This window comes from Sphingobium sp. 22B (genome assembly GCF_001580035.1).
Lineage (GTDB): Bacteria > Pseudomonadota > Alphaproteobacteria > Sphingomonadales > Sphingomonadaceae > Sphingobium > Sphingobium fuliginis.
The window spans coordinates 1-50,541 of sequence record NZ_LTAB01000041.1 but is presented as its reverse complement, the minus strand read 5'-3'; the positions used below and the strand labels follow the sequence as shown (position 1 = coordinate 50,541).

Below are 50,541 nucleotides of genomic sequence, written 5' to 3'. Positions count from 1 at the left end.
TGCGGCAGGTTCGGCTTAGACACCCAGTTCCTAATTCAGATCAGAGGCTTACGCCACTCCCGCCAACCCTTCAGGACACTTTTGGTGAATAAGGCGGGTTAGATAAGCGGGCATCTCTGACAACGAAATCTCCTGCGATGAGTTGCCGCTGCGGACATAGAATTTATCCTGCAGCGTGCCATTTTTATCCTTCACCTTCAGGATGAAAGGTTTGCTCGAAGGTTGCACGTCGATTTTGCAAATCTCGGTCTCCATAACTTCTGGGAAACCGATCTTGACCTTATTGGTCACAAAAGCGGCTCCCAAACTGGAGTTCAACAGATTTCGGAGGTGCAGCTCGAACTTATCGCGATCGGCACCTCCGAGCGAAAGATAATCGGGTGCTAGGCCCAATATCTCGCCATCGTCCTTTACACCAATGAGAAGCGTCCCGCCTTGGCTGTTGGCGAAAGCGGTGACGGTTTTCACCACCACATCCTCCAGTTTCTTATTCAGAATTTGCTCGACCATATCCCAACGGAGAGACGACTTAAACTCCAATTCATCGTCCTCACCCTCTGCAATGAGCTCTTCGAGCGTGATAGCCGCTTCCGGCGGCCTTGTATCCGTAATGCCGGTCAGAAAGTCGTTCAGCTTTGACGCCAGCACGGCGCGCCGCTCCTGAAGGAAAGCCTCATAGTTTTCGATTTCCCACACCGAGGTGTCTTCGGGCACACATTGCAGGGCGAGGGCGTCCGGGAAGCGGGCCTGAACGTCGGCCAAATACGCTTTGGCATCCATTGCACCTTTGGCACGATTGGCAATCTGAGTAAGGATCGCGCGGTTCGTTAACTCCTGCGCCAGAGAATACTTCAGGCGATTTTCTTGGCCATAGCCCTTCGCCTTCAGTTTCGAGTACGGGAAAATATGATCGTTTTCGAGCGCATATTTTCTGCCCATCGCTTGCCGAAGTGCAACGCCGGTTGTGAAGCAGACGGCATTCTGGCTTTTGAGATACCAGCGCAGCAGGCCGAAAAGCGGGTGAGAAATTGAACGCCCAACAAACTCATCAGGGGTAATTTCCAGCCGACGCTCCTCGTCAATGACCGCAAGCAACTCGTCAAATGGGATATCAGAATCCTTGATGATACGCAGATCGCGATCAAGCTTCTGGGGCAGCTGACTAACGTAGCGCGTCCTGACCTGAGAGTAATAGAACCATTTGACAAGCTTACGAATTTCTGTGTCGGTTAAATGCTTTCCGCCCTTATTGAAACAATAAACAATGATCGGAACCAGAGCATAGACAGAGTTTATTTCATCCGTGTGATCAACAAAGGCACGCGAACGCATAACGCTAGCGACGTAATCCAAAATCTGATCATCAAGAAGCTTCCAAGTCGCACGCATTTTCTCGTTATTATCGGCATCGTGCAGTTTTTTCATCTCTGAACCAAGATGATAGAGACAACCGAGAAGAACATAGACGACGAAGTCCAGCTTTAAGACGAAACCTTTCTCTGCCAGATTTTTCAGCTTCTTCTTGAACACGTCCCTAGCTTCCGGCCAATAGCCAGAAATCTGCGCGAGCGCGAGTTCAGCATCGGTCAGCGACACTCCACTTGCATTGACCTTATAGAAGATGTCGATTGCTTCGCGAACGCTCGCCCGGACAGGGATGGTCTGCTCGGGAAATTCACGGTCTAGGATGTTCTCAATCGCCCTCGTATTGTCATCCATGATGTCATCACGCTCACGAGTGACCGTTTCACCCTTGGCTTCTAGTTCGCGCACAATGTCCTTGGCACGGATCTTCCGCTGAAAGATATCAGTGATATTCTGCCAACGGGGATCTTTCTCCATTTTAGTTTTAGAAAAGTAGGCCAGCTCTAAGGTCTCGACATTGACGTATAGACCTCGCGTATCATGAAGAATTTCAGCAGACGTATAATAGGGCGGTATTTCACCACGGACCAGCATATAAAGCGTGGTAATGCGCTGTTGACCGTCCAGCAAAATGCGTACAGCACCCTGCTCTGCGCTATATTTGCGAGGTCCCTTCAACTCCGGTGGGTTCGCAGTTTCCCACGTGAGCATTGTTCCGGTCGGGTATTCTTTGATTAGCGAGTCGATGAGTTGTTTGGCATCATCTCGTTTCCAAACATACTCTCGCTGGAAGGCGGGAACAAACAGCTGAAACTCATCAATTTTTTCCAACGCCGCCGAAATTTTCACAGAACGTTCCCCGAAATGCGTTCATCGATAAAAACACCGAGCCGACTACGGCCAAATGCTTAACCAAACAATATGTTAGCTGTTATCCGATTTCCGTCTTCGCTCTCCCTGAGGCGGTGATAGCGCAAATTAGCAACGACTTGCACAAGGCACTCCGAATTCGACCTAACCGAATGGCGGCAGAGGCCCGTCGTTCAAGCGATCTCGGATCGTACGCCAGCCTGGCATATGACGGTCAAGCAAGGTAACGAATCCTTCGCCGTGGTTAGGCACAACAAAATGGGCGATTTCGTGGAGAGCTATGTAATCGAGGCACTCCGGCGGAAATTTTGCCAATTCGAGATTCAGTCGCACGGTCTTCCGCATGGCATTGCTACTGCCCCACTTCGTTTTCATGCGCTGGATGAAAAAGCTGCTTAGTTCGACATGAAGCTGCTTCGCCCATTTCGCCAGTAGGGGGGCGGCGCGCTTGCGTAGTTCCACCCGATACCATTCAGATAAGGCCCCTTCCCTCGCGGCAGGTGACGCCCCCTGCGGCACCGTCAATTCCAGCGTGCGGACGCCAAGCGACACAGCGACTTTTGCGCCGCCTTCCTGGATCGTCAGCAGGTATCGACGCCCCCAAACATAATGGCTTTCGCGCTCCAGATATTCGCGCGGGGTTTCCCTCGGCTGTTCCTGGATCTTGACCTGATGCTTCCTGATCCAGCCGATTTTGGAAATAGCGAACAGGCGTACATTCTCAACGCTCATCCTATGCGGCGCAGAAATGTGCACGCGTCCTGTAGGCGGGTAAACGCTCAAATGGACGTTTTTGATATCCTTGAAGATAACATCAACTAATATTCCACCGATGTCCAGTTCGGTGTGCATCAATACTCCGCCTGCGATTTGATGATAGTGAAAAGCCGCTCAACTTCGTCCACATCGTTAAGAATTGCATACATTGCAGCCTTGATCGTGCGCTCTTTGGGTTCAACGCCGCGCCAGCCGTCCGGGCGATTGGCTTTTACCGCATTATCTATCTGGAGAGCGAGGTCTTCATTCTCGCCAAGGTTATTGAACAGGGCGCGCTTACCGGGCGTGTTCAACGTGGGCGGAGTGGAATCACCCTTACCCTGCGCAAGATTACCGATCAGATCGCCAATTTGTTGCAAATACTGTTCGTAATCGATTGCCTTCGCCTTCCGGACCTTGATGATCTCATCCAAAAGGGCAGAAATCTTGTCGTAATAGGCCGGATCGTTCAGATGCTCCTTCACGATCTTGCTACGGACGTTGTTTTCGATCGCCTCGGCTGCCGATTCCCGGTCCTTCATGCTGCCCAATTGCTGAGTAATCGCATCAGCGATGCCTGATTTCACGATCAGGTCGAGCAAGCCCACATTATCGAACGGTGAAATCGTTCGCGGTTCATCCGCCTCAATATAGGTATCAATCAGATGCCGCATATCCGCTTCATACGCCTTCAGGTCGATCACCTCACCAGCAGCTTGTCGCATCATATCACGGACATCGACCGCTTCCTGCACGGCCTTTTTGATCCGCGCAATGTCGGCGGTGGAATAGCCCGCTTCATCCATTTCATCCGCAATGCCAGCATAGGCGCGGACCAGCGAGGCCACAGCCTTGTAAAAGGCCGCGCGTTGCGGCTCACGGTCGGTCAGGTCGGTGGCGATCTCTGTATTGCCGCAAAAATGATGAATGTATTGCAGTTCGCCCTTCGGTTCTTCCACAGGTACGCAGATGAGGGCGACAACCTCCATCGCCTCGTCCAGCCGTTCCTTCCCTTTCACAAGGCGATCCTGCATTAGGATCGTGGGGTCGGTTCCGCCCGCGCTGGTGTCGATTTCGGACGTATAAACGGCAATCGCCTTTTCGACCTTTTTGAGAAGACTCATATAATCGACGATGTAGCCGAATTCCTTGTCGTCCCCATCTAGCCGGTTGGTCCGGCAAATAGCCTGAAACAGGCCATGATCCTGCATTGACTTGTCGATGTAGAGATAAGTGCAGGATGGGGCATCAAACCCGGTCAGCAGCTTATCGACAACGATCAGCAGTTTCATATTCGCAGGTTGCTTGATGAACTTGTCCTTCGCGTCCTCTTCATAGGACTCGGTCTTCGTCATACCGGGCTTGGCTTCGACGCCTTTCAGCATTTCGGTATAGCTATTGTAGATATACTGCTTGTCGGTATCGGAATTCGCGCCGGTTTCCTCTTTGGTCACGTCCTGCGCATTGGGATTGTAGGATGTAACAAGAGCGCATCGGCCTTTCAGTTCGGTCTTCTGAAACGCCTCATAATATTTGCACGCCTCATAAATGCTGGAAGCCACCAAAATGGCATTGCCACGCTGGCTGGACAGGCGCGGCTTCACGCTGAAATCGAAAATAACGTCGCTCACCACGCGCTCGATGCGTGACCGCGAACTCAGCACGCTTTGCATCGTGCCCCATTTCTTTTTCAGTTCATCCTTCTGCCAGTGGTTAAGCCCCTTGGTCTTGGCCTCAAACCAAGCCTCGATCTTGTCTTCGGACCCAAGGCGCTGGTCAATGTCTCGAGCCTCGTAAATCAGGTCCAGGACAACCTCGTCCTCTACGGCTTCGCCAAATTTGTATGTGTGGATGTAGGTCCCAAACACTTCTAGGCTGGATTGCTTGTCCTTCTTGAGAAGAGGCGTTCCAGTGAAGCCGATAAAAACGGCATTGGGTAGCATCGCTTTCATTATACGATGCAGCTTTCCGCTCTGGGTCCGATGGCATTCATCAACCAGGACGAATATATCGCCCACGGATTTTGTCGGCTGGGCCTCGATCTCCTGGATGAAGGCGTCAAAGTCATCAACATCCTTGTGTCGAAACTTATGCACGAGCGAGCATAAGAGACGCGGCTTGGCCTCGCCCAATTTTGCCATCAAATCGCGCCCGCTGCTGGTGCGGTGGATCTCTTCTCCCGCGTCGGTGAACACGCGTTTGATCTGCTTATCCAGTTCGTCACGGTCGGTGATGATGGCGACGCGGGCATTGGGATTATTTTCCAAAATCCACTTGGCCAAAAGCACCATGACGATGCTCTTGCCGGAGCCTTGCGTGTGCCAGATGATACCGCCCTCACGCTTGCGGACTTTCTCTTGCGCGGCCCTGATCCCGAAATATTGATGCACGCGGGGCAGTTTTTTCACGCCCCCGTCGAACAGCACGAAATCGTGCATCAATTCGATCAGCCGTTCCTTCTGGCACAGCTTGGCAAGGTATTTGTCGATCTTGAATCCGGTATTGTCCTGCTCATCCTCTTTCCATTTCAGGAACATTTTTTCCGGGGTTCCGATGGTCCCGTATTGCAAACCTTCGGAATCATTCCCGGCAAAAACGATCTGCACGGTTGAGAAAAACGGCGCGTTAAATGCGGGCAACTGGTTGGACAGAAGCTGGCGGATGCCATCGCCGATGGTGACGCGACTGTTTTTCAGCTCGATCACGCCGATGGCGATACCGTTGACGTATAGAACGAGGTCGGGGCGGCGTTCCATCCCGCCCTTGAGGGTCACTTCCTCAACGATCACGAAATCGTTTTTCTTGGGTTCGCGCCAGTTTATCAGCTTGACGGTATCGGTCGGCTTCCCGGCCTGAACCTGCACGTCCACGCCATAGCGCAGCAAGCTATAAACCGCCCGGTTGTTGTCGTAGAGGGAGCGATGTGTATTGAACGCCTCGGAGCGCAGCTTGAATAGAGCCGCGCTGACATGAGCATCGGAATATCCTGCGCCTTTGAGGTAGGCGGACAGCAAGCCTTCGTCGATGTTGGAATTGTTCGGTCGGTCGATCCAATCGCCCAAAAAGCGATAGCCCAGCTTGCCCTCGAACAAGCCAATGATCCGCTTCTGGGTCACCTTTTCCGGCTTGCCAACATAGTCGCTCATTTTCGCAGCCCCCCTCTGCGTAAAACATCAGATCAACCGGACATTACCGTTTAGCAATTCCTGCATTAGGCCCTGCTTGATCTGTCGGGTTTTGAGAAGTTTTCGTTCTAAGATCAGAATCTCATGATCCATATCACTGAGTCTGTCAGCAATACGCTTTTGCTCTTCCAATGGCGGCAATAGCACCTGATACTCCCCAGCGGCGGACTGAGAAAGCCCAAAAAATGTTGTGCCAGATTTGCTAATTTCAATAAAATCTTTAAATCTCTTAGATCCAAATTGATAATATAGATACTTTGGATAGTAACTTTCCTTAATTGGTCGAAGCAAAAGCAAATGGCTGTTTAATGAGGCCTGGTAAGGATAGGGAATTTCATCGACATAAAGAACTTTCCCGATAGTTCCATCTTTTGTCATAAGCAAATCTTCGGATTTCAGATGTATATCGGGCGCGATCTCATACCGACCTATCGGGATGTGATAAACCTCATCCCAACGAATCTCTCCATCCTTAAAATTCATTCCCGTAATTAAAAATGGGTCATCCGCATTGTTCGTAAATTCCGATTGTTTGAGGCCCTGCCATCCAATACGCCCTTTCATATACGAGATTTCTTTGAGTGGCCGAATCTCATCTTCGGGTTTCTCGCGCAATAATTCCTGCATCGCGCCTTGCTTGATCGCACGTTTCTTGGCGACAAGCCGCTCGATAGATTCAATCAGCACATCGGTATCCCAGAGGACCTCGGCAATTGCTGTTTGCTCCGTCGCACTGGGTCTTGGCACGAGGACAGTCCGAAGATCGGATTGCCCGATGTTGGCGCGAACAGCACCTTGCCCCTTAGACACAATTTGACTGCGAACGAACGCACTGCGGAATGCATAGCCCGCGTAAAGGGGATCGAAAGCATCATTACGCGGACGCCCGCGTAGAACAAATCCGCCAAAAACAGCTTCGCTGTCATCTAGATAAACTGCTGCCAGTCCCACCTCGCCTTGAGTTTCCGACGTGCGGTTAAACAAGACATCGCCTCGACGCAGGCCGAAGCCTCTGATTGCGTCTCGATGGAGCCTGATGCGTCCGGGGATGTGCTTCACGACCAAATGGCTGCATGTGATAATTTCCAGCACGTTCGCAAACGGGACACCGCTGCCATACAAAGCCGCATCCGCATTAACTCCGTTTTGGAAGTCGTAAAAATTCCCAAGAGGGGCAATCTCCCAATCATTTGGGAACTGGCATTTCCCAACGTCCGAACTGTCTGTTGCGGGATTCTTTTCGTTCAATGCTAAAACGCTCACCACGCAAACCCCATCGCTTTGAGGTGATCTTCCATTTTGGATTCAAGTTTTGCTACTCGTTCGGCCAGCTCCGGCATTGCACTTTCATAACGCTCCGCCAGAACTCCCACACGCTGGGCGAGGGCTTGGCTGATCCGGTCCATTTCGCCGTGAATGTCGGCGTCTATTTTCGCCATCCACTTATCATCAACCACAAGGGTTTTGATCTCGGCTTCGGTCAGCTTGGGATATTTGGCGTATGCGGCAACATCGAGGGCCGCTTCGGCCTTCTTCATCTGCTTCTTCAATTCCGCCTCGGCGTCGGAGAGTTTCAACCACTGCTTGAGGACTTTGGCTTCGTCCGCCGCGTCCTTGTCGCCCTTGATTTCCTTCAATCGCGCATTGACGGCGACCTTGTTGATCTTGTCGAGTTCGGCGAAGGCGCCATCGTCGCCGCCGTGTTCTTCCTCCAATTCCGCAAGGGATGCGCTGGCGGCTTCCAGTTCCGCCGTGAGGCGATCAATCTCCGCCTGTTCGTCGGCGAAGAAGCGGGCGACAATGAAGGACTTCGGGATCAGGTCACAGGTCCAACCCTTGTCCTTCTCTTTGCCCTTTTTATCCTTCTCGATGATGCGGTAGGTTTCTGCTTTCCACCCATCGAGGGCGATGGTGTAGCAGTCGTCCTGCATCACCTCGGCCCAATAGTCCATGAGGTGCTGATAGACGTCGTATTTGTCGATGAGCGGTTGGCCGGTGTAGTGGGCCAGCAATCCTTCGGACAAATCGGCGATCACATCCTTGGGATGGATGCCAGTTTTCAGGGATTTCAATGCGGCGGCATTTTTCACCCGCCATGCGTCAAAATGCGAGTCCATCTTATCCATGAATCCAGAGAATTCCGGGTGTTCAAAGATGGCCGATTTGATCGCGCCCTTATCCACCGTGAGATTGGCGTATCCGGGGCGGCATTCGGCCAGCAGCGCGGTTTTGAGGTTGGGGCAAACGTCCCAATAGGATTTCAGGGCGTCGATATCCGATTGCGGGATGCCGCCGCGAAGATGGCCTTCGATGTCCTGCCGGTCTTCTGCCTTCTGGCTGTCGATGTAGCGCGGGAGGTTGAGATTAAAGTCGTTCTTCTCGATCTCGGAAAACGGTACCGTGCGCGAAAAGCCCGGTATGTTGAGCGCCTTGGTGAAGGCGTCGACGATCTTGTGGATGTCCTGAGAGCGCAGTCGGTTCTTCGGCCCATCCTTCATAAAGCCCTGCGCGGCATCAATCATGAAGATGCCTTTGCGGGCTTGGGCGTCCTTCTTGTCCACCACCACGATACAGGCGGGGATGCCTGTGCCGTAGAACAGGTTGGCCGGAAGGCCGATAATGCCCTTGATGTAGCCCTTGCGGACAAGGGCCTTGCGAATATCGGCTTCCGCGTTGCCCCGGAAAAGAACGCCGTGCGGCAGAATGCACGCGCCAGAACCCGTGCTTTTCAGGCAGCGGACGATGTGCAGCAGATAGGCATAGTCGCCTTGCTTCGCGGACGGGATGCCGAAACCCGCAAAGCGGGTGTGCGGGTCGTGCAGCGGGTCTAGCCCCGTGCTCCATCGCTTATCGCTGAATGGCGGATTGGCCACCACGAAGTCGAATTGCTTGACCGTTTCACCGTCCTTGAATTTCGGATCGGTGATGGTGTTGCCCTGAGCGATCTGCGCCGTTGGGTTGTCGTGCAGGATCATGTTCATACGGGCCAGACCGCTTGTGGCTGAATCCTTTTCCTGCCCATAGAGCGAAACCTTGGTAATCGCCTCGTCCCCGACCTTGAGAAGCAGGGAACCGGAGCCGCAGGTCGGGTCGTAGACCGTCGTGTCCGGGCTGGTCTGCGCCTGTCGGATGCCAATGATCTGCGCCATCACGCGGCTGACCTCCGCCGGGGTATAGAACTGCCCCTTGCTCTTGCCGCTTTCGGTAGCGAAGTGACGCATAAGATATTCGTAGGCGTCGCCAAGAATGTCATCGCCTTCAGCCCGATTCTTGGAGAAGTCGAGAGCCTGACTTTCAAAAATGGCGATCAGATTGGAAAGCCTTTCGGCCTTCTCCTTGCCCTCGCCCAGCTTCGCTGCGTCGTTGAAGTCAGGGAAATCGGCTTGACTTAATTGGTCGTTGGCAGCGGCAAGCGGTGCAATGATTTTCTTGTTCATCTGGTCGCCGATGTCGGTCGCACCTTTTAGCGCAACCATAGCTTTGAAATCTGCGCCGGGCGGAATCGTTATCGGAGCGTAAGGAACGCCGCAGTATTTATCGCTAATGTATTTTATGAAAAGAAGAGATAGAACATAGTCTTTATACTGACTTGCATCCATTCCGCCACGAAGTTCATCGCAACTTGACCAGAGTGATCCATAAAGTTCAGATTTCTTAATCGCCATAAAACTTTCTAACTGTTACTATCTCTCCGCGTCGCCGTTGAGCGCCCGGTTTGATTTCGTTTTGGTACGAACTCCTTCAAAGCTCAAGCCCGTGTTGACGATCTTAATGGATCTGGATTATCGTCCACGCGTAGCAACGGCCAAATTGCGCCTCTGCGTTAGTACGCTCGCGCAAAGACGGGCCAAACATAATGGCCGTTATCAACCATCCGGTAGAATCCTGCCACGGCATCCGTGATCTGTGTCGATTCATTTCTCGTTGACGAACAACACGTAGGCCAGTCACCTACTCAGATCGGTTCGGGGGTGAACCGATTCTATTTCGAGGGGGTAATGGATGTTTATCAAGGCAATTGCGCTGTCGGCGATGGGACTGACGGCGATCGGTTCCGCACATGCAGCGGAAGCTGAATCGCAACCGATAGTGGCTGCGGCGGCCGTTGCGCCTGCGCCCGCTTCCAATATCTGGACCCTGCCAGCCAATACCGAACTGACGGTCACGCCCAACAGCGATGTATCGTCCAAGACCATGCGCGAAGGCGACGTTTTCACAGTCAGCACGGTCTACGACGTGATGATGAACAATTACATCGTCATCCCGAAGGGCACACGTGGGCAGGGCAAAATCACGTGGCGCACCGGCAAGGGTGCGTTTGGCAAGTCAGCCAAGATGGACTTGGTCATGGAGTGGATTGAACTTGGCGGTCGCCGCGTCACAATCGAAGGCAAGCATCGCCAGGAAGGCCAAGGCAACACGGCCGCTACTGTTGGTACAGTTCTCGCAGTGGGCGTGTTCGGCGGTTTCGTCACCGGAAAGTCCGCAGTGGTGCCCAATGGCATGCAATTGAAGGCTCATACCGCCGAACCCATTCAGTTCCGTTCCGATGCGTTGCAGCCTGCACCGCTTCAGGCTGCGGTTGTTTCTGGTGGCCCTGTCGTGTCACAGGGCACCTCGCCTGCTGTCACCCCGGTATCATCGAGCGACCACGCTCAATAAAAGAGAATGGAGGGCGCATCAAATTAGGTGCGCCTTCCTTTCGCCTGAAAGATAATCATGTTCTCTGGCCTCCTGCTTGCTGCCACTCTCACCGTGATTGACGGTGACACATTGCGCATCGATGGGAAGCGCTTGAGGTTAGTCGGGATAGATGCACCCGAAATCCACGCTTGCCCTAGCTACCGCAGGTGCGTTCCCGGCGATGGCCAAGCCAGCAAACGCAGCTTGCAGCGATTGCTAAGCGGTTCAATCAGCATCCGCCGCGTCGGGCATGATCGATTTGGACGCACCTTGGCGCACGTCTATTCTGGCGGCCGGAATGTTGCCTGTGAGATGATCCGGCTCAACCGCGCGGTGTATGTGCAGCGTTGGGACACAGGTAGTCAGTTGGCGCGAGAATGCCGATGAGCAGCGTACGACCAAGCTTATTAACGCGGTTGCCAACTGCGGTTGCCTTTGCGGCCTCGTTCATGTGGCTGACCCCGATGGCCAAAGCCCACCCCGGCGGGCTCAACGCTGAAGGCTGTCACAATAACCGGAAGACCGGCGATTATCACTGTCACCGCGCATCATCGGCACCTGTTCGGCGCCAATCCTTCTTGGCAGGCGGAGGAACATTCCCTAATTGCTCTGCCGCTCGCGCTGCTGGCGCGGCTCCGGTCAGGGTGGGTGATCCCGGCTACGGCCGCCACCTGGATCGCGACGGCGACGGAATAGGATGTGAGTAGTGCATCGCCCAACGCGACATGAGTTAGAAGGTGTTCTCCTACAAAACGCTCCCTTCCCCATCTTGCGTGTGCCAGATGGCGGCGAGTGGCGGCTCGAAATCTTGCAACGTCACCGGCATCTTTTTGGAAGACGCGTGAGAGTTTCGGGCACCCGAGATGGCTTTGACCTTCTGGCCGTGGACAGTATCGAACTGGCATGACCCGCGACCAAGAGCTATGGGGCATGGCCTCAATGCTTTTGCACAGACATGGCGAGCGCGCTCCGGTCAAAGTCGCTGAGCGGATAGGTGAGCTGGCTGTTGGAGGCGAAGCCCAGGGCGTGGCGCTATGGCGCGAAGTCGCTCACCGGTTAGACGCATTGATAAGCGGGAAGCACCGAACTTAAGCCGCCCAACGATCCAGATCAGGGAAAAGTGGCAGGGCCTGCGGAAGTGGCGGCTCAGCCATGTTAGCATCATAGATCGACACAGTTGCCCATTCCACGTGCCAATTCAGCCTTACGCCGTCGCTGGTGAATTGCACGATGCCCGCGCCTCCGCGAGCGACCTCCCACCTGCAGTTTAGCCGATCATCGTAAAAGCCGATCAGCAGCGTTCCCTCGCTAAATCCAAGCAAAAAGCGGTCATCATCCTCATAGGGCACTGAAAGCACCGTTTCGACATCCCCTGTGACGCGGAGCCGGACGCTATCGGGGATCGGCTGGACCAACACGCTCATCAACGAATCTCCTTTCCTACATGAGAACAAATGTGGAACATGCCTGACAGGAAAGGAGTCGGCAATGGTCATTATCGATGGTTCGTTCTTGCTCGGGGTAGCGGCTATTCTGACGAGCATCGCAACCCTGTGGCGCACAGCGCGGCGGCGCTAATCATGAACACCCCCATCCCGACCTCGAGGTAGCCGGGCCGGGATGGGGCAACTCACTTAACTCAAAAGACTGTAACGGCCGGCCCCATCAAGCCGCCAGCGATGACGCTCAAGATCAGAGCCAGTCGCTTTATTCAATGTGATCGCCACATGCGCTGAATTGAACCCCAGCTTTTTCATCGCGCCCACGATCCGAGGCCGAGTGTCCAAGCCTTCTTCAATGCACGCGGCGATCACAATGATGGCTTGGTCGTGCTTGCCGACCTCTGATTGGCATGAACGCATGAGACCGCGAAGGCGCTTGAATAAATCAGCATCGCTGGCGGAATTTTGGTCGGGCAGAACTTCGGCGTCAGTCATTAGATATCTCCGGAAAAAATATAAGGAAATGGCCCCCATCCACGCACCGGCCGCTTGGGCCAGAACATGGATGGGGTAAGGCCGGTCAGGCCCGATTGAGTTGCATCTTCTTCGCTCCGGCCTCTACGGCGGCCAGCAACGTGTCATTGGCGAGATGGGAATAGCGCATGGTCGACTTGTGATCGGCATGGCCCAGCACCCGCCCAACGGCGAACAGATCGATGCCCGCGTTCACCATCGCGGAGGCTGCGCTGTGGCGTAGGTCGTGCAATCTCAGTCCCGGCAGCTTCGCTTCATCCCGCGCCGTCTGCCATGCGTGCTTGATCGACACGAAGGGCAGTTTAGTTTCCGGGTTCGGCAGCACATAAGGGCATTTGTCAAAGCGGGGCACGGCTTCCAGCATTGCGACCGCCGGCTGAGAGAGCGGCACATATCGCGCCTTCCCCGTCTTGGATGTCGGGATCAGCCATTGCCGCTTTTCCAGATCGACATGCTTCCATTCGGCCTTCAGCAGCTCCGACAGCCGAGCCCCGGTCAGAAGCAACAGCCCCACTATATGTTTGAGCTGCGGATTAAGGGAAGCCTCAGTCGCTGCCATCAGCCGTTTCGTCTCGGCGGCATTCAAGAAGCGTTCCCGCGCATTATTGATGGGCTTGCGGGGAATACCCTTGACCGGATTCTTGGTGACGCCCGGAGTGTTCCACCGCAGGGCCAGCTCGAAGGATCGGCTGAAGATCACCCTAACCTTCTCGACGGTCGCGGGAGCCAGCCCCTCCCCCGTTTTCACGGCCAGCCATTTCGCCACATCCTGCTGCGATATGTCCGACAGCCGGACCTTGCCCCAACGCGGGAGAATGTGCCGGTTCACATACATCTTTGTGGTCTTGAACGAACGCTGGTATGTCTCGGCATGATCGAGATGCTGTTGGGCGAGGTCCGCATAGGTTGGAACAGCCCGCTTTTCATCTCGCTTGGCGGCTGGATCGCCCCCTAACGTCACTTCGGATCGCAGCCGCTGCGCCTCCTTCTTGATCTTGTCGAAGGATGCGTCCCCATAGCCAGCGATCTTGTGCTGACGCTGATCCCCGTGCTGATCGGGATAGCGGAGATAATAGGTCTTGCCGCCGGACGCCCGGCATTCAAGCACGAAGCCGGTAATGGTGGTGTCGTAATAGTCCGTCCTTTTGCTACCGGGCTTGCACTCGGCAAGGCGGCAGAAGGTGGCGTCAAGTGTTTGCTTAGGCATAGTATTTTCCTTGTATAATGTGTCGGCGTTAGGATCGCCGGGAGGCGGGAGAGGCGCGCAAGGGGGCAGCACCAGACGCGACCGGATCGACGGCTGGCGTGCCTCAGAGGCGGCGAGGTGGAGAGGTTTGGCGTGGGAGGAGCGCCCCGGCCGGGGCCACCCGCTACGATTTCAGTTTCACGGCCCCGCACTCCCCCTGAGGGCAGCGCGAGGGTGAAAACCTAAATCCTGGCTTCAGGCTGCGACTGGCAGCTCCTCGGCCTCGGGCGGCGGCAGCAGGGCAAATTGCTTCGCGCCGCGATGTTTGATGGCGTAGTTCCAATGATGAACGGTCGGATCATCGCCGGTGTAGTTTTCAATGGTGCGGATGGCAGATCGCCCACTGATCTTGGCCCGACGAGCCACTTCCTTCGCCAACACCATCTTCGCGGCGATACCTTCTGAGATGCAGGCTTTGATGACGGCAATCACCTCCGCATCGGACCGCTCCTCCTCGATCCGTTGGAACTCGCCCAGCTGATCAGGATCGATCAGACGGACGGATGCGAGACGTTCGTCATAGCTGATGTCGCCTTCATCAGCGTAGGCATAAGCCACCTGGACAGCATTGTTGCCGCGCCGTTTGATGTTCTTGAACAGCACAACCTTTTCGCCCGGCTCGGCCTCCCCTTCCACTGGCGTCATGATGTAGGCAGCGTCGCAATCATCAACCGTGTCGGAAGTACCGGCGTAACGAAAATTTCCGTTGTTGTCGGGGTTCTTGGTCGTGTGCCCCAGCCCGAATACCGTACCGCCCGCCATAGCGACCTGGCGACAGGCATCGGTGAAGGTGCTGGCCCTGCTCTTGTGCATCAGGTCGGCGAATTTCTTCACCGTATCGATGATGATCAAGCAGCCCCTAGCCTTGTCCTGTTCAACCACCTCCTGAAAGATCTCCACCAGATTTTGGGACTTGAAGCCCTTATGCCCCGGCGCGAGCGTGTGGACGCCGAGATCGTCCATGAGCCGCATTTTGGTGGCGAAGCCCGAGCTGCTATCGTCCGCATTGATATAAAAGACATTGTTCGGGTTGATGCGTCCAGCATCGATGGCGTCGGTCAGCAGGTTCAGGGTAATGAGCGTCTTCCCCGCATTGGGTGGAGCAAACAGGAACGTGACCTGACCCGTCCGGCAGATGTCACCCAGCAGCGCCCTTTCCTTCACCGCCCGACGCTCAAATTCAGTGGCCTTTCCCCGCAAGCTATAGCTGAACAGGGGGCTGTTTGCGACTTCCGGTTCGGGCTTTGGGCCAACAGCCTGACGAACCACCGCCGTGGGCAGTAGTGGCAATGCATCCAGCGAGCTAATCAGATAATTGCCAGGATCGGTTGGCAGCGGCAGCACATCGCCAGCTTGGAGACAGTGGACTGTTTCCGGCAGGCCCGTGGTATCGAGACGTGGACAGTCAACACCGATGCGAGCCAGCCGGAATTTGCGCGGCCCGATGGAGAAGGCCAGCATCTCCATGATCGGAAATCCGTCCAGCACGGGACCTAGTTGTCCGGCATTCTCCTGCAGCACGGTGAAGGCAACCACACCATCAGGCAAGGTAGCGGTCAGGTCATGCCCGGCGGGGCAGAATGCACTGTTCTCGGTGCCCAGCGCGGGCGTGAAGCCGAAGTCGCGCCAGAACATCAGGTCCGGCCGCTCAACGTCGGCAGGCACAGGGATAGCGTCAGATGGCGGAGTAAGGTCCACGATCAGTTCCTTTCGTTCGATTTTTGGTGTGACAGGTCCGCAGTTTCGCGGGGGGATCATGCGTCCCGGCCAGCCGCGAACCTAAGTGGACGCCCGCTCTGACCGAGCGCCCTCTGCTAAATTACTGGACGGCCTTCTTCAGCGCGGCCTCACCATGCAGGGCGAAGTGGCTGGTAAAGGGGATCGACACCTCCTCGAACCATAGATGGCGCATTGGGTCATGACCGCTGTTTTCGTGCAAAATGGTATTAAGCATCCGTATGCTGGTGCCGCTGATCCGCGCTGCGGTCTCGATCAACTGGTCCCGATCAGTCACGCCGTTGGCGATGCAGGTCATAATGGCAGCGCCCTCGACGACGCCGCGCGTTTTGTGAAACCGGGCTGTGTCGCTCGGGCTGTGGCTGCGCAGATATTCCTGCAGATACGTCCGCCCGTTGGTGGAAAGGCGATGACGGTATGTGGTGAGTGCGAGATTCATAGAGGGTGATCCTGAATAAGTTATTTGATGTTGACCGGAGAATCTGAGGTCACTTGCGGCCCAAGGGCACGATTTCCCACCGCTTCCAATCTCGGTCGAACTTCCAGCTGAAGAGCCAACCCTCGTAGAGGAACGGCACGTAGTTAGGTGCCCTACGGCGCTTCTTTGGGAGGGCAGGCCTTGGGAGGAAAGCTAGCGCCCGGACCTTCTCCTCAAGCTCCAGTCGTTCCGCCTCTGTCCAGAAGGGCGATGATGCCAACTTCACGTCGCTATCCCGGCGATCATAGTCGCGGCAGATCTTTACATCCCAGGCCTGTGTCGCCGGATGATACGACCAGTAGCGGGTCTCATCGGTCACATGGTACCAGCCGAATATCTCTTCATCATGGGGGTCTTCCGTCTTCGGCAGTCCAAATGCCTCGACCATCTCCACATGCCGGGTCGCGGCATCGATATTAACGAACATTCTCTTACTCTCGTTCAACTAAGCCAGCGCGCCTGTTGGCATTTAACCTGATCTCTCCGGGCGCGGCGGGGAGAACGTTGCAGGGCACCGCCCTCTCAACGCGATCATTGTCTTGTTTTTATTGTTGTTTTTCAATATGTTGTCGTATTATGCAAAACCCGCATTGACGGCTCATTTCCGTCGCGGCAGATGATGCAAAACTCGCATGCAAATTTTTCTTCAGAACCAAAGCCAAGGAGAAGCCAAATTCCTGCGAATCAAACCCGAGAGATTGAAGCGTTGCGAACGTTTCGATTGCTGTGGCTGGAGACGTTCGTGGCAGTGGCCTTCAACGGAAGCATTACGGCCGCAGGGAAAGCGCTCGGCCTCAACCAATCCAATGCAACCCGTCAGATTCAGGCCTTGGAAAAATGGCTCGGCCAGAAGCTCCTTGTCCGAACGAAACCAGTAGAGCTAACGCCGGTGGGCGAGGATTTCGTAGCGATCGCTCACAATTTACTGGACAGCTTGGCAGATGCCCGTGCGCGCCGAAAGGCTCTCCCAACGGATCCTGACTACATCCCCGTATGCCAACGGCAATTCGAATATGATGACAGTGAGATCGACCCTTCTCTGCCCAAAGAAATTCGTCAGCGCATCGCTGCAAGAATGTGGTCGTTTTAGGCCACCAAGCATGCACGCTGCTATCCGACTTTCGGACACCAAGGGTTATCATCGCCAAGGGAATTCGGATACGCGAACCGAGCGATACTCCCCGCCGGACGACGTATGGGCGATAAAACCGCGACAGGCAGCAATAATGGCCGGGATCACCGATGAACGTTAGTTTTGCGTCACTGCGCAGCCAAGCCTACGCCGTTGGCCTGCAAATCTGCGGGGCTAGAGCAGGCCATATCATGCCGCTCCTCGACCAACGGTGAGACGCTCACATGGTGGGGGTTATGTAGCTGGCACACATGGCGCGCAGCGTCGGCTCGATCTCGTCTCTGTCCGGAACCAGCACGATAAAGGCGAACCCGTCATTGCCGATGGTACGGATAAATTCCCACCCCCAGCCGTCTAGGCAATCAGCCCAATCCCACGGCGGAATATGGTCTGGATCGCCATAGCGGGTTTCTGAAAGTGGATTGCGAAAGGGCGAGAAGGCGGCCTCCCGTATGAAATCACCCTCCTCGTCGCCGGACTCGACCACGAGTATATGCGTGAGCTTTTCCAGCCCGCATGCGATGGTATCCCGGACGCGATCGGACAGCAGGCGGTGAAGGATCGGATCGAGCGGCAGCGACAGGGCCGCGTTCATGGTGTTGATGTCGTAAAGCGAAAGCATGGTGGGATTCCTCAGGCATAAAAAATGCGTCCCGGAGGACGCTTTGTTGGTTTCGCTGGGTTTGCGCTTCGAGAGTGCGGCCGGAAGACCTTGGCTTAAATGCCTTCTGCCCGGCCGGATGAATCGCCATCTTTTTGATCGGCGTAAGCGCGGCACAGTTCGAGCAAGGCAGGGTCGATGCCTTCCGCGTCAGGCACGATCAACACATGCCCTGCCCCTGAATCGGACAGCACAAACGGCATCTCAAAAATGGTGCCATGCCGCTGCGCCCACTCGAATGTCGGCGTGCCCTCCATCAGGATCGGCCAGCCGGTTGCATCTTCGATAGCAGACATGGCGTCGCCGGGCTCGATGATGACGAACATGCCCAGTTCCGAGAGATCGCCATATTCCATCAGCTGGTCACGGCGGGTTTGCAGGAGGGTTCTGAGGTCAGTGGCAATGGGGCTGTCCAGATATGTGGCCAGCTCCATCCACGTGTGGATAATGTGCATGGGATCAGCTCCAAAAAAGAAAACCCCCGACCGTGAGGCCGAGGGCAGGTTAATTCGACAGTGATGATGCGGATTATCGGTTCGGGTCAGGCTTGAGCATAACGATGCAGATGCCTACCAACAGGACGATTCCGACTGGTATGCCCGCCGCGACGGGATAGCGACCGACCAGATTGATGAGGAAGATCGCCCCCAGGACCGAGATCGTCTCCTTCGGCCATCGCAGCAGGCTAACGATCACGGCGACGAAGAGCGCCACCTTAACCGCGAGATACGCGAGGCCGAGAAGAAAGAAGAAGGCGACAACCCGGACCAAAGCCGTTCAACTCGCGGCTAGGCAGGCGCACTTGTTCTTTTCAGCATTCACTGAACAGAAGTGCATCTTGGTGATCTTGTTACCGAGTTCCCCATCGGCTCTCACCTTCATTTGGAAGTAGGTCGCGCCGTTAGAGGGTATGAGCTCGCCGACATATCTCCGCAGGCTAGACATATACTCGTCCGACGAAATCGCACCGTCGGTGATAGGCTCAAAGCCGCTGTAATCCGCCGTTTCAGGGTTCAGCAGGGTTCGATCCATTTCCGCCCGGCAAAGGCGCTCTTCAGCACTCGCGCAGGCTGACAGGCACAATGCCGCCGCTATGATCGCGATGATCCGCATGGCTCAGGCCTCCTTCCACACGGCTTCGACAAAGGCCCGGCAAGCCGTCCGGCCATTGAAGGCGTTGCGTCCCGTCGAGACACGGATAGTCTGTTCATTGATCGGCTGGATGTCCCGCCCGCGCCGCTTGGCTTCCTCATAAGCACGGGAGGTTGCGATCGACCGGCAGGCCACCAACAAGGCGTCGGCTTCGGGGATGAACTGATAGCGGGAATAGCGGACATCGACCGTGAAACCATTGGCCGTGTCCTGGACGTTGAACGTGGCGTTCTTGTCGCTGCCTGCCGTCAGAGGCTTCGATACATCGGCGGGCGTAGTACAGGCGGACAGGATCGCCAGACACAATACGGGCGTGATTTTCTTCATGAGGTTTTCCATTGTATGGGGTGATGAAACCGGACCCGGCCGGGTACGGCTGAACAGGCAGCATCGCTATGGCTGTCGATATTTCACTGCTCGCTCCCTCACGCCTGGAAGAGCGACCTTCGGCTTCAACCTCGTGTCACCCCTATGTACCTCTCGGAGCGACGGCCGAAGCCGGATGTTCAGAACCTGTGGAAACCGCAGGCGCGCACACCTTTACCGTTACCGGCTGGACATACGTGTACGCCACCCGGCCTCCGAATTTCGGCGACCGAGCTGTTTCCAAATGGGGTTCTGACGCCCCACCTTCCGGCTTTCACGGAAGGCAGAGCTTTTCTGGCGGGATTAGAGCAGCTTCGCAATAGGCGTTTGAATTCGCCTGTCCTATATAAGGTACCCCAACCTCCGCGCTTGAAATGCGCGTGATTGCTCCCCGATTGCTGCTATTGCCTTGATATGGAGTGTCTTCTACAAAGCTTCTGCTTCCGAGCTACCGGTTCTGGCTTGGCCCCATTGGGGTGCGGGTGATGGACCGGGTGGCGAGCGCGTTGCCACTGGCATCGCGTGGCATGTCGAGGCTTCGGCAAACGTGTTTGTCCCCATTGGGGTGCGGGTGATGGACCGGGTGGCGAGCGCGTTGCCACTGGCATCGCGTGGCATGTCGAGGCTTCGGCAAACGTGTTTGTCGGGGTACGCCGTGACGGACGCCCGCACGCCCCGGCGACGATGTGTGAGGCTGGTATCCCGTTTAGTACGGCTCGCCTAACAGCCTCCGAACTTAAGTCTCCGCCGGAGCGCAGCGCCGCGCAACGGGTTGACATCGCCAAAAAGCTGCTAAGCTGGTGGGGGGTAATTCTTTGCAGGGACGCGGAAGCCGGATGGCGGAAATGAGCTGGTATTTGAACATGCTCGGTTCTGTCATTGTGCTGATTGCTCTGGTTCTGGCTTGGCCCCATTGGGGTGCGGGTGATGGACCGGGTGGCGAGCGCGTTGCCACTGGCATCGCGTGGCATGTCGAGGCTTCGGCAAACGTGTTTGTCCCCATTGGGGTGCGGGTGATGGACCGGGTGGCGAGCGCGTTGCCACTGGCATCGCGTGGCATGTCGAGGCTTCGGCAAACGTGTTTGTCGGGGTACGCCCGTTGGCCGGGGGAGATTTTTGTTGGCGAGACCCCAAGCTAGCGCGCACCATGAATTGACGCCTTATGTCCGATCCGGCGCTGTATTGCTTCGTGCGTGGCATGCAATCAGGCGGAACGCGGAAACATCAAAGACAAAATCCACGAGGGATGAGGCCCAGGCTTTCGGCCGAGATTTACCGGCCAACCTGCGCAAGTTGCAGAAGCGGCTGCATGAGGGATATGAGTTCGAGAAAGCTTATGGCGCAACTCCGCCGAAAGGCAACGGCAAGGCGGGTAAACGACCTATTGTGGTGGCACCCCTTCCAGATCGCATTGTTCAACGAGCAATCCTAGATGTGTTGCAGACGGCTAAGTCGATGGTTGGGATACAAGACGTACTAAGCACACCAACATCGATCGGCGGAATTCCCGGCCGTGGTGTAGATTCCGCGATCGCGATGTTCGATGAGCACGTAGCCAACGGAAAATGCCACCTTGCTGGATCAGACATAGCCAGCTTCTTCACTAAAATACCCAAGCCGCAGGTTGTTGAGTTTGTACGCCGAGAGGGCGCGGATAGCGAGTTCGTCGATCTGTTCGAACGGGCATTGACTGTCGAATTATCGAATGCCGCCGATCTGCCTCCAGAAGATCTCTCTCTATTTCCCACTGATGAACTTGGAGTAGCACAGGGATGCCCCCTTTCCGCGTTGGCGGGAAACATCGTCCTTCGTGACTTCGACAAAGAACTGAACGCCGCCGATCGCGGTCTGGTTTGTATCCGTTATATTGACGATTTTCTTGTGCTTGGACGGCGTCGGCTGAATGTCCAAAAAGGTATGAAGAAAGCGCGGGGGATGTTGGAACAGCTCGGGATGGGAATCTATGATCCGGCGCTGCACCCTCGGAAGGCGTTTGCGGGCCACGTCTCAGAAGGCCACGACTTTTTGGGTTACAAACTGATCCCTGGCAAATATCGACCAAGCGACGCAGCGCAGGAGCGCTTCCGCGACTCGATTGATCGACTGATACATTCAGGACAAGCAACTATCGAGAAAGTTAAGAAAGGTAGGCGCTTAACGGCTTACGACAAGACGTTTTCAGAGACTTTGGTTGCCATTGATCGAACAACAATGGGGTGGAAAAGTTCATTTCAAAGTGCAACCTGCTCCACTACGTTCGAGAATCTCGACCAATGGATCGCCAGAAGAGTTCGCGATTTTGAGCAGTTCTTAAATTGCTCCGCGCCTCTGGGAAGCAGCTTGCGGGTTCAAGCACTTGGTGTCGCGCGTATGGGTAGTTCGGTGTGATCGGGCTGAAGGTGCGCGGGCATCATTTCGCCGAATCATAGGCCCAAAGCGCGTCCCACTGGGAACCCACGACGGACCCATTTCAAAGCGCTTTTAGTAGGGGAAAATGCGGCCGATAAGGCCAAGGTACTGGTGCCGCTTACGTGACTCGAACACGTGACCCTCGCATTACGAATGCGATGCTCTACCGACTGAGCTAAAGCGGCGTTGGGGCGGGCAGATAACAGCGCTTGGCGGGAAGGACAAGCGGGCAAATGCGATTTGCCATGCCCATCCAGCGTCAAACCGCTTCGGACCATCATTTTACCCCGCCTTTACGCCATCTTTACCATCCAATGGCACTGTCGATTCTCAAGGAAAAGCTTTTACCTGAACCAAGGACCGATGGGATGGACACTCTGCGGGGGCATGAAATCGCCGATGACGAGGACGATTTCGGCCCGGCCGACGATGCAGCGATCGAGACGCCGCCGCTTGTCGGCGCCGATGAGCGCCGGATGCAGGTGCGTGCCTATAATTATTGGGCATCCCTGCTGGGCGACCGCAGCCTGCCGTCCATTGAGGATCTGGCGCCCCAGGATCTGGAAGATTTCGGCCCCTTCAGCGTCCTGCTCGACTTCAGCACCGGGCTGGAGAATCCCGCCATCGTCTATCTCGGCACCGCGCTGCGCGAAGAGTGCGAGATCGACGGGCCCATCCAGTATATCAACGACGTCCCCGCCCGCTCGCTGCTGTCGCGGCTGACCGACCATTATCTCCAGATCATCGCCAACGCCGCGCCGATCGGGTTCGAGGCCGGCTTCGTCAACCAGCGCGATGCGGAAATCCTCTATCGCGGCATTTTGATGCCCTTCTCCTCCGATGACGAGACGATCGACTTCGTCTTCGGCGTCATCAACTGGAAGGAAGCGGCGAGCCAGGCCGTCACGGCGGAGATCGACCGGGAGGTGGAAGCCGCCCTGCTCTCCAGCCCCGCCGCGCCGCCGGTCGCGCCGATCTGGGCGGACGGTCCGGCGGTCGAGGATTTCGACACGCTCGACCTTGGCGGCATGGAAAGCCCTGACGAGGACGCTCCGCTGGCCGATTGGCTGGCCCTCGCCCGCGACAGCGCGGAGCAGGCGCGCACCAGCGAGGCGCGCAGCCATGCGGCGCTCTATCGCGCCATCGGGCTCAGCTACGACTTCGCGCTGGTTACGCTCGCCCGGCCGGAGGAATATGCCGAACTGCTGGAGAATAGCGTCCTCAAGGTCCAGGCCCGAGCGCCGATGACCGCCGTGGTGAAGCTGGTCTTCGGCTCCAGCTACGACAAGACGCGCATCACCGAATATGCCACCGCGCTGGATCATGCCCGCGCCAACGGCATCGCCCTGGGCAGCTTCGGCGACTATCTCGCCAATTATGACGGCGGGCTGAAAGCGCTGGTCCGCGACGAACGCGCCCAGCGCCGCACCGACGGCCCGGCCAAGCCCGATCGCCAGCAGACCGCCCGCGCCGCGATGAAGGCGGCCGCCGCGCTCGATCCCTTCACGGTCGCCACCGATGGCGACGGGCTGGCGGTGGTCATCGCCCGGCGGGAGAAGGACGGATCGCTCGCCATTGTCGGCGCGCTGCCGGAAGGGTCGGAAATCGGCCAGAGGGCGATTGTCGCCGCTGCGAATTAGGCGTTGTCGCCCGGCCTGCTCCCGCGCGGGAGCAGGGGGCATTCAACCGGGGCGCATCTTTAATCGCGGCCCAGGCCCCTCCCATCGGCAGAAACGGCCGCGCCGGATTGACAGAACGGGATCATGGGCCGATTTCGTGGCTTACTCTCCAGGGCGTTCGTCCCGTGCTGCGCTGCATCATATTATTTCAATTTAACGTAACTTTATTTCCCATTCTGGGTTGAGCCTCAAGACGCAGTGGCGCATAGTGGACGGCATCGGTTTGAGAAGTCGCGTGGCGGTTCTCCGGCGCCTTCTCCGTTCACAGAAGCGGGGCTGAACCCGCGGGCAAGAGGCAGGCGCATGACGGCATTGGCTGAATCGAGGCAAGTTGACCACAGCATAAGCGAAGCGCTGGAGGCGGCGCTGGCTCGGGGCGCCCTGCCCGGCGAAAGCGAAGGATTCGACCAGAAGGCGATGCTGGCGGCGGCGGCCTTCATCGCCGGCACCGCCGCGACCCGCCGGCCCGGCCATGTCGCCATCGCCATGGAAACGCTGGGCGAAGGTGCGACGGGGCGCTACATGCGGATCGCCATCGTCAATGACGACATGCCCTTTCTGGTCGATTCCATCGCCAATGCGCTGGCCGCCGCCGACATCATCATCCATCGCCTGCTTCATCCCGTCCTGTCGGTCGAGCGCGACGGCGACGGCCATTTGAAGGCGATACTCGACAATGAAGCCGCCGGGGCGCGCCGGGAATCGATGATCTATATCGAGGCGGACCGCGCCGACGCGAAGGCCCGCCGCGCGCTGGAAAAGGCGCTGGAGGAAACGCTGGCGGACGTCCGCGCCGCCGTGTCCGACTGGCCGAAGATGCGGGAGGCGATGGCGGCCGATGCCGATGCCGTACCCGACGAGGAAGGGGCGGCGCTGCTGCGCTGGTTCCTGGCCCGCCACTTCACCCAGATCGGCCATGAGGTTCGCCACCGCGACGGAAAGGCGGACGCCGGCATCGGCATCTGCGGCCTGCGCGACCAGCCCCTGCTGGCCCCCGCGACGCTGGAGGCGGCCTTCAACTGGTTCGAGGAAGGCAAGCGCACGCCGCTGATCATCAAGTCCAACCGCCTCTCCCGCGTCCACCGCCCCGTCCTGCTGGACCTGATCATCGTGCCGGTCCGGGACGGCAAGCAGGTGACGGCGCTGTCCATCCACGCCGGCATGTGGACCAGCGCCGGGCTGGCGACCACGCCGGACAGGGTGCCGCTGCTGCGGTCTGCGCTGTCGGCGCTGATGGACAAGTTCGATTTCGATCCGCACGGCCATGCGGGCAAGGTGCTGACCCATGCGCTGACCGCCCTGCCCCACGACATCCTCATCGGCTTCGACCGCGAGACGCTGGAGCGGCTGGTGCTGACCTTCATGTCGCTGACCGACCGGCCGCGGCCGAAACTGGTGCTGGGCACCAGTGCGCTGGCCCGCCATCTCTATGCCTTCGCCTGGCTGCCGCGCGAGGAGCTGACCACGGCGCGGCGCGTCGCGGTGCAGGACATGCTGAGCCAGGCCTGCAACGGCCCGGTGCTGAGCTGGTCGATCGCTCTGGAGGAAAGCGGCCTGGCGCTGCTGCGCATCACGCTCGACCTGCGCGACGGCGGCGTGGTGCCCGATGAACAGCCGCTCGACCGGCAGTTGAAGCAAATGGTGCGCGGCTGGCTGCCCGCTGTCGAGGAGGCGCTGGCCGAGAGCGAGGAGGCCGGCCGGGCCGCGACGCTGGCGCAGCGCTACGCCCCCGGCTTTCCCATGGGCTATCGAAACGGCGCCGGCCCGGCCGAGGCGGCGATCGACATCCGCCTGCTGCACAGCCTGTCCGCCCCCGGCGACAAGTCGATCCGCATCTATCGCAACGAAGAGGATGCGCCCGAACGGCTGCGGCTGAAGCTCTACAGCCATGACGCCATCGCCCTGTCCGAAGTGGTCCCCGCCTTCGAGAATTTCGGCTTTCGCGTGATCGACGAGATGCTGACAGCGGTCGAGGCCAGGGGACAGGCGGGGGCGCTGGGCCATGTCCAGCGCTTCGTCCTGGAACTGCCGGCGGGAGGCGATGCCGAAACCGTGATTGCCCGCGCCAACATCGTGACGGAGGCGATCGCGCAGGTCACCGAAGGCGTGGCGGAAAATGACCGGTTCAACGAGTTGATCGTCACCGCCGGGCTGGACCAGCGATCGGTCGTGCTGCTGCGCGCGCTGTTCCGCTATCTGCGCCAGACCGGCATGGCCTATGGCATGGCGACCTTTGCCGAAACGCTGCGGCGTGAGCAGGGCATCGCCCGCCAGCTCATTGAGCTGTTCGAGGCGCTGCACGATCCGGAGGCCAAGGATGGACCGGCGCGCGCCGCCGCCGCGCAACAGGCGATCGAGGCGGGGCTGGAGAAGGTCACGGCCATAGACGAGGATCGCGTGCTGCGCCTGCTGCGCGCCGTGATCACCGCGACGCTGCGCACCAATTTCTACAGCCCGGCCGCGCAGGAGGCGCTGGCCTTCAAGCTGGACAGCGCGCAGGTCCCCGGCCTGCCCGCGCCGCTGCCATGGCGGGAAATCTGGGTCTATTCGCCCCGCGTCGAGGGCATCCATCTGCGCGCGGGGCCCGTGGCGCGCGGCGGACTGCGCTGGTCCGACCGCCGGGACGATTTCCGCACCGAAATATTGGGCCTGATGAAGGCGCAGCGAGTGAAGAATGCCGTCATCGTGCCGACAGGCGCCAAGGGCGGCTTCTACCCCAAGCAGCTTCCCAACCCGCAGGTCGACCGCGACGCCTGGTTCGCGGAAGGCACGGAAAGCTACCGCATCTTCATCCGCGCCCTGCTTTCGGTCACCGACAATATCGTCAAGGGCAAGGTGAAGCACCCGGCGCAGGTCGTCATCCACGACGGCGACGATCCCTATTTCGTCGTCGCCGCCGACAAGGGCACGGCCACCTTCTCCGACGTCGCCAACGCCCTTGCACTGGAACGCGACTTCTGGCTGGGCGACGCCTTCGCCAGCGGCGGCTCCCACGGCTATGACCACAAGGCGATGGGCATTACCGCCAGGGGCGCGTGGATCAGCGTGAAGCGGCATTTCGCGGAAATGGGCGTCGACGTGCAAAGCGAGCCGGTGCGCGTCGTCGGCTGCGGCGATATGTCGGGCGATGTGTTCGGCAACGGCATGCTGCTGTCGAAGGCGATCAAGCTGGTCGCCGCCTTCGATCACCGCCACATCTTCCTCGACCCCGATCCCGATCCGGCGAAAAGCTGGGAAGAACGCAACCGCCTGTTCCAGTTGCCGCGCTCAAGCTGGGACGATTATGACAAGACGCTGATCTCCAGGGGCGGCGGCGTCTTCCCGCGCAGCCTCAAGAGCATCCGCCTCACCCCGGAGGTGCAGGCGATATTGGGCGTCACCGACACCGAAATGGAGCCGACCGCGCTGATCTCCGCGATCCTGAAAAGCCCCAACGACCTGCTCTGGTTCGGCGGCATCGGCACCTATGTGAAGGCCGCCGCACAGAGCCATGGCGATGTGGGCGACCCCGCCAACGACCGCCTGCGCGTCAATGCCGAGCAGCTTCGCGTGAAGGTGGTGGGCGAAGGCGCCAATCTGGGCGTCACCCAGGCGGGCCGCATCGCCTTCTCCCTGCGCGGCGGGCGGATCAACACCGACTTCATCGACAATTCGGCCGGCGTCGACTGTTCGGACAATGAGGTCAACATCAAGATCGCGCTCAACAAGGAAATGGCGGAAGGCCGCCTCTCCTTCGACGACCGCAACAAGCTGCTGGTCGGCATGACGGACGCGGTGGCGGACATCGTGCTGGAGGACAATCGCCTCCAGGCGCTCGGCCTTTCCATCGCGGAGGCGGGCGGCGCGGCGGAACTGGCGAGCTATGTGCGGCTGATCGAAACCTTCGAGGAGACAGGCCGGCTCGACCGGCAGGTGGAAGGGCTTGCCGCCAACGACCAGTTGCTGCGGCGCGGTCAGGAGGGGCTTGGCCTCACCCGGCCTGAACTCGCGGTGCTGCTGTCGACCGCCAAGCTCGCCTTGCAGGACGCCATCGAGCATGGCGACCTGGCCACCGACCCCAGCATGGACGACGAACTCGCCCAGGCCTTCCCGCCCGCGATGCGGAAGAAGGAGGCCGACGCCATCGCCGCCCATGCGCTGAAGAGGGAGATCATCGCCACCAAGGTCGCGAACCGCATCGTCAACCGGCTCGGCCTGATCCATCCGTTCGAACTGGCGGAGGAGGAGGGCTGCTCGCTGGCCGACCTCGCCAGCGCCTTCCTGATCGCGGAAAGGCTCTACGACATCCGCCGGCTATGGGATGACATCGACGCGGCGGAGATGTCCGAAGCCGCCCGGCTCGCCCTGTTCGGGGACATCGCCAACGGCATGCGGGCGCAGATCGCGGACATATTGCGCAGCCTGCCGTCCGGCACGCTGCCGCAGGCGGGCCATGGCGCGCTGGCCAAGGGCGTGGGCATGCTGGCGAAGCAGGTGGACGACCTGCTCACCAGCGAGGCGCTGCGCCGGGTCACGGCCGCAACCGACCGGCTGCTGTCGCTGGGCGCGCCGGAAGCGCTGACCCGCCGGACCGCCGGCCTGTTCAAGCTGGACGGCGCGGTGGGCATCGCCGCGCTGGCCGGGCGCCTGTCGGTGGATGAAGTCGCCCTGACCCGCGCCTTCACCCATCTGGGCGAAGCGGTCGGCATCGACTGGGTGCAGTCCACCGCCGCGCGCATGGCGCCGTCCGATCCGTGGGAGCGGCTGCTGATCTCCGGCGTGGCGCGCGACATGCAGCAGGTGCGGCTCGACTTCCTGGCGCAGGGGACGGGCAAGGACATCGCCCATCATGTCGAGGCATGGCTGAAGGAAAGGGGCGCCCGCATCCAGCAGTTCCGCGCCCTCGTCCAGCGCGCCAAGACGGCGGCGACGCCCAATGTCGCGATGCTGGCGGAGATCGCGGGTCAGGCGCGGGGATTGTTGGGGCGGTAGGAGGCTTTCCGCTCTCTCCAACCCCCGTCATTCCCGCACAGGCGGGAATGACGATTATGGGGTGGGGGTGGGAATCGGCTCCGGCGCAGGGACCGTTTCCGGCGGCGGCGCCTTCCCCAGCCCCGGCCCATAGACCGGCGTCACCGGTTCCTCCACCGTGCGTCCGTGCAGCGCCTCGATCTCCGCCTTGCGCTGTTTCAGATACAGCTCGCGATAATAGGCATAGGGATTTTCCTCGCTGCGGATCTGCTGGATCGTCTCGTCGAAGGCGGCGCGTTCGCCCAGCTGGTTCAGGATCGTCGCGGGAATCACATATTTCGGCTCGTTGAACGGCTTGCCGACGGCGAAGGGCACGACCAGCTTGTCCACCGTATCCCCCACAATGTCGCGCAGCGTCGTCGGCCCGACGATCGGCAGATACATATAGGGGCCCGGCCCCACGCCATAATAGCCCAGCACATTGGCGAGGCCGTTGGGCCGATAGGGCAGGAAGAAGGGCTTGCGCTTCGCCACGTCGAACAGGCCGGCCACGCCCAGGGTGGTGTTGATGGTGAAGCGTCCGACCGTCTCCATCGCCTTGCCCGGCTTGAACTGGAGCATATAGGCCAGGAAGACCACCGGCTCCTGCAAGTTGGAGAAGAAGTTGCGCAGCCCTTTGCGCGCGGGCTTTGGCAGACCCTTGTTATAGGCCTTGGCGACCGGTTCCAACACGGCCTTGTCGACCGCCTGCACCGTCTGGAAACTCTTCTCGTTCAGCCGCTCCAGCGGATCGCCCGGCGGCGGGCGGCTATGGCCCGTCACGACGATCTCGCCCGGCTGCGGCGCGGCAGCCGCGGGCGCGTCCGTGCCCGGCAGGTTCGGCATTACCGGCGGCGGCGGCACGACCAGCACCTGCGGCGTCCCTTCGGCCGCGGCCTGCGGGGCGGCAGGCGCATCGGGCGCTGGCGCGGCAACGGCGGCAGGGTCGGACGCCGCCGCTCGCTCCGTTCCCGCTTGCGCGCCCATCATCAGCATTCCAGCGGCTATGGCCGGCGTCAGCATATCGTCATTCCTTGCAGGCAGGCCCTTTGGAGCGGATGACATTTTCATGTCACGCCCGTTTCATTAAGGCGGCTAATTGCGATGGCGTCACCCGTCAATAGCATGACGCCGCCATCCTGCGCCGGCCGCCGCTCCATGGAAACGATCCGGCTTTGCCTCGCATATTTTGATACAAATTTTGCAACGCCCATAGTTTGCAATTGCGAGTCGTTCGCGTTATGCAGCCTGCCTCATCTCCCACAGGACTCGTCCCGCTTCCGATGCACGCCCCCGCCCGCACCCAGCCGAACAACAGGAAGAAGAGCCCGAAGGCCTTCTGGCTGAAGCAGCTTCATACCTGGCATTGGGTGAGTTCCGCGATCAGCCTGATCGGCCTGCTGCTGTTCGCCTTCACCGGCATCACGCTGAACCACGCCGCCGATGTCGAGGGTTCGCCGCAGACGGTGACCAGGTCCGCCACCCTGCCCCCCACCTTGCTGAAGCAGGTCGCGGCGGACGAAGCGCCCGACGCCAAGAGGCCCCTCCCCGCCCCGATCGCCCGATGGGTGGAACTGGAAATCGGCCAAAGCGGCGCGGGCGAAGCGGAATGGTCGGCGGATGAGGTCTATCTTGCCCTGCCCCGCCCCGGCGGCGACGGCTGGGTATCGATCGACCGGCATAGCGGCGAAGTCACCAGCGAGGCGACGAGCCGGGGCTGGATCAGCTATCTCAACGACCTGCACAAGGGCCGCAACGCCGGCAATATATGGAAGTGGTTCATCGACATCTTCGCCGTCGCCTGCTTCCTCTTCGCCCTCACCGGCCTGCTCCTGCTCTGGCTCCATGCCAAGAAGCGCCCGACCACCTGGCCGCTGGTCGCCGCGGGCCTCGCCATTCCGGCCGTCCTGGCCATCATCTTCATCCATTAAGGGGGAGTTCTTCACCTCATGCAGATCAGCCACAAGATCGTCCTGACCGGCGCGGCCATGGGCGCCAGCGCCGTCGCCATGCCCGCCACGGGCCAGACCCTGGACGTCACGCTTACCCTGCCGCGCCTGTCGGTGGCGGAATATCACCGTCCCTATGTCGCGATCTGGCTGGAGAAGGAGGGCGCGCCCGCCCGCACCCTCTCGGTTCTCTACGATGTCGACAAGCGCAACAATGGCGGCGTCAAATGGCTGCGCGACATTCGCATGTGGTGGCGCGCCTCCGGCCGCTCGCTCGCCCTGCCCGCCGACGGCATTTCCGGCGCCACCCGCGCGCCCGGCACCCATAAGCTGAGCTTCACCGCCGGCAAGGGCGGCATGCCGGTCCTGACCCCCGGCAAATATACGCTGGTGGTGGAGGCTGCGCGCGAATCCGGCGGGCGCGAGGTGGTTCGCGTGCCGCTCAACGTAACGGCGGCCGGGGCCAGAGGCAGCGCCGGCGGCCAGTTCGAACTGGGCGCGGTCAGCGCCGTGCTGTCGCGCTGAGGAGGGAAGCCATGATGACGTTCCGCAAGACGCTGGTGCTGCTCGCCGCCACCGCTGCCATGGCTCTGCCGCAAATGGCGGGCGCGGCGCGGCCCTGGATGCTGCCTTCCGAAACCATGTTCGCCGGCTCCGGCAATGAATGGCTGACGGTGGACGCCGCCATTTCCAGCGATCTCTATTATTTCGACCATCCGGGGCAGGACTGGCAGCCGGTCGTGACCGCACCGGACGGCAGCACGGCGCAGGTGGAAAACCGCGCCATCGGCAAGCTGCGCCAGACCTTCGACCTCGGCATCAGGACCAAGGGCACGTACAAGATCGCCATCGTCAACGAGATGCTGATGGGCAATTACATGCTGAACGGCGAGCGCAGGATGCTGCCGCGCGGCACCACCGCCGCGACGCTGGCGACCGCCGTGCCGCAGGGCGCGACGGACGTGCAGACGGCGACGGCGCGCACCCGGATCGAAACCTTCGTGACGGCGGGCGAGCCGGACCGAAAGGTCTTCACGACCACGGGCAAGGGGCTGGAGATGGTGCCCGTCACCCACCCCAACGACCTTGCCGTGGGCGAAGCCGCCACCTTCCAGTTCCTGTTGAACGGCAAGCCTGCGGCAGGGCTGGACGTGGTCGCCATCCCGGGCGGCATCCGCTACCGGTCGGACCTCAAGCAGATGGATGCGAAGACCGATGCCGAAGGGAAGGTCAGCTTCACCTGGCCGGAAGCGGGCATGTATTGGGTCAGCATCAGTTCCGGTGGGCGGCGCGGACCGGGCGGCGAAGGCCCCGGCGGTGCGCCGGGCGCAGCCGGGCCCCAGGGCCAGCCGCAGGGTGAAGGCGGGCCCCGTCCGCCCATGGGCCCGCCCCAGGACCGCGCCACCTATGCCATGACGGTAGAGGTGCAGGGCTGATCGCCCGCCCGATCCGCATCGCCATCCCGCCCTGCCTCTCGCCCGACATCTTCGGGCCAGACAAGCAGGCGGGCAGGATCAGCGACTTTGGCGGTCCGACCATGGGCACGAGCTGGTCCGCCCGCATCGTCGACGCCCCGCCCGGCAGCGCGGCGGCGATGGAAACGGTGCTGGGCCGCATCATCGCGCAGATGAGCAATTGGGAAGCGGCTTCCGCCATCAGCCGGTTCAATGCCGCGCCGGTCGGCCAATGGATGCCGCTGCCCGGCGAAATGCTGACCGTGCTGCGCGCCGGGCTGGAGATGGCCTGGCTGTCGGGCGGCGCGTTCGATCCGGCGGTGGGCCGGCTGGTGGCGAAATGGGGCTTCGGTCCGGACGGGCTGACGGGCCTTTGCGAAGCACCCCATCATCCCTCGCCCTGGACCGCCATCGCGATTGAGGGCGACCGCGCCCGGCGCACGGCCGACGTGACGCTGGACTTTTCAGGCATCGCCAAGGGCTTTGCCGTGGATGCAATGGCGGCCGCCCTGCGCGGCCTCGGCGCTGCGCATTTCCTGGTCGAGATCGGCGGCGAATTGCAGGGGCAAGGGGTCAAGCCCGACCTTCAGCCCTGGTGGGTGGACGTGGAGGCTCCGCCGGGCCTTGCGCTCCCTACGCTCCGGATAGCGCTTTGCGGCCTGTCGGTCGCGACATCCGGAGACTATCGCCGCTTCCGCCAGGAAGGCGGCGTCCGCCTTTCCCACAGCATGGACCCCGCCACTGGCGCGCCCATCACCAACGATGTGGCTTCCGTAACGGTGCTCCACGAAAGCGCGATGCTGGCCGACGCCTGGGCGACCGCGATCACGATAATGGGGCATGAACGTGGCATGGCCCTCGCCACACGGCACGGCATTGCCGCATGCCTGATCCGGCGGGTTGCTGATCGCGGGCAGGAATATATGACGCCTGCCCTGGCCGCGATGCTGGATTGAACCCGAACGGGTGGCGAGCGGAGGATCTGCCCCGCACGCCTGCGAAGGCAGCGGCTTGGCGTGCTGGCAGCGGCGATTTGGCCACCCAAACCGCGCTTCAACCCAAAGCGCGCCTCGACAGCCGAGTATCGATAGGCCAAAGGCGAGCGCATGATCGCTGCCATGGCTTCCCTTCTCTTCGTGCTGATCTGGTCGACCGGCTTCATCGTCGCACGGGCGATGGTGCCGCATGCCGCGCCGGAGCTGGTCCTGGCCGTGCGGCTGGCGCTGACGACGACCTTGCTCGCCGGGGCGGCGCTCTATGCGCGGCAGGCGCTGCCGCGTGGACGGCGACTGGGGCTGCATCTGGCGGCTGGCGCGATGCTGCATGGCTTCTACCTGACGCTGAGCTGGTGGGCGGTGAACAACGGCATGCCAGCGGGCGTCATGGCGCTGCTGGGTTCGCTGCAACCGCTGATGGTGGCGGTGGCGAGCGTCGCCTTTCTGGGCGACCGGCTGCCCGCCCGCGCCTGGGTCGGTCTGGCGATCGCGATCGGAGGGGTCGGTTGCGTGCTATTGCCGGCGATCGAGCGGTCGGGCGCCGGATCGATCGCGACAGGACCGGCTCTCGCCGGCGTGCTCGCCGTGCTCGGCATGGCTGGGGGCACGCTGATCCAGCGCGGATCGATAGCAGGCGACGGCATCGCGATTTCCGGGGCGGTGCAGAATGGGGGCGGCGCGCTGCTCGCCATGGCGGCCACGCTGTTCGCCGGGGAATATCGCTGGGACGGCACGCCTGTGCTGTGGATCGGCCTTGCCTGGTCGGTGCTGGGGCTGTCGGCCGGCGGACTGTCGCTGCTGGTGTGGCTGGTGCGGCATCAGGGGCCGACGCGCATGTCGATGCTGTTGCTGCTGGTGCCGCCGCTTGCCGCGGTCGAGGCATGGCTGCTGTTCGGGGAACGGCTGGGTCCGGTGCAGCTCATCGGCTTCGGGCTGGCGCTGGGTGGGGTGATGCTGGGCCGGTCGACGCAACCGACGCGCAATCAGGACATCGCCGAACCGGCCTGAACTCAGCCCTGCCTTTCCCGCAGCCGTTCATGGTGGCGGATGACCTCATCGATGATGAAGCGCAGGAATTTCTCGGTGAAATCGGGGTCCAGATTCGCATCGGTAGCAAGCTGGCGCAGCCGGGCGATCTGGCGTTCCTCCCGGCCGGGATCGGCGGGAGGCAGGTCGTGGGTCGCCTTATGCTCTCCGACGGCCTGGGTGATCTTGAACCGCTCCGCCAGCATGAAGACGAGCGCCGCGTCGATATTGTCGATGCTCTCGCGATAGCGCTTCAGGGTCTCGTCCACTTTGGTCCTCCGCAGAGCATCGCCGGCGAAAATGGACGCGGGTTTTGCGCCCTGACGATGCGTCGATCAAATATCGCGCGCTTTTTGCCGCTTCCGGACGCCTGCGCAAGCTATTCCCGCTTGCCTTTAGCATTTTGCGCCGCCACATGGCGCTTGTCATGACAGCATCCGCCACCGGCAATGTCCACCCCATCGGCCGCGCCAGCAGCGCGCCTTCGCTCGCCCCCATGATGGCGCTGGTCGCTGAGGGCATGAATCAGGTGAACGCCGTCATTCTGGACCGGATGCAGTCGCGCATTCCGCTGATCCCGGAACTCGCCGGGCATCTGATCGCGGGCGGCGGCAAGCGGATGCGGCCGATGCTGACGCTCGCCTGCGCCGATCTGGTCGGTTATGCCGGGTCGCGTCATTACAAGCTGGCCGCCGCGGTCGAATTCATCCACACCGCAACCCTGCTGCATGACGATGTGGTCGACGGATCGGGGCTGCGCCGGGGCCGCAAGACCGCCAACATCATCTGGGGCAACAGCGCCAGCGTGCTGGTGGGCGACTTCCTCTTTTCCCGCTCCTTCGAACTGATGGTCGAGGCGGAATCGCTGAAGGTGCTGAAAATCCTCTCCAACGCGTCCGCCGTGATCGCGGAGGGGGAGGTCAACCAACTCACCGCCCAGCGCAAGATCGACACCAGCGAAGAGCAGTATCTCGACATCATCGGCGCGAAGACCGCTGCCCTGTTCGCCGCCGCCTGCCGCATTTCCGCCGTGGTCGCCGACCGCACGGAGGCCGAGGAGCAGGCTCTGGACGTCTATGGCCGCAACCTCGGCATCGCCTTCCAGCTTATCGACGACGCCATCGACTATGAATCGGACGGCGCGACCATGGGCAAGGATGCGGGTGACGATTTCCGCGACGGCAAGGTGACGTTGCCCGTGATCCTCGCCTACGCCCGGGGTTCGGAAGATGACCGCGCCTTCTGGAAGCAGGCCATTGCAGGCAACCGGGTGAGCGACGAGGATCTGGCGCATGCTACGGGCCTGCTGCGCAAGACGGGCGCGATCGCGGATACGCTGGCGCGGGCGCGGCATTATGGGCAGAGAGCCATCGATGCGCTGGGCATGTTCGACAATGGCAAGGCCAAGGCTGCGCTGACCGAAGCGGTCGGGTTCGCCATCGCGCGGGCTTATTGAGGGTCTGGCAGGCCGGTTCGTTTCCATCGTCGTGTTCCTGCGCAGACAGGTGCACTTAGCGCTTCCTTCCGCCAAGACCTCCTGCCGATCATGATCCCTTCTCCTGAAACCATCGCCTTCCTCATGGCCGCCGCGCTTATGGCGGGATGCATCGACGCAATGGCGGGCGGCGGCGGGCTGATCGCCCTGCCTGCCTTGCTCGCCGCCGGAATCCCGCCCGTTCCGGCGGTCGCCACCAACAAGCTGCAATCCTCGCTCGGCACCTTCGGCGCCTGCGTCGCCTATGCGCGGGCGGGACATATGGATCTGAAGGCCTATCGCTCGCCGATATTCGCCGCCTTCGCAGGATCGGTCGGCGGGGCGTGGCTGGTGCAGCGGGTCGATCCATCCATCCTCGCGGGGCTTATGCCTGCGCTGCTGATCGCGCTGGCGGCCTATTTCACCTTTTCGCCCAAGATGAGCGAGATCGACCGGCGCCAGCGCATCGGCATGGTGCTGCTGAGCCTGCTGATCGGCGTCATCGGCTTTTACGACGGCTTTTTCGGACCGGGTGCGGGCGCCTTCTACACCAGCATCTTCATTGCGCTGGGCGGCCTGGGCCTCGTGCGCGCCACCGCGCAGACCAAGGCAGCCAATTTCGCCAGCAACCTCGCCGGCCTGCTCACCATGATCGCGGGCGGGCATGTGATCTGGATCGTCGGCCTCGCCATGGCGGTGGGCAGCATCGCCGGCGGGCAGATCGGATCGCGCCTCGCCATGCGCTTCGGCAGCCGCCTGATCCGGCCGCTGCTGATCGTCATGTCGCTGGCGCTGACGGCGAAGATGCTGCTCGACCCTGAAAACCCCATCCACGCGCTGCTGTTCGGCTGATCCTTGCACTCGGCCGGGAATGGCGCGAGAGGGACAGCCATGACTGCCCTGCCCATCGATGCCGTGCTGCCCGACCTGCTTGCCGCCCTACGCGAAGGCAGCAACGCCGTACTGGTGGCGCCGCCGGGCGCGGGCAAGACGACGGCACTGGCCCCGGCGCTGCTGAACGAACCCTGGTGCACCGGGCAGGTGCTGCTGCTCTCCCCTCGCCGGCTTGCGGCCCGCGCGGCGGCGGAACGGATTGCCGAACTGATGGGCGAACAGCCCGGCGGCACGGTGGGCTATGCGACGCGGATGGATTCGCGAATGTCGGCCCGGACCCGCCTGCTGGTCCTGACCGAAGGCATTTTCGTGCGGCGAATCCAGGACGATCCGGAGCTTTCGGGCGTTTCCGCGGTCCTCTTCGACGAAGTGCATGAGCGCAGCCTGGACAGCGATTTCGGACTGGCGCTGGCGCTGGACGCCCAGGGCGCGCTGCGGCCGGACCTGCGGATCGTGCCGATGTCCGCGACCCTGGACGGAGCGCGTTTTGCCGCGCTGCTCGCCCATGGCGGGAAGGACGCGCCGGTGGTGGAGAGCGAAGGCCGCATCCAGCCGCTGGAACTGTGCCATGTCGGACGCGCTGCCGAAAAGCGGATAGAGGATGCAATGGCGGCCACCATCCGCCGGGCGCTCAACGAAGAGGCGGAAGGCGACCTGCTCGCCTTCCTGCCCGGCGTGGCGGAAATCGAACGGACGGCGGAACGGCTGGAGGACGCCGGGGCGGAGGTTCACAAACTCCACGGGTCGCTCGATCCGGCGGCGCAGCGCGCGGCGATCCGCCCCTCGCGGGAGGGACGGCGGAAAGTCATCCTCGCCACCTCCATTGCGGAGACCAGCCTGACCATCGACGGCGTGCGGATCGTGGTCGACAGCGGGCTGGCGCGGCGGCCACGCTACGACCGGGCGGCGGGGGTGACGCGGCTGGTGACGGAGCGGGCGAGCCAGGCGGCGGCGACCCAGCGGGCGGGGCGGGCCGCGCGGCAGCGGCCGGGTGTCGCCTATCGGCTATGGGAAGCGGCTGCGACGGCCGGGATGCCGCCCTTCGACCCGCCGGAAATATTGGAGAGCGACCTGTCGAGCCTGATGCTGGACTGCGCGCTTTGGGGGGTGAGCGATCCGGGCGAGCTGCGTTGGCTGGACCCGCCGCCCGCTGCCGCCGTGGCGGAGGCGCGCAAGCGGCTGACGGTGCTGGAGGCGCTGGACGAGGGTGGACGCATCACCGCCCATGGCAAGACGCTCGCCACCCTGCCGCTGGAGCCGCGCATCGGCCATATGCTGGTGCGGGCAGGCGAAATGGGTTTGGCGGAGATCGCGGCGGAGGTTGCCGTGCTGCTGGGCGAGCGGGGAATCGGCGGACAGGACACGGACCTGTCGCAGCGGCGGATGCGCTGGCGGCGGGAAAGCGGCAAGCGCGCCGATGCGGCGCGGGCGATGGCGAAGCGATGGGCGAAGCTGGCCCCGACGGATTCATCCGGCGCAATCCCTGTCAGTGCGGCGGGAGGCCATGAAACCGGCCTCTGCCTTGCCCTCGCTTTCCCGGACCGGGTTGCAAGGCGCCGCTCTGCGGACGGAGCCGATTGGGCAAGCGTCGGGGGACGCGGCTTCCGGCTCGACCCGCTCAGCCCCCTGGCGCGGGAGGAATGGCTGGCGGTGGGCGAAGTGCAGGGCAGCGCCGCGGGCGCCCGCATCCTTTCCGCCGCACCGATCGGCGAGGCGGAGGTGATCGCCCTGTTCAGCGCTCGCGTCGCGGAACATCGCACCGTGCGCTTCCGGGCCGCCAATGGCGGGATAGAGGCGCTGCGCGAAAGGCGGCTGGGCGCGGTGCGGCTCTCTTCCGGTTCCGACGACCGGCCCGATCCGACCGCCGTGGTCGCCGCCCTGACCGACGGCGTGCGGCAGGGCGGGCTGGACCTGCTTCCCTGGTCCGACGCCGCGCGGTCGCTCAGGATGCGCGCCGCCTTTGCCGGGGTGGAGGCGCTGTCAGATACCGCGCTGATGGAAACGCTGGACGAATGGCTGCCCCCGCTGCTGCGGGGCAGGCGCCGCCTTTCCGACATCGACCGCTCGCAGCTTTCGGGCGTGCTGGAAGGGCTGATCGGCTGGGACGGGAAGCAGCAGGTCGACCGGCTGGCGCCGCCCGAATTCCGTTCCCCCGCCGGCAGCGGCCATGAGATCGACTATGCGGCGGAGGGCGGCCCCCGCGTCGAGCTGCGCGTCCAGGCCCTGTTCGGCCTCAACGAGCATCCGGTGGTCGGCAGCGGGCGCATTCCGCTGGTCCTCTCCCTCACCTCGCCCGCCGGCCGGCCGATCCAGACGACGCGCGACCTGCCGGGCTTCTGGAAGGGCAGTTGGAGCGCCGTGGCGAAGGAGATGCGCGGCCGCTATCCCAAACATCCCTGGCCGGACGACCCGGCGGCCGCCGGCGCCACGCTGCGCACGAAACGCGCCGACGCCAAGGGGAAGCCTTGACTTCGATCCAGTCGCTGGTGCAACGCAACCCGATCTTCCCTCAGGAGTCTCTATCGCGATGAGCGCGCGCATCTATCAGATCCAGAAGAACGCCCTGCAGTCCGGCAAGGCGCTGACCCGCAAATGGGTGCTGGAATATGTGGCGGCCGAAGCGAAGAAGCCCGATCCCCTGACCGGCTGGGCGGGTTCCGGCGACACGAAGCAGCAGATCAGGCTGACCTTCTCCTCCGAGGAAGCCGCCCGCGCCTATGCGGAGCGGGAGGGGATTCCCTATACGGTCATTCCGACCGCGCCGAAGACGCTGAAGATTCAGGCTTACGCGGACAATTTCCGCTAAGCCGCCCGGCAGGACAGGCCTGCGCCTTCAGCATCACCTGAGCGCCAGATCCGCCATCAACGCCGCGAAACTCGCCACCACGCCTGCCAGAAACAGCCGGTAGGCATAGCCCAGCCAGCGATATTTCCGCCGCTGGAGCACCTGCCCGTTCTGGTACATGTCGCGCAGCATCGCCCGGCACAGCGCGTCGTCATCCGCGACAAGCCGCATCATCCGATCGCTGAACTCCACTTCGCCGAGACTGGTGAAGACGCCGAAGAACAAGAGATTATCCCCCTCTCCCACGCCGCCGCGTGGCTGGCTCACGCTCGGCAGCACCGCCAGGATCGCGCAGGTCGCGGCCAGGAACACGCCCACCGCCAGCACCGCCACCGGCCAGACCAGCGCACCCGAGCGCAACTGCGCGACGCAAAGCGTGAAGATCACCATCGACGCGCCGATCAGCATGTTCGCCTTCTGGTCGGCCATCTGGCTGAGTTGCATATTGGTCTGCACCGCCGTGCGCAGCAGGTGGATCGCATTGGGCACCGGCGCATTCGCCCCATCGGCCATAGTCCCCCCTTCCCCTTTTTCGCGACAGTCATGCCCGATTGCCGCCTTATTCCCTTGCCAAAGAGCGACGCTTGAGGGCAAAAGCCGCTCTTTCACGGAAAGCACCACGGATAATGACGGATCGCCAGCCAATTTTCGACAGCGTTTTGAGCCAGATCGCGCCTTTCAACAAAAAGGGCGTCGAACTGACCGAAGCCACCACCTTCGCCGGCGATCTGGAATGGGACAGCCTGACGGTGATGGATTTCGTCGCCGCGATCGAGGATGAGTTCGACATCATCATCACCATGAACATGCAGGCCGAGATCGAGACCATCGGCCAGCTCGTGGACGCCGTGGCGAAGCTGAAGGGCTGATCCGCCTGAGACTTTAACCGCCGTTCGGGCTGAGCGAAGTCGAAGCCCTTTGCTGAGCCAAGGCGAAGCATGGAGCCGCGGCTCCGCTCGGCAAGAAGCTTCGACTTCGCTCAGCCCGAACGGTTTTGGGACGATTGAGACAATGACCGACGCCACGCAAGCCCGCGACCTCTTCTCCAAATTCGATGCCCTGATCGCAGAGCGCGAGGCGCTGCTGGCGACCGGCGTGCGCGATCCCTTCGCCATCGTGATGGACGAGGTGAAGTCCCCGACCCAGGCGGTGATCAAGGGCAAGGACACGATCCTGCTCGGCACCTATAACTATATGGGCATGACCTTCGACCCGGACGTGGTCGCCGCGGGCAAGAAGGCGCTGGACGATTTCGGCGCTGGCACCACCGGCAGCCGCGTGCTGAACGGCACCTATCAGGGTCACAGGCAAGTCGAGGAAGCGCTCAGGGACTTCTACGGCACCAGCGGCGCGATGGTGTTCTCGACCGGCTATCAGGCCAATCTCGGCATGATCTCCACCCTCGCGGGCAAGGGCGACTATGTCGTTCTGGACGCCGACAGCCACGCCTCCATCTACGACGGCTGCTTCCTGGGCGATGCGGAGATCGTCCGCTTCCGCCACAACAGCGTCGAGGATCTGGACAAGCGCCTGGGCCGCCTGCCCGCCGACGCGCTGAAGCTGGTGGTGCTGGAGGGCGTCTATTCGATGCTGGGCGACGTCGCCCCCCTGCCGGACATGGTGGCGGCGGTCCGCAAGCATCCCAATTGCATGATCCTGGTCGACGAGGCGCACGGCATGGGCTTTTTCGGCCCCAACGGCCGCGGCGTCTATGAGGAGCAGGGCGTCGAAAAGGACGTGGACTTCGTCGTCGGCACCTTCTCCAAGTCGGTCGGCACGGTGGGCGGCTTCTGCGTCTCCAACCATCCGAAGTTCGAGGTGCTGCGCCTCGTCTGCCGTCCCTATGTCTTCACCGCGTCCCTGCCGCCCAGCGTCGTCGCCACCGCCGCGACGTCGATCCGCAAGCTGATGCATGCCGGCGAGAAGCGCGCCCATCTGTGGAAGAACAGCCAGCGGCTGCACAAGGGCCTGACCGATCTCGGCTTCAGGCTGGGCACGGAAACGCCGCAATCCGCGATCATCGCCGTCATCCTGACCGACCAGACGCAGGCGGTCGCCATGTGGCAGGCGCTGCTGGAACTGGGGCTCTACGTCAACATGGCGCGCCCACCGGCAACTCCCGCTGGAACCTTCCTGCTGCGCTGCTCGCTTTGCGCGGAACATAGCGATGAACAGGTCGGCCAGATCATCGCGATGTTTGAGGCCGCGGGCAAGGCGACGGGGGCGATCGGCTGATCGCGCCTTCCCGTCGCCGCCGCGACCGGACGGGCATTTAACGCGACGGAATTTGCGGCGAAATCGGAACCTTTCACCTGCGGCATTTCTCCATTAATATTGTTCATCTAGTGTAACTGTCGATGGCGGACGGGTTTTTCATGGATGAACATGCGACAGGGTGGCGAGCGTTCGTTGCACGCTTCCTGCCGCTGGTGCTCGTCGTCCTGCTGGTGGGTTCTCTCGGCACGCTGCTCTACAGCGCCAGCCATGCGGCCCGCGACCATGAGCGCGCGCTGAAGGAACAGCGCCGCAGTTTCGAGATCATCGCCCTCGCTCGCGCGTTCGAGGCGAAGACCGCCCGCGCCGAAGTGACGCTGGCCCGCTATGTCATCAGCCTTGACCCCGATACCGGCCGCCTGTTCCAGGACCAGTGGCGCACCGCCGCAAGCCAGCTCAAGACGCTGAACTACACCACCCGCCATTCCGACTGGCAGCGCGGCAACGTCATGGCGTTGCAGGCGGCGTTCGACCAGCGCGGCAAGACGCTGAGCGAGATCGGCCTGCGCACCACCTACGACCAGAAGATGGCGGCGCTCGCGCAATTCCATCAGGCGGGCAGGTCCCGCGACCTGATGCGCATCACGGCGCTGCTGGACCGCGTCATCCAGGCGGAGAATGCCCGCTTGCAGGAGCGCAGCCAGGCCGTGTCGCTGGCCGGGGATCGCAACGCCTGGTTCGGCAAGACATCGCAGCTTTTCGGGCTGGTGCTGCTCGTCTGCGTGCTGTTCGCGCTCTGGTTCGCCAATGCCGCCTATAGCGAGCGGCGCAATGCCCGCAGGCAGGCGGATGACGAGGCGGAACGCGCCGACCGGCTGGAGGAGGCCGTCGCCACCCGCACCGCCGAATTGTCGGACGCCTATGAACGGCTCAAGAAGGAGACCGCCGAACGCGCCGCCGCCGAGGAAAATCTGCGCCAGATGCAGAAGATGGACGCCGTTGGCCAGTTGACCGGCGGCATCGCCCACGACTTCAACAACATGCTGGCGGTGGTGGTCGGCGGTCTGGAACTCGCCAAGCGCAAGCTGCGGCTGAAACCGCAGGAGGCGAACCGCCATCTAGACAATGCGATGGAGGGCGCCAATCGCGCCGCCGCGCTGACCCGCCGCCTGCTGGCCTTCGCCCGGTCGGAACCGCTGCTGCCCAGCCCGGTCGATCCCGATGCGCTGGTGGCCGGCCTGTCCGACCTGATCGACCGGTCCATCGGGGACCAGATCACCATGGCCTTCGAAAATGAGGCGAAGGGCTGGCGGATCTTCGTCGACCAGCATCAGATGGAAAATGCGATATTGAACCTGTGCGTCAACGCCCGCGATGCGATGGACGGGCGGGGTCGGCTGATCATTAGGACAGGGCAGGCCGAACTCGCGCAGCATGAGATCGGGGAATGCGCCGGCGGGGAATATGTGACCCTCAGCGTCAGCGACGACGGCTGCGGCATGACGCCCGACATCCTCTCCCGCGTGTTCGAACCCTTCTTCACCACCAAGCCGGTCGGCAAGGGCACGGGGCTTGGCCTCAGCCAGATTTTCGGCTTCGTGCACCAGAGCGAGGGAGAGATCCGCATCGAATCCGAACCCGGCAAGGGCACGAGCGTCCACCTCTATCTGCCCCGTCATATCGGTGCGGAAGGCGAAGACGCGATGGATGCGTCTGCGCCGGACCGGGAACCCGTGCTTCACCCGCCGATGCGCATCCTGGTGGTTGAGGACGATCCGCGCGTCCTCAACCAGACGATGGCGGCGCTCTCGGAACTGGGCCACCTGCCGGTCGCCTGCGATCATCCGTCGAAGGCGGCGAAGCTGCTCACCAGCCATCGGGACATCGGCCTGATCGTCAGCGACGTGCTGATGCCCGACATGACCGGGCCGGAGATGATCCGCACCCTGCCCCCCATCTATGCGCATCTGCCGGTGCTGTTCGTCACCGGCTATGCCGGCGATACCGCTGAAAGCGCCGATTTCGGGGGTCATGAGGTGTTGCGCAAACCCTATACGCTGACAGGGCTGGCACAGGCGCTGTCGAATGCGCTCAGCGGATCGCACCACCCCGGAACAGCCGCGGCAGCAGAGTAAGCGCGCCGATCAGCGGCCAGCGGCGCTGCCAGGGCTTGATCTGGATAGCGGTGCCGGCGTGGCGGTTGATCTTCCAAGCCAGATAATCGATGCCGCCGGCATAGGTGAAGCTCGCCTTGGCGAGGCGGACGACCGACAGCCATTTGCCGCGCCTTTGCAGCCGCCGCCAGAGGGCGGCCGCCTGATCCGGCTCCGGCGACGGGGGCAGGCCCTGGGCCAGCGCGGCTTCCCCGAAGCGCCGGTAACGATCCGGATCGGCATCGACGATGGAAAGGGAGCGGCCCTTGCGCTCGGCCCGCAGTTCCGCGCCATAGGTCAGGGTGAAGCCGGTCTTCCACAGCGACAGCGCGTCCTGCTCCCGCACCATCGGGCGAGCGAGCGAAAGCAGCGTCGGCGCGGCGCCGGCAACGGCGGCGATGGCGCGCTGGCGGGCAAGGTCGTCCGCCGCCCAGAGCAGCCGCGCAGGCTGGGCAAAGCGCGCCCAGACCGACACATTGTCGGCGGCAGGGCTGTTGAGGCGCGCGAAGTCGGCCTCCGAAAGCACCGCATATTTGGCGATCAGGCCGTTATGTTCGAAGGGAAAGACATTGGGCGGGATCAGCCGGTTGGCGGTCGCGAGCCAGCGCTTTCCATAAGCGGCGCGGTAGTCGGATACGATCAGGTAGAAATCCAGCATCAAGCCGTCGAGATTCTCCTCCCGCAGGCAGGAGCCGTAGAAGAGCACCGCCCGCGAAGCGTCGGGATATTGGGCCGCCAACGCGCCCGCCATCGCCGCCGCGCGCGGATCGGCGGGCGCGGCCAGTTCGGCGGTGACGAGGGAGAGGAGAGTGTGGGGCATCGGTCCTTGGGCTCCCCCCTTCGCAGGAGCGCGGCAGTCTTTCAATCCCGCCGCCGGAATATCAAGGACAGATTGTTCGCGGGCATTTCGACCAGTCGCTGAAATGCCAGCCCCTCGCCCTCCGCAATCGCAATGACATCCTCGGCCCGACGCAGGCCCCACTCGGGATCGCGCGCCCGAAGGGATGCGTCGAAGGCAAGATTGCCTGGCGCGGTTTCGACATCCTCCCGCAGATAAGGCCCATAGAGATAGAGCAGGCCACCCGGCGGCAGCGCGGCCCCCGCCGCCTTCATCAAACCGAGCGTCGCTTCCCAGGGGCTGATGTGCACCATGTTGATGCACAGGATCGCGTCCGTCCTTTCCACCGGCCAGCCGGCGCTGGCATCGAGCCTGAGTGGCCGACGCACATTGGGGAGCCCCGCTTCCCGCCGCCACGCTTCTATGGATGCCAGCGCAGCCGGATCGGGATCGCTCGGTTGCCAATCGAGCGCGGGCAGGGCGGCGGCGAAGTACATCGCATGCTCGCCGCTGCCGCTCGCCACTTCCAGCACCAGGCCGGAGGATGGCAGTTCCTCCCGAAGCACCGCCAATATGGGGTCGCGATTGCGCTCCGTCGCGGGGGCGTGGCGCTTGCCCGCGGCGGCGAGGCCGGAACCGGGTTCCCACGGCTCCGGCCCGTCCGTCATTCGGCCGCTTCCGCCAGCGCCGGCTCGGTCCATGTGAGGACCGGCTTGCGCGCAGCCAGCGTTTCGTCCAGGCGGCGGCGCGGGGCGAAATAGGGCGCGCCTTTCAGCGCCTCGTCACCTGCCTTGGCGCGTTCGGCCAGGCTGCGCAGCGCCAGGATGAACTGGTCGAGCGCGGCCTTGCTCTCCGTCTCCGTAGGTTCGACCAGCATCGCGCCATGCACCACCAGCGGGAAATACATGGTCATGGGGTGGAAGCCCTCGTCGATCAGCCCCTTCGCGATGTCGAGCGTGGTGAAGCCTTCCGCCAGCCCCTTGTCGCTGAACAGCGCCTCATGCATGCAGGGGCCGCTGCCGCCGAAGGGCGCGTCCAGCACATCGTCCAGGCTGCGCAGGATATAGTTGGCGTTCAGCACCGCATCGCTGGCGACCTGCCGCAGGCCGTCCGCGCCATGGCTGAGGATGTAGGTCAGGGCGCGCGTGAACATGCCCATCTGACCATGGAAGGCGACCATGCGGCCAAAGGTCTGGCCGTGATGGTCTTCCGCCGTCTCTTCCTCGACCAGCACGAATTTGTCGCCCTGCTTTTCGACGAAGGGCAGCGGCGCGAAGGGGGCGAGCGCTTCGGACAGCACCACCGGGCCGGAGCCGGGACCGCCGCCGCCATGCGGCGTGGAGAAGGTCTTGTGCAGGTTGATGTGCATCGCGTCGACGCCCAGATCGCCAGGGCGGACCCGCCCGACGATGGCGTTGAAGTTCGCGCCGTCGCAATAGACGAAGGCCCCGGCGGCGTGCACCGCGTCGGAGATCGTCTTCATGTCCCGCTCGAACAGGCCGCAGGTATTGGGATTGGTGATCATCACCGCCGCGACGTCGGGGCCGAGGCGGCCCTTCAGCGCTTCCAGATCGACCCGGCCGTCCGGTGTCGCCGGAATATCCTCGACCTTATAGCCGCAGAAGGCGGCCGTCGCAGGGTTGGTGCCATGAGCGCTTTCCGGCACCAGGATGACGCTGCGCGCATCGCCCCGCGCTTCCAGCGCCGCGCGGATCGCAAGCAGGCCGCATAATTCGCCATGCGCGCCCGCCTTGGGGCTCATCGCGACGGAATGCATGCCGGTCAGAGTCACCAGCCAGGCGGCCAGTTCATGGATCACCGCCAGCGCGCCCTGCACCGTCGATTGGGGTGCAAGCGGGTGAAGGTCCGCGAAACCGGGCATCCGCGCCACCTTCTCGTTCAGGCGCGGGTTATGCTTCATCGTGCAGGAGCCGAGCGGGAACAGGCCAAGGTCGATGGCGTAGTTCTGGCGGCTGAGGCGGGTGTAATGGCGCACCGTTTCCTGCTCCGACAGGCCGGGCAGGCCAATGCTGTCGGTGCGGGCCAGATCGCCGAGACGGCTGGCGACCTCTGGCGCTTCGGCAAAGTCGACGCCAGTTGTCTCGGTCGAACCGATTTCGAAGATCAGCGCTTCCTCCAGCATCAGCGCCCGGTTGCCCGTAGCGGTCGCGGGCGCGCTGTCGGCTTTAGTCAGAGCCTGCGGCGTGGTCGGCCGGCCTTCCTTGAGCATGGTCATGCCAGTTCCTCCTCCAGCGCCTTCGCGAAGATTTCGATGTCCTCCACCGTCACGGTTTCGGTGACGGCGACGACCAGTCCGTTGCCGATTGCCGGCGCGTCCGGGAACAGGCGACCGAGCGAGACGCCGCCCAGCACGCCCTTGTCCGCCAGGTTGCGGACGACTTCGCGGGCGTCCTTCGACAGGATCAGGGTGAATTCGTTGAAGAAACTGTCGTTGAGCAGCGTGACGCCGGGCACCTGGGCCAGCCGGTCGGCCGCCTGAACGGCCAGCCCATGGTTGAGCGCCGCCAGTTCCCGCAATCCCCTTTCGCCCAGCAGCGTCATATGGATGCTGAACGCCAGCGCGCAGAGGCCGGAATTGGTGCAGATGTTCGACGTCGCCTTTTCACGGCGGATATGCTGCTCGCGCGTGGAAAGCGTCAGCACGAAGCCGCGCTTGCCCGCCGCGTCCACCGTCTCGCCGCAAAGGCGGCCCGGCATCTGGCGGACATATTTCTGCTTGCACGCGAACAGGCCCAGATAAGGCCCGCCAAATTGCAGGCCGACGCCGATGGACTGCCCTTCGCCCACGACGATGTCCGCGTCCATATGGCCCGGCGCCCTGATCGCTCCGAGCGCGACGGGTTCCGTCACCACCGCGACCAGCAGCGCGCCCGCCGCGTGGGCGGCATCGGCCAGCGGCGTCAGGTCGGCGATGCGGCCGAGAATGTCGGGATATTGGACGACGACGCAGCTTGTATCCTTGTCGATCCCGGCGATCAGCGCGTCGATGTCGGTGGCGGCGTCCAGCGTCGGCGCCTGATGCACCAGCGCGTCGCCGGTGAATTTCGCCATGGTGTTGGCGACCGAGACATAATGGGGGTGCAGGCCGGAGGACAGGATCGCCTTGCCGCGCTTGGTGATGCGGCGGGCCATGCCGATCGCTTCCCAGCAGGCGGTCGACCCGTCATACATGGAGGCGTTGGCGACGTCGCAGCCCAGCAGGCGCGCCACCTGCGTCTGGAATTCGAACAGCACCTGCAAGGTGCCCTGCGCGATTTCCGGCTGATAGGGGGTGTAGGCCGTCAGGAACTCGCCGCGCTGGATCAGATGATCGACGCTGGCGGGGACATGATGCCTGTACGCGCCCGCACCCAGGAAGAAGGGCGCTTCCCCCGCCGACAGATTCTTCCGCGCAAGGGCCGCCATGTGGCGCTCGACCGCCAGTTCGCTGGCATGGTCGGGCAGGCCGGCGATCTTGTCCGAAAGGCGGGCCTCGGCAGGAACGTCCACGAACAGGTCATCAATGGAGGACGCCCCGATGACGGACAGCATGTCCTGCCGGTCGGTGTCGGTAAGGGGTAGGTAGCGCATTTCACATATCTCCTCTCCCCTCCCCTTCAGGGAAAGGGCCGGGGGTGGGGACCATCCTCCAGACGCGGCGCCCGGGGCGGTCCCCAACCCCTCCCCCGAAAGGGAGGGGCTATTGGCTTCTCAAAGGCTCGCGACGAACTTCTTGTAGGCGGCTTCGTTCATCAGGCCTTCCAGTTCGCTGGCATCCGTGACGCGCAGCTTGAAGAACCAGCCATCCTCTTCGGCATCGCTGTTCACCAGCGCAGGCTCGTCTTCCAGCGCGCTGTTGGTTTCCACGACCTCGCCGGAAATCGGCGCATAGACGTCCGAGGCGGCCTTGACCGACTCCACCACGGCCGCGTCATCGCCCTTTTCGAAGGTCGTGCCCTCCGCAGGCAATTCGACGAAGACGATGTCGCCCAACTGCTCCTGCGCATAATCGGTGATGCCGACCGTGGCGATTTCGCCCTCGACATCGATCCATTCATGTTCGTCGGTGAAATAACGGCTCATAAATCAATCCCCTTCCGAAAAGGACTCAGGCTTTGCGGCGATAACGGTGCGGAACGAACGGCATCGGCGCAACCTCCGCCGCGATGCGCTTGCCGCGCACTTCGATTTCGAGCGCCGTGCCGATCGCGCTGTGGGGCAGGCTGACCCAGCCCATCGCGATCGGCGCGCCCACCGTAGGCGCGAAGCCGCCGGACGTGACTTCGCCCACCTGCGCGCCGCCGGCATGGATCGTCGCGCCCTCCCGCGCTGGCAGGCGGCCCTCGATCCTCAGGCCCACGCGCTTCGAACCCGGTCCGTCGGCCAATTCCTTCATCACCCGCGCATGGCCGATGAAGCCGCCTTCTTCCCGCCTGCGCTTATGGATGGCGAAGCCCAGATCGGCGCCGATGGTGCTGACGGCAGGCGTCAAGTCATGGCCGTAAAGCGGCAGCCCGGCCTCCAGGCGCAGGGAATCGCGTGCCCCAAGGCCGATCGGCTTCACCTGCGGCAACGCGCAGAGCGCATCGGCCAGCAGCGTCACATCCGCGGCGGGCACGCTGATCTCGAAGCCATCCTCGCCGGTATAGCCCGACCGGCTGATCCACAGCGGAACGCCGCGCCAGGTGAAGAGGCCGGACTGCATGAAGATCAGATCCGCGGTTTCCGGGACCAGCGTGGCCATCGCCTCCCCTGCTTCCGGCCCCTGCAAGGCGAGCAGGGCCTGCTCGTCCATGTGATTCATCACCACTTCATCGGGCAGATGCTCGATCATCCAGCCGATGTCGTCATATTTGGTCGCGCCGTTGACCACCATATAGATGTCCGCCCCGTCGAAGGCGCCGTCTCCCAGGCGGGAGACCATCAGGTCGTCCAATATGCCGCCTTCTTCATCGAGCAGCATCGAATAGCGCTGGCGAAAGGGCTTCAGCCCCTTGATGTCGCTCGGCAACAGGATTTCCAGCGCGTCGTCCACGCCTTGGCCGGAAAAGCCGATCTGGCCCATATGGCTGACGTCGAACAGCCCGGCATGTTCGCGGGTCCAGGCATGTTCGGCCATGATGCCTTCATATTGGATCGGCATGTGATAGCCCGCGAAGCCGACCATCCGCGCGCCCCTGGCGCGGTGCCAGCCATCCAGCGGCAGGTCCTGCAACGGCAATTCTTCTTCGAGATGGGCGATGTCGTCATTGCCGGACATGAGGGGCGGCCTTTCCGTGCGAGGGTCATTGGCGACAGACGCGCCCGTCCGGAGTCGGACTCATCGCGCTTGCCACCCCCTCTGTCACGGAACCTGAGAGCTTTGACCACCAGTCAGGCGACCGGATGGCTTACCCCTTCGGTGGGACGGCGCGAACCGTCCGCTTTCCAGAGTGCCTGCCCATGATGCGGTCCTTTGGCCTGAGAGATTCCGGGGCGGTTGCTCCTTCGGCGACGGGGTGGCCTGAAAGGCTTCCCATGCTCTCCCGCATCAAGTCCGATGACCGAATCCACGGCACCGGCGACAGTTCCGCATTGCGTGAAACGCGCCGCGCCGTCAATCGCTCAATCGGCGCCTTCCTCTTTTGCCAGCCGTTCGGCCAATATGCGCGCGGCCTGCCGCCGTTCGATCAGCCGCCGGTTGGCCGATGCGTCGTTCAGGACCAGGGCGCCAAGCCCCTCCTCCCCTTCGAACAGGCGCAGGAAGCGTTCGACGCCGGCGAAATTGGAGTCCGCGACCAGATGTCGCACCAGGTCGATCCGCCCCGACCAGAGCCGGTCGCCCTGCGCGCGCAGCAGGTCGGCAAGATCCTCAAGCTGGGCCGCGAGCGCGGCGATCTGCGGATGAAGGGCCATGACCCGATGCGTAGAGTATCCGTGATGATCAAGCGGGAGATTGCGACCAGCATCGATCGGCCTTGAGCAGCGCGTTTGCGGTGACGACGAGCTTTCGCATGACGGCTGTGATGGCGATCT

At 61.9% G+C, this 50,541-nt stretch carries 46 protein-coding genes, 1 tRNA gene and 1 riboswitch; of the genes, 20 read left to right on the top strand and 27 right to left on the bottom strand.

Features of this window, described 5'->3' with window-relative positions:
- Positions 1 to 48: 48 nt before the first annotated feature.
- From A0J57_RS23210 to A0J57_RS23190, 5 genes are all read right to left on the bottom strand, one after another.
- Positions 49 to 2,214, bottom strand: a complete 2,166-nt coding sequence (locus A0J57_RS23210; protein WP_061940438.1) for a DUF262 domain-containing protein — start codon at positions 2,212 to 2,214, stop codon at positions 49 to 51.
- A 165-nt stretch (positions 2,215 to 2,379) separates the two neighbouring features.
- Positions 2,380 to 3,087, bottom strand: a complete 708-nt coding sequence (locus A0J57_RS23205; protein ID WP_061940440.1) for a M48 family metallopeptidase — start codon at positions 3,085 to 3,087, stop codon at positions 2,380 to 2,382.
- Positions 3,087 to 6,137, bottom strand: coding sequence for a type I restriction endonuclease subunit R (locus A0J57_RS23200; RefSeq protein ID WP_061940442.1), 3,051 nt, complete (start codon positions 6,135 to 6,137; stop codon positions 3,087 to 3,089). The genes A0J57_RS23205 and A0J57_RS23200 overlap by 1 nt, the downstream gene beginning before the upstream one ends.
- Positions 6,138 to 6,164: 27 nt before the next feature.
- On the bottom strand, positions 6,165 to 7,439 hold the full coding sequence (locus A0J57_RS26720; RefSeq protein WP_173664374.1) for a restriction endonuclease subunit S: 1,275 nt from the start codon (positions 7,437 to 7,439) through the stop codon (positions 6,165 to 6,167).
- On the bottom strand, positions 7,436 to 9,841 hold the full coding sequence (locus A0J57_RS23190) for a type I restriction-modification system subunit M (RefSeq protein WP_061940446.1): 2,406 nt from the start codon (positions 9,839 to 9,841) through the stop codon (positions 7,436 to 7,438). Before A0J57_RS23190 ends, A0J57_RS26720 begins: the two co-directional genes overlap by 4 nt.
- A gap of 337 nt (positions 9,842 to 10,178) precedes the next feature.
- On the opposite strand from A0J57_RS23190, the gene A0J57_RS23185 reads away from it, so the two are divergent.
- From A0J57_RS23185 to A0J57_RS27050, 4 genes are read left to right on the top strand one after another with little or no spacing between them, the layout of a single operon-like run.
- Positions 10,179 to 10,838, top strand: coding sequence for a hypothetical protein (locus A0J57_RS23185; protein ID WP_061940448.1), 660 nt, complete (start codon positions 10,179 to 10,181; stop codon positions 10,836 to 10,838).
- Positions 10,839 to 10,895: 57 nt separating this feature from the next.
- Entirely contained in the window at positions 10,896 to 11,246 is a 351-nt protein-coding gene (locus A0J57_RS25625; RefSeq protein WP_076605808.1) for a thermonuclease family protein, read from the top strand.
- Positions 11,237 to 11,566 (top strand): excalibur calcium-binding domain-containing protein, encoded by a 330-nt coding sequence (locus A0J57_RS25620; protein WP_328587050.1) that lies wholly within the window; start codon positions 11,237 to 11,239, stop codon positions 11,564 to 11,566. The genes A0J57_RS25625 and A0J57_RS25620 overlap by 10 nt, the downstream gene beginning before the upstream one ends.
- A complete protein-coding gene (locus tag A0J57_RS27050; RefSeq protein ID WP_076605807.1) occupies positions 11,566 to 11,766 on the top strand; it encodes a DUF5818 domain-containing protein in 201 nt (66 codons plus the stop codon). The genes A0J57_RS25620 and A0J57_RS27050 overlap by 1 nt, the downstream gene beginning before the upstream one ends.
- Positions 11,767 to 11,947: 181 nt before the next feature.
- On the opposite strand, the gene A0J57_RS23180 is transcribed toward A0J57_RS27050, so the two are convergent.
- From A0J57_RS23180 to A0J57_RS23155, 6 genes are all read right to left on the bottom strand, one after another.
- On the bottom strand, positions 11,948 to 12,283 hold the full coding sequence (locus A0J57_RS23180) for a hypothetical protein (RefSeq protein WP_061940450.1): 336 nt from the start codon (positions 12,281 to 12,283) through the stop codon (positions 11,948 to 11,950).
- Positions 12,284 to 12,493: 210 nt separating this feature from the next.
- On the bottom strand, positions 12,494 to 12,796 hold the full coding sequence (locus A0J57_RS23175) for a hypothetical protein (protein WP_061940452.1): 303 nt from the start codon (positions 12,794 to 12,796) through the stop codon (positions 12,494 to 12,496).
- 85 nt (positions 12,797 to 12,881) lie between these two features.
- Positions 12,882 to 14,042 carry a site-specific integrase gene (locus A0J57_RS23170; RefSeq protein ID WP_061940454.1) on the bottom strand — a complete coding sequence of 387 codons (1,161 nt, stop codon included), beginning with the start codon at positions 14,040 to 14,042 and terminating at the stop codon, positions 12,882 to 12,884.
- A gap of 234 nt (positions 14,043 to 14,276) precedes the next feature.
- On the bottom strand, positions 14,277 to 15,779 hold the full coding sequence (locus A0J57_RS23165) for an AAA family ATPase (protein WP_158298537.1): 1,503 nt from the start codon (positions 15,777 to 15,779) through the stop codon (positions 14,277 to 14,279).
- Positions 15,780 to 15,900: 121 nt separating this feature from the next.
- Positions 15,901 to 16,257, bottom strand: coding sequence for a hypothetical protein (locus A0J57_RS23160; protein ID WP_061940458.1), 357 nt, complete (start codon positions 16,255 to 16,257; stop codon positions 15,901 to 15,903).
- A gap of 49 nt (positions 16,258 to 16,306) precedes the next feature.
- A complete protein-coding gene (locus tag A0J57_RS23155; protein ID WP_153017887.1) occupies positions 16,307 to 16,741 on the bottom strand; it encodes a hypothetical protein in 435 nt (144 codons plus the stop codon).
- A gap of 171 nt (positions 16,742 to 16,912) precedes the next feature.
- Between A0J57_RS23155 and A0J57_RS23150 the strand changes: the two genes are divergently transcribed.
- Positions 16,913 to 17,386 carry a LysR family transcriptional regulator gene (locus A0J57_RS23150; RefSeq protein WP_082718821.1) on the top strand — a complete coding sequence of 158 codons (474 nt, stop codon included), beginning with the start codon at positions 16,913 to 16,915 and terminating at the stop codon, positions 17,384 to 17,386.
- Between the two features lie 262 nt (positions 17,387 to 17,648).
- Here the strand turns inward: A0J57_RS23150 and A0J57_RS23145 are convergent, their stop codons facing one another.
- The 5 genes from A0J57_RS23145 to A0J57_RS23125 all read right to left on the bottom strand — a co-directional run bounded on the left by A0J57_RS23145 (position 17,649) and on the right by A0J57_RS23125 (position 19,568).
- On the bottom strand, positions 17,649 to 18,050 hold the full coding sequence (locus A0J57_RS23145) for a hypothetical protein (protein WP_061940464.1): 402 nt from the start codon (positions 18,048 to 18,050) through the stop codon (positions 17,649 to 17,651).
- Positions 18,051 to 18,145: 95 nt separating this feature from the next.
- A complete protein-coding gene (locus A0J57_RS23140) occupies positions 18,146 to 18,544 on the bottom strand; it encodes a hypothetical protein (protein WP_076605805.1) in 399 nt (132 codons plus the stop codon).
- Positions 18,545 to 18,617: 73 nt separating this feature from the next.
- Positions 18,618 to 18,860 carry a hypothetical protein gene (locus A0J57_RS23135; RefSeq protein ID WP_061940468.1) on the bottom strand — a complete coding sequence of 81 codons (243 nt, stop codon included), beginning with the start codon at positions 18,858 to 18,860 and terminating at the stop codon, positions 18,618 to 18,620.
- A gap of 6 nt (positions 18,861 to 18,866) precedes the next feature.
- Positions 18,867 to 19,202 carry a hypothetical protein gene (locus tag A0J57_RS23130; RefSeq protein WP_061940469.1) on the bottom strand — a complete coding sequence of 112 codons (336 nt, stop codon included), beginning with the start codon at positions 19,200 to 19,202 and terminating at the stop codon, positions 18,867 to 18,869.
- Positions 19,203 to 19,205: 3 nt separating this feature from the next.
- Positions 19,206 to 19,568 (bottom strand): hypothetical protein, encoded by a 363-nt coding sequence (locus A0J57_RS23125; protein ID WP_153017888.1) that lies wholly within the window; start codon positions 19,566 to 19,568, stop codon positions 19,206 to 19,208.
- 1,158 nt (positions 19,569 to 20,726) lie between these two features.
- Between A0J57_RS23125 and A0J57_RS25605 the strand changes: the two genes are divergently transcribed.
- Positions 20,727 to 21,995, top strand: coding sequence for a reverse transcriptase domain-containing protein (locus A0J57_RS25605; protein WP_158298535.1), 1,269 nt, complete (start codon positions 20,727 to 20,729; stop codon positions 21,993 to 21,995).
- A gap of 130 nt (positions 21,996 to 22,125) precedes the next feature.
- Here A0J57_RS25605 and A0J57_RS23110 read toward each other — a convergent pair.
- Positions 22,126 to 22,201: transfer RNA gene (locus tag A0J57_RS23110), tRNA-Thr, on the bottom strand.
- 183 nt (positions 22,202 to 22,384) lie between these two features.
- Between A0J57_RS23110 and A0J57_RS23105 the strand changes: the two genes are divergently transcribed.
- Both A0J57_RS23105 and A0J57_RS23100 read left to right on the top strand, forming a co-directional pair.
- A complete protein-coding gene (locus tag A0J57_RS23105) occupies positions 22,385 to 23,656 on the top strand; it encodes a hypothetical protein (RefSeq protein WP_061940118.1) in 1,272 nt (423 codons plus the stop codon).
- A gap of 342 nt (positions 23,657 to 23,998) precedes the next feature.
- Complete coding sequence (locus A0J57_RS23100) at positions 23,999 to 28,666, top strand: NAD-glutamate dehydrogenase domain-containing protein (RefSeq protein ID WP_061940116.1); 4,668 nt, start codon at positions 23,999 to 24,001, stop codon at positions 28,664 to 28,666.
- Between the two features lie 54 nt (positions 28,667 to 28,720).
- On the opposite strand, the gene A0J57_RS23095 is transcribed toward A0J57_RS23100, so the two are convergent.
- Positions 28,721 to 29,707 carry a VacJ family lipoprotein gene (locus A0J57_RS23095; RefSeq protein ID WP_061940115.1) on the bottom strand — a complete coding sequence of 329 codons (987 nt, stop codon included), beginning with the start codon at positions 29,705 to 29,707 and terminating at the stop codon, positions 28,721 to 28,723.
- A gap of 260 nt (positions 29,708 to 29,967) precedes the next feature.
- On the opposite strand from A0J57_RS23095, the gene A0J57_RS23090 reads away from it, so the two are divergent.
- From A0J57_RS23090 to A0J57_RS23070, 5 genes are all read left to right on the top strand, one after another.
- Positions 29,968 to 30,615, top strand: a complete 648-nt coding sequence (locus tag A0J57_RS23090) for a PepSY-associated TM helix domain-containing protein (protein WP_061940113.1) — start codon at positions 29,968 to 29,970, stop codon at positions 30,613 to 30,615.
- 18 nt (positions 30,616 to 30,633) lie between these two features.
- The gene (locus A0J57_RS23085; RefSeq protein WP_048575419.1) at positions 30,634 to 31,158 is read left to right on the top strand and encodes a DUF2271 domain-containing protein; all 525 of its coding nucleotides are present in this window, start codon (positions 30,634 to 30,636) and stop codon (positions 31,156 to 31,158) included.
- 11 nt (positions 31,159 to 31,169) lie between these two features.
- Complete coding sequence (locus tag A0J57_RS23080) at positions 31,170 to 32,069, top strand: DUF4198 domain-containing protein (protein ID WP_025549592.1); 900 nt, start codon at positions 31,170 to 31,172, stop codon at positions 32,067 to 32,069.
- A gap of 101 nt (positions 32,070 to 32,170) precedes the next feature.
- The gene (locus A0J57_RS23075) at positions 32,171 to 33,043 is read left to right on the top strand and encodes an FAD:protein FMN transferase (RefSeq protein WP_061940111.1); all 873 of its coding nucleotides are present in this window, start codon (positions 32,171 to 32,173) and stop codon (positions 33,041 to 33,043) included.
- Between the two features lie 150 nt (positions 33,044 to 33,193).
- Positions 33,194 to 34,090 (top strand): DMT family transporter, encoded by an 897-nt coding sequence (locus tag A0J57_RS23070; protein ID WP_048575421.1) that lies wholly within the window; start codon positions 33,194 to 33,196, stop codon positions 34,088 to 34,090.
- A 2-nt stretch (positions 34,091 to 34,092) separates the two neighbouring features.
- Here A0J57_RS23070 and A0J57_RS23065 read toward each other — a convergent pair whose 3' ends face one another.
- Positions 34,093 to 34,377 carry a chorismate mutase gene (locus tag A0J57_RS23065; protein ID WP_025549589.1) on the bottom strand — a complete coding sequence of 95 codons (285 nt, stop codon included), beginning with the start codon at positions 34,375 to 34,377 and terminating at the stop codon, positions 34,093 to 34,095.
- Between the two features lie 158 nt (positions 34,378 to 34,535).
- Between A0J57_RS23065 and A0J57_RS23060 the strand changes: the two genes are divergently transcribed.
- The 4 genes from A0J57_RS23060 to A0J57_RS23045 all read left to right on the top strand — a co-directional run bounded on the left by A0J57_RS23060 (position 34,536) and on the right by A0J57_RS23045 (position 39,282).
- A complete protein-coding gene (locus A0J57_RS23060) occupies positions 34,536 to 35,564 on the top strand; it encodes a polyprenyl synthetase family protein (RefSeq protein WP_025549588.1) in 1,029 nt (342 codons plus the stop codon).
- A 90-nt stretch (positions 35,565 to 35,654) separates the two neighbouring features.
- Positions 35,655 to 36,434, top strand: coding sequence for a TSUP family transporter (locus A0J57_RS23055; protein WP_061940109.1), 780 nt, complete (start codon positions 35,655 to 35,657; stop codon positions 36,432 to 36,434).
- A gap of 39 nt (positions 36,435 to 36,473) precedes the next feature.
- The gene (gene hrpB, locus A0J57_RS23050; protein WP_061940107.1) at positions 36,474 to 38,945 is read left to right on the top strand and encodes an ATP-dependent helicase HrpB; all 2,472 of its coding nucleotides are present in this window, start codon (positions 36,474 to 36,476) and stop codon (positions 38,943 to 38,945) included.
- A gap of 58 nt (positions 38,946 to 39,003) precedes the next feature.
- On the top strand, positions 39,004 to 39,282 hold the full coding sequence (locus A0J57_RS23045) for an ETC complex I subunit (protein ID WP_025549586.1): 279 nt from the start codon (positions 39,004 to 39,006) through the stop codon (positions 39,280 to 39,282).
- 33 nt (positions 39,283 to 39,315) lie between these two features.
- On the opposite strand, the gene A0J57_RS23040 is transcribed toward A0J57_RS23045, so the two are convergent.
- Entirely contained in the window at positions 39,316 to 39,834 is a 519-nt protein-coding gene (locus tag A0J57_RS23040; protein WP_061940105.1) for a Pycsar system effector family protein, read from the bottom strand.
- A gap of 113 nt (positions 39,835 to 39,947) precedes the next feature.
- Between A0J57_RS23040 and A0J57_RS23035 the strand changes: the two genes are divergently transcribed.
- The 3 genes from A0J57_RS23035 to A0J57_RS23025 all read left to right on the top strand — a co-directional run bounded on the left by A0J57_RS23035 (position 39,948) and on the right by A0J57_RS23025 (position 43,670).
- Positions 39,948 to 40,190 (top strand): acyl carrier protein, encoded by a 243-nt coding sequence (locus tag A0J57_RS23035; RefSeq protein ID WP_044660120.1) that lies wholly within the window; start codon positions 39,948 to 39,950, stop codon positions 40,188 to 40,190.
- Positions 40,191 to 40,332: 142 nt separating this feature from the next.
- Entirely contained in the window at positions 40,333 to 41,556 is a 1,224-nt protein-coding gene (locus A0J57_RS23030; protein WP_025549585.1) for an aminotransferase class I/II-fold pyridoxal phosphate-dependent enzyme, read from the top strand.
- 122 nt (positions 41,557 to 41,678) lie between these two features.
- Positions 41,679 to 43,670 (top strand): ATP-binding protein, encoded by a 1,992-nt coding sequence (locus A0J57_RS23025; RefSeq protein WP_025549584.1) that lies wholly within the window; start codon positions 41,679 to 41,681, stop codon positions 43,668 to 43,670.
- Here the strand turns inward: A0J57_RS23025 and A0J57_RS23020 are convergent.
- The 7 genes from A0J57_RS23020 to A0J57_RS22990 form a co-directional block, all read right to left on the bottom strand.
- Entirely contained in the window at positions 43,627 to 44,508 is an 882-nt protein-coding gene (locus tag A0J57_RS23020) for a hypothetical protein (protein ID WP_044660122.1), read from the bottom strand. The two genes, A0J57_RS23025 and A0J57_RS23020, sit on opposite strands and share 44 nt — an antisense overlap.
- 41 nt (positions 44,509 to 44,549) lie before the next feature.
- Complete coding sequence (locus tag A0J57_RS23015) at positions 44,550 to 45,194, bottom strand: DUF938 domain-containing protein (RefSeq protein ID WP_061940103.1); 645 nt, start codon at positions 45,192 to 45,194, stop codon at positions 44,550 to 44,552.
- On the bottom strand, positions 45,191 to 46,762 hold the full coding sequence (gcvPB, locus tag A0J57_RS23010; protein WP_044660124.1) for an aminomethyl-transferring glycine dehydrogenase subunit GcvPB: 1,572 nt from the start codon (positions 46,760 to 46,762) through the stop codon (positions 45,191 to 45,193). The genes A0J57_RS23015 and gcvPB overlap by 4 nt, the downstream gene beginning before the upstream one ends.
- Complete coding sequence (gene gcvPA, locus A0J57_RS23005) at positions 46,759 to 48,117, bottom strand: aminomethyl-transferring glycine dehydrogenase subunit GcvPA (RefSeq protein WP_025549580.1); 1,359 nt, start codon at positions 48,115 to 48,117, stop codon at positions 46,759 to 46,761. The genes gcvPB and gcvPA overlap by 4 nt, the downstream gene beginning before the upstream one ends.
- A gap of 120 nt (positions 48,118 to 48,237) precedes the next feature.
- Positions 48,238 to 48,609 (bottom strand): glycine cleavage system protein GcvH, encoded by a 372-nt coding sequence (gcvH, locus tag A0J57_RS23000; protein WP_013040940.1) that lies wholly within the window; start codon positions 48,607 to 48,609, stop codon positions 48,238 to 48,240.
- Between the two features lie 25 nt (positions 48,610 to 48,634).
- Positions 48,635 to 49,786 carry a glycine cleavage system aminomethyltransferase GcvT gene (gene gcvT / locus A0J57_RS22995; protein WP_076605803.1) on the bottom strand — a complete coding sequence of 384 codons (1,152 nt, stop codon included), beginning with the start codon at positions 49,784 to 49,786 and terminating at the stop codon, positions 48,635 to 48,637.
- A gap of 178 nt (positions 49,787 to 49,964) precedes the next feature.
- Positions 49,965 to 50,064, bottom strand: a riboswitch (glycine riboswitch).
- Between the two features lie 66 nt (positions 50,065 to 50,130).
- Entirely contained in the window at positions 50,131 to 50,421 is a 291-nt protein-coding gene (locus A0J57_RS22990; protein ID WP_025549578.1) for a hypothetical protein, read from the bottom strand.
- Between the last annotated feature and the right edge of the window lie 120 nt (positions 50,422 to 50,541).

Bases quoted from the DNA above. Each gene is read 5' to 3' on its own strand.
- gcvH (WP_013040940.1), bottom strand. From the start codon at position 48,609: ATGAGCCGTTATTTCACCGACGAACATGAATGGATCGATGTCGAGGGC.
- A0J57_RS23085 (WP_048575419.1), top strand. From the start codon at position 30,634: ATGCAGATCAGCCACAAGATCGTCCTGACCGGCGCGGCCATGGGCGCC.
- gcvPB (WP_044660124.1), bottom strand. From the start codon at position 46,762: ATGACCATGCTCAAGGAAGGCCGGCCGACCACGCCGCAGGCTCTGACT.
- A0J57_RS23160 (WP_061940458.1), bottom strand. From the start codon at position 16,257: ATGAATCTCGCACTCACCACATACCGTCATCGCCTTTCCACCAACGGG.
- A0J57_RS23020 (WP_044660122.1), bottom strand. From the start codon at position 44,508: ATGCCCCACACTCTCCTCTCCCTCGTCACCGCCGAACTGGCCGCGCCC.
- hrpB (WP_061940107.1), top strand. From the start codon at position 36,474: ATGACTGCCCTGCCCATCGATGCCGTGCTGCCCGACCTGCTTGCCGCC.
- A0J57_RS23060 (WP_025549588.1), top strand. From the start codon at position 34,536: ATGACAGCATCCGCCACCGGCAATGTCCACCCCATCGGCCGCGCCAGC.
- A0J57_RS23190 (WP_061940446.1), bottom strand. From the start codon at position 9,841: ATGGCGATTAAGAAATCTGAACTTTATGGATCACTCTGGTCAAGTTGC.
- A0J57_RS25620 (WP_328587050.1), top strand. From the start codon at position 11,237: ATGCCGATGAGCAGCGTACGACCAAGCTTATTAACGCGGTTGCCAACT.
- gcvT (WP_076605803.1), bottom strand. From the start codon at position 49,786: ATGTCCGGCAATGACGACATCGCCCATCTCGAAGAAGAATTGCCGTTG.
- A0J57_RS23180 (WP_061940450.1), bottom strand. From the start codon at position 12,283: ATGAGCGTGTTGGTCCAGCCGATCCCCGATAGCGTCCGGCTCCGCGTC.
- A0J57_RS23100 (WP_061940116.1), top strand. From the start codon at position 23,999: ATGACGGCATTGGCTGAATCGAGGCAAGTTGACCACAGCATAAGCGAA.
- A0J57_RS23080 (WP_025549592.1), top strand. From the start codon at position 31,170: ATGATGACGTTCCGCAAGACGCTGGTGCTGCTCGCCGCCACCGCTGCC.
- A0J57_RS23140 (WP_076605805.1), bottom strand. From the start codon at position 18,544: ATGCACATTATCCACACGTGGATGGAGCTGGCCACATATCTGGACAGC.
- A0J57_RS22990 (WP_025549578.1), bottom strand. From the start codon at position 50,421: ATGGCCCTTCATCCGCAGATCGCCGCGCTCGCGGCCCAGCTTGAGGAT.
- gcvPA (WP_025549580.1), bottom strand. From the start codon at position 48,117: ATGCGCTACCTACCCCTTACCGACACCGACCGGCAGGACATGCTGTCC.
- A0J57_RS23025 (WP_025549584.1), top strand. From the start codon at position 41,679: ATGGCGGACGGGTTTTTCATGGATGAACATGCGACAGGGTGGCGAGCG.
- A0J57_RS23125 (WP_153017888.1), bottom strand. From the start codon at position 19,568: ATGAAGAAAATCACGCCCGTATTGTGTCTGGCGATCCTGTCCGCCTGT.
- A0J57_RS23015 (WP_061940103.1), bottom strand. From the start codon at position 45,194: ATGACGGACGGGCCGGAGCCGTGGGAACCCGGTTCCGGCCTCGCCGCC.
- A0J57_RS23205 (WP_061940440.1), bottom strand. From the start codon at position 3,087: ATGCACACCGAACTGGACATCGGTGGAATATTAGTTGATGTTATCTTC.
- A0J57_RS23090 (WP_061940113.1), top strand. From the start codon at position 29,968: ATGCACGCCCCCGCCCGCACCCAGCCGAACAACAGGAAGAAGAGCCCG.
- A0J57_RS25625 (WP_076605808.1), top strand. From the start codon at position 10,896: ATGTTCTCTGGCCTCCTGCTTGCTGCCACTCTCACCGTGATTGACGGT.
- A0J57_RS23095 (WP_061940115.1), bottom strand. From the start codon at position 29,707: ATGCTGACGCCGGCCATAGCCGCTGGAATGCTGATGATGGGCGCGCAA.
- A0J57_RS23105 (WP_061940118.1), top strand. From the start codon at position 22,385: ATGGACACTCTGCGGGGGCATGAAATCGCCGATGACGAGGACGATTTC.
- A0J57_RS23170 (WP_061940454.1), bottom strand. From the start codon at position 14,042: ATGCCTAAGCAAACACTTGACGCCACCTTCTGCCGCCTTGCCGAGTGC.
- A0J57_RS23075 (WP_061940111.1), top strand. From the start codon at position 32,171: ATGGGCACGAGCTGGTCCGCCCGCATCGTCGACGCCCCGCCCGGCAGC.
- A0J57_RS23035 (WP_044660120.1), top strand. From the start codon at position 39,948: ATGACGGATCGCCAGCCAATTTTCGACAGCGTTTTGAGCCAGATCGCG.
- A0J57_RS23045 (WP_025549586.1), top strand. From the start codon at position 39,004: ATGAGCGCGCGCATCTATCAGATCCAGAAGAACGCCCTGCAGTCCGGC.
- A0J57_RS23040 (WP_061940105.1), bottom strand. From the start codon at position 39,834: ATGGCCGATGGGGCGAATGCGCCGGTGCCCAATGCGATCCACCTGCTG.
- A0J57_RS23185 (WP_061940448.1), top strand. From the start codon at position 10,179: ATGTTTATCAAGGCAATTGCGCTGTCGGCGATGGGACTGACGGCGATC.
- A0J57_RS23175 (WP_061940452.1), bottom strand. From the start codon at position 12,796: ATGACTGACGCCGAAGTTCTGCCCGACCAAAATTCCGCCAGCGATGCT.
- A0J57_RS23150 (WP_082718821.1), top strand. From the start codon at position 16,913: ATGATGCAAAACTCGCATGCAAATTTTTCTTCAGAACCAAAGCCAAGG.
- A0J57_RS23070 (WP_048575421.1), top strand. From the start codon at position 33,194: ATGATCGCTGCCATGGCTTCCCTTCTCTTCGTGCTGATCTGGTCGACC.
- A0J57_RS23055 (WP_061940109.1), top strand. From the start codon at position 35,655: ATGATCCCTTCTCCTGAAACCATCGCCTTCCTCATGGCCGCCGCGCTT.
- A0J57_RS23130 (WP_061940469.1), bottom strand. From the start codon at position 19,202: ATGCGGATCATCGCGATCATAGCGGCGGCATTGTGCCTGTCAGCCTGC.
- A0J57_RS23030 (WP_025549585.1), top strand. From the start codon at position 40,333: ATGACCGACGCCACGCAAGCCCGCGACCTCTTCTCCAAATTCGATGCC.
- A0J57_RS23200 (WP_061940442.1), bottom strand. From the start codon at position 6,137: ATGAGCGACTATGTTGGCAAGCCGGAAAAGGTGACCCAGAAGCGGATC.
- A0J57_RS23145 (WP_061940464.1), bottom strand. From the start codon at position 18,050: ATGCTTTCGCTTTACGACATCAACACCATGAACGCGGCCCTGTCGCTG.